The following is a 56973-nucleotide window of genomic DNA, read 5'->3' on the forward strand; positions in this document are numbered from 1 at the left end:
GTGCCGATGGCGGGGCTACCGAAGGTCAGTGCGAAGACCGCGGTGGCGGCCCTGACCGGCCGGCTGGCCGAGCCGGTGCACGGGCTGGCCCGGCAGATGCTCGACAGCCCGCTGATGAGCGTCGACACCCGGCCGATCACCGAGTTCCCCGAGCTGCCACCGGACCTGCTCACCGCGTTCGGTGCCACCAAGGAGCAACTGGACCGGCTGGCGGCGGCGACGCACCTGGTGGTCGTACAGGCCGAGTACCGGCCCGGTTGGCCGCCCGCGCACGAGTGGGCCGCCCGGGCGGTCGCCGCCGCCGTGGCGGAGTCCGTCGACAGCGACGTGGTGGACGTCTTCGGCCTCCAGTTCCTCGACCCGGCGACCGCGTTGCGCTCCCTCCCCGACGAGCAGGGCCGCATCCGCCTTGTCGACTGGGTGCTGGTGCCGTACTCGTCGGACACCGAGGGCCTGTGGTTCACCACCAAGGGGCTGCGCCGCTTCGGTCTGCTGGAGTTGCAGACCCAGGGGGTGCCGGACCACCTCACCCGCGCCTGGGGTGCGGTGATGACCGGGGCGGCCCGCCGACTGCTGCGGGACTGGACCGACGGGCTCACCGGCGAGGAGGTGCCGGCGTTCGTGCAGCTGCCCGTACTGGCCACGGTCACCGGCCACGACATCGCGGTGGCGTACGGCAACCCGGAGCAGCACGGCGCCACCGCCCCGGTGCTGCTCCGCCTCGAACTGGACCCGGCGACCGACCCGGAGGCCGACTCGTTCCTCAGCCTGCGCCCGCCGGCAGGGCACCCCGGCCCGGACGGGCGCTACTACGCGGCCGCCTGCGCGACGCTGTTCTCCGGGATCCAGCCGGACGTGCGCTACGCCCGCTCCGGTGACGCCATGAGCCGTGCGGTCGCCACCGCCCGGGCCGCACTGGATGACGCACGGGCCCGGTTCGTCGCCGGTGAGTTCCCCACCGAGTCGCAACTGGTGGTGAAGTACGGCCTGCCCGGGGACGACGGCCCGGAGTACGTCTGGGCGGGCGTCACCTCGTGGGAGACCCCGGAACGCATCGTCGGCGTGAGCGCCAGCGACGCCAACACCGACCAGAGCGTGCGCATCGGCGCCCCCGTGGTCGTGGAGACGTCCGACGTGGTCGACTGGGCCGTCCTGGACGCCACAGGCGTCATAGAAGGCGGCTGGACCCAAGCAGTCCTGGACTCAGGCGAACCCCCAACCCCCTCGCGCTAACCCCACCCACCCCCCAGCCCCCAGCCCCCAGCCCCCAGCCCCCAGCCCCCAGCCCCGGTTGATCATGGGGTTGGCGGGGGATTTGATCTCCCAACGTCCCGTCAACCTCATGATCAACGCCGGGGAGGGCGGGGGCAGGGGGCAGGGGGGCAGGGGGGCAGGGGGGCAGGGGGGCAGGGGGGCAGGGGGGCAGGGGGTGGGGTGGGTTACTTCACTGAGGGGGTTACGAAGGGGGGTTTGGTCAGCTTCAGGGGGGCTCGGCGGCCCCGGATGTCGATCTCGACCTCGTCGCCGTCGGTCAGGTTGGCGTCGGTGTTCAGCAGGGCCAGCGCGATGCCCTGTTTGCGGGTCGGCGAGAAGGTGCCGCTGGTCACGGTGCCGACCTGCGTGTCGCCCACGTGCAGGGTCATGCCGGGCCGCGGGATGGCCCGGTCGACGGCCACCAGGCCGCGCAGCGTACGCCGGGGGCCGGCGGCCTTCTCGGCGAGCAGCGCGTCGCGGCCCCAGAAGGCCGGCTTGTCCCAGCCGACCGCCCAGCCGGAGCGGGCCTGCACCGGGCTGATGTCCAGGGAGAGGTCCTGCCCGTGCAGCGGGTACCCCATCTCGGTCCGCAGCGTGTCCCGGGCGGCGAGCCCGCAGGCGCGCAGCTCGAACGCCGCGCCGGCGGCGAAGAGCGCATCCCAGACGGCGACCGCGTGCTCCGCCGGCACCACCAGCTCGTAACCCAGCTCACCCGTGTAGCCGGTACGGCAGACGGTCAGTTCCACCCCGGCCAGGCTCGCGGCGGAGAAGCTCATGTAGCCGTGTTCGGTGGGCAGGCCCAGGGCCGCCAGCAACTCGGCCGAGCGTGGGCCCTGCACGGCCAGCACCGCGTACGCCTCGTGCTCGTCGGTGACGGTCACCTGGGCGGGAGCGGCGGCGCGCAACCGGCGCACCACCTCGGCGGTGTTCGCCGCGTTCGGGATGAGGAAGACGTGGTCGTCGGCGTAGAGGTAGGCGATGATGTCGTCCACCACGCCGCCGGTGGCGTCGTCGCAGCAGAGCGTGTACTGCGCCCGGCCCGGGCCGATCCGGCCCAGGTCGTTGCTGAGGCAGGAGTTGACGAAGTCGGCCGCGCCAGGGCCGCTCACCCGGGCCTTGCCCAGGTGTGACACGTCGAAGACCCCGACCGCCGTACGCACCGAGGTGTGCTCCTTGAGCACTCCGCCGCCGGCGTACTCCAGGGGCATCTCCCAGCCCCCGAAGGGGGCGAACTTGGCTCCGGCGGCGGTGTGCCGCTCGTGCAGCGGGGAACGGCGCAGCCGGGTCGCGGCGGCGTCGGAGGTCACGTCGGTCATGGGTGGCAACTTACCGGGGGCAACGTCGCTGGTTAGCATCGGCGGGAGCCCGCTGGCGCTGTCGGCGGGACAGCCATGACGTCCGGCGGGTAGGTTCCGCCGGAGACCTTCACCGCTGGTACGCGACGCCGCGACCGGCCCGGCCCGCCCGGAGTAGCTTCAGTGACTTCACCCCGCACCACCAACCTGAGCCTGGTCGACACCGACCCGGCCGAGCTCGCCGTCGACGCGATCGTGATCGGCGTGCACAGCCAGACCGGAGAGCAGGGCGCCACCAGCGGCCTCGCCGGCACCCTGCTGCTCGCCAGCGGCGCGGAGAGCATCGCGGCCGCGTTCGACGGCAAGCTGACCGAGACCCTCGCGCTGCTCGGCGCGACCGGCGGTCCGGGTGAGGTCATCAAGCTGGCCACGCTGGGCACCGTGACCGCCCCGCTGGTCACCGCGGTCGGGCTCGGCCCGGAGCCGTCGGGTGCCGCCCCGGCCCCGGAGACGCTGCGCCGGGCCGCCGGTGCGGCGATCCGGGCCCTGGCGGGCGCACCAAGGGTCGCGCTGGCGCTGCCGCTGCCGGACGACGCGGACGCGTCGGCCGAGCTGCGCGCGGTCGCCGAGGGCGCGCTGCTGGGTGGGTACCGGTTCGCCGGTTACAAGACCCGGCCCCAGCCGACCCGGCGGGAGCCGGTGGCCGAGGTGCTCATCGCGGTGCCGGACGCCGGCGACGCGGGTGCCCAGGCGGAGGTCGCCCGGGCGCAGGCGGTGGCGGGCGCGGTCCGGCTCAGCCGGGACTGGGTGAACACCGCGCCGAACGAGCTGCGTCCGCCGTCGTTCGCCGACGCGGTCGCCAGCGCGGCGCGCGAGGCGGGCCTCGGCGTCGAGGTGCTCGACGAGGCGGCGCTGGCCGCCGGCGGGTACGGCGGCATCGTCGCGGTCGGCCAGGGCTCGGAGGCCCCGCCGCGGCTGGTGAAGCTGACCTACACCCCGCAGGGCGGCGGCAACGGCAAGCGGGTCGCACTGGTCGGCAAGGGCATCACCTTCGACACCGGCGGCATCTCGATCAAGCCGGCGCAGGGCATGTGGGAGATGAAGTCCGACATGGCGGGCGCCGCTGCGGTGGGCGCGGCCATGCTGGCGATCGCCGCGCTGAAGCCGACGGTGGCGGTCAGCGCGTACCTGCCGATGGCGGAGAACATGCCGTCGGGCACCAGCTACCGGCCGGGTGACGTGATCACCATGTTCAACGGCAAGCGGGTCGAGGTGCTCAACACCGACGCCGAGGGCCGGATGATCCTGGGCGACGCCATGGCCCGTGCCTGCGCGGACGGCACCGACTACCTGTTCGAGACCTCCACCCTGACCGGCGGCCAGGTCATCTCGCTGGGCAAGCGGATGGCCGGCGTGATGGGCACCCCGCAGCTGTGCGACCGGGTGAAGGTGGCCGGCGACGCCGTCGGCGAGCCGGCCTGGCCGATGCCGCTGCCCGACGACGTCCGTAAGGGCATGGAGTCGGATGTGGCGGACATCTCGCAGGTCAACGCCGGGATGGACCGGGCCGGTCACATGCTGCAGGGCGGCGTGTTCCTGCGCGAGTTCGTGACCGACGACGTGGCGTGGGCGCACATCGACATCGCCGGGCCGGGCTACCACTCGGGCGAGCCGACCGGCTACTGGACCAAGGGCGGCACCGGCGTTCCGGTCCGCACGCTGGTGCAGCTCGTCGAGGATGTCGCCACCAACGGCTGACGGGACACGCGAAAGGGGCCCCCTGCTCAAGGGGGCCCCTTTCGCGCGTCTCAGTACCGCTCGGGGCGACGCTTGCGGCGCTCGTTGAAGTCGCGCATCCGCTGCGGGTAGCCCATCAGCCGGACGTCGTACACCGGGATGCCCATCCGGTACGCGAAGCGCCGGGCGCCGTCCGGGCCGTCGATCCGCCGGCGCGTCCACTCCCCGTCGTCGGCGATCAGGATGACCGTGGTCTCCGTTACGGTCGTCCGCGGTTCGATGTACGCCTCGACGCCGCGCCGACTTCGGATGAAGTTCTCCAAATGGTCCAGATCGCCGCGACTCGCGGCACGGTCATGGCTCGGCACAGCCGCCTGTTTGCGGCGCCGGAACAAGCCCACCCGATCTCTCCCCCACGTTGCGTCATCGACGACGGTGCCAAGGGTACGTGTCGATGACGTGTCGTTGGGCACCTCAGTACGCACCCTGTGCCCAGTGGTGACAAGATGACCGAGGTGGGGTGTGTCCGTGTTACATCCCCGTGACCCCCGATGCAGCGACGCGACCTGGGAGTTGGACGTGAGCGAGCCGAACGAAGCGACCTTCGACATTGTCATTCTCGGAGGTGGCAGCGGCGGCTACGCGACCGCGCTGCGCGCCGTCCAGCTGGGCCTGAAGGTCGCGCTGGTCGAGAAGGGCAAGCTCGGGGGCACCTGCCTGCACAACGGCTGCATCCCGACGAAGGCCCTGCTGCACGCCGCCGAGATCGCCGACCAGGCCCGCGAGTCTGAGCAGTTCGGCGTGAAGGCCGAGCTGATCGGCATCGACATGGCCGGGGTCAACTCGTACAAGGACGGCGTGATCGCCCGCCTGTACAAGGGCCTGCAGGGCATGTTGAAGGGCAACAAGGGCATCACGATCGTCGAGGGCGCCGGCAAGCTGGTCGGCAAGAACGTGGTCGAGGTGGACGGCAAGCGCTACACCGGCCGCAACATCGTCCTGGCCTCCGGTTCGTACGCGAAGAGCCTGCCCGGCCTGGAGGTCGACGGCGAGCGGATCATCACCAGCGACCACGCCCTCACGATGGACCGGGTGCCGTCGTCGGTGATCGTGCTCGGTGGCGGTGTGATCGGCGTCGAGTTCGCCAGTGTGTGGAAGTCCTTCGGTGTGGACGTGACGATCGTCGAGGCGCTGCCCCGGCTGGTCGCCGCCGAGGACGAGGAGTCGTCCAAGGCGCTGGAGCGGGCGTTCCGCAAGCGGAAGATCAACTTCAAGGTCGGCAAGCCGTTCGAGAAGGTCGAGAAGACCGAGGGCGGCGTCAAGCTGACCATCCAGGGCGGCGAGACCGTCGAGGCGGAGCTGCTGCTGGTCGCCGTCGGCCGCGGCCCGAACACCGCCAACCTCGGGTACGAGGAGCAGGGCGTCAAGATGGACCGCGGCTACGTGCTGACCGACGAGCGGCTGCGCACCAGCGTGCCGAACGTCTACGCCGTCGGCGACATCGTCCCGGGCCTCCAGCTCGCGCACCGGGGCTTCCAGCAGGGCATCTTCGTGGCCGAGGAGATCGCCGGGCAGACCCCCGCCGTGATCGACGAGGTCGGCATCCCGCGCGTCACCTACTGCGACCCGGAGCTGGCGTCGGTGGGTCTCACCGAGGCCAAGGCCAAGGAGCAGTACGGCGCCGACAAGGTCAAGACGTACAACTACAACCTGGGTGGCAACGGCAAGAGCCAGATCCTCAAGACCACCGGCTTCGTGAAGCTGGTCCGGGTCGAGGACGGCCCAGTGGTCGGCGTGCACATGATCGGCGCCCGGGTGGGTGAGCTGATCGGTGAGGCGCAGCTCATCTACAACTGGGAGGCCTACCCGGCGGAGGTCGCCCAGCTCGTGCACGCCCACCCGACCCAGAACGAGGCCCTGGGCGAGGCGCACCTGGCCCTCGCCGGCAAGCCGCTGCACGCGCACGCCTGATCACCCACAACCGCGGCGTCCGGCGACGGGCGAAGATCCCACCAGGGGAATGAAGGAGTCTCAGAAAATGCCGGTATCGGTCACCATGCCCCGGCTCGGCGAGAGCGTCACCGAGGGCACCGTCACGCGCTGGCTCAAGCAGGAGGGCGACACGGTCGAGGTCGACGAGCCCCTGCTCGAGGTCTCGACCGACAAGGTCGACACCGAGATCCCGTCGCCCGCGGCGGGCGTGCTGAGCCGGATCGTGGTCGGTGAGGACGAGACCGCCGAGGTGGGCAGCGAGCTGGCTGTCATCTCCGGTGAGGGCGAGTCGACCGGCGGTGGCGAGGCCGCCCCGCAGGAGCAGGCCCCGACCGAGGAGGTCGAGCCGGCCGCCGAGCCGACGGCCGCCGCCGAGGGCACCGCCGACGAGGTGGCCCAGGACGAGGCTCCGGCCGAGGCACCGGCTCCGGCCGCCGCCTCGTCGGGCGAGGGCACCGCGGTGAAGATGCCGGCCCTGGGTGAGAGCGTCACCGAGGGCACGGTCACCCGCTGGCTCAAGCAGGTCGGCGAGACCATCGAGGTCGACGAGCCGCTGCTGGAGGTCTCCACCGACAAGGTGGACACCGAGATCCCGTCGCCGGTCGCCGGCACCGTGCTGGAGATCAAGGTCGCCGAGGACGAGACCGCCGCGGTCGGCGCAGACCTGGCGATCATCGGCGTTGCCGGTGCGGCCCCCGCCCCGGCGCAGCCCGAGCCGAAGCCCGAGCCGAAGGCGGAGGCCAAGCCGGAGCCGAAGGCCGAGCCGAAGCCGGAGCCGAAGGTCGAGGAGCCGACGCAGGGCGCCTCGTACAGCGAGCCCGCCGCGGAGACCGAGAGCTCGGCGCAGCCGGCGAAGACCGAGCAGGCCGCGCAGCCGGCCGCGTCGACCTCGACGCCGCCTCGCCCGTCCGCCCCGGCACCGGGTGCTGGCGAGGAGGCCGCCGGCTACGTGACCCCGCTGGTACGCAAGTTGGCCGGTGAGCACGGCGTCGACCTGGCCGCGCTCAACGGCACCGGCGTGGGTGGTCGGATCCGCAAGCAGGACGTGCTGGAGGCCGCCGAGAAGGCAAAGGCCGCCAAGGCCGCTCCGGCCGCCGCACCAGCGGCCGCCGCCGCGCCCTCGGCGGCTGCGGCCAAGCCGGCCGCGAAGGCGCAGCCGAGCGGCAAGCGGGGCACCACCGAGAAGCTCCCCCGGATCCGCAAGGCCATCGCCAAGCGGTTGCACGAGTCGCTGCACGAGATGGCGCAGCTCACCACCGTGGTCGAGGTGGACGTCACCCGGATCGCCAAGCTGCGGGCGCAGGCGAAGGACTCCTTCGTGCAGCGGCACGGCGTGAAGCTGTCCTTCCTGCCGTTCTTCGCCCTCGCCGCCATCGAGGCGCTGCAGACGCACCCGATCGTCCAGGCCAGCATGGACCTGGAGGGTGGCACGATCACCTACCCGGCGGCCGAGCACCTGGGCATCGCGGTGGACACCGAGCGGGGGCTGCTGACGCCGGTCATCCACAACGCCGGCGACCTCAACCTGGGCGGCATCGCCAAGCGGGTCGCCGACCTGGCCGAGCGGACCCGGACCAACAAGATCAGCCCGGACGAGCTGGCCGGGGCAACCTTCACGCTGACCAACACGGGCAGCCGGGGCGCGCTCTTCGACACCCCGATCGTGCCGTCGCCCCAGTCGGCGATGCTCGGCACGGGTGCCGTGGTGAAGCGGCCGGTCGTGGTCAACGACCCGGAGTTGGGCGAGGTCGTCGCGATCCGGTCGATGGTCTACCTGGCCATGTCCTACGACCACCGGCTGATCGACGGCGCCGACGCGGCTCGCTTCCTGACCACGGTCAAGGAGCGGCTGGAGGCCGGCAACTTCGAGTCGGAGCTGGGCCTGGCCTGATCCACCCGCAACGCCGAAAGGGCGCCCCGGTCGTCGACCGGGGCGCCCTTTCGGCTGCGGTCCTCAGCCCTTGAGCAGCGCGGTCGAGACCTGCCAGAGCCGCTCGGCGGCCTCCGGGTCCAACGCGTAGTCGGCCACTCCGGTCCGCCCGCCCGGCTGGGCGGGGGCGGCCTGCTGACAGTCCTCGAAGTAGCGCCCACCCACCTCGTCGAGCAGCGGTGACGCGGCGACCAGCACGGAGGTGGCGGCACCCTGCTCGACGGTCTTCCAGGCCGCCGCGTTGCCCGACCGCATCCGGTCCAGTTCCTCCTTGCTGACGTAGCGCTGCAGGTTGGTCTGGATCGCGCCGGGCATCAGCGAGTTGGTGTAGATACCGTCGTCTGACCAGCGCCGGGTCGCTTCCACGGCGAACAGCACGTTCGCCGTCTTGGACTGCCCGTACGCCTGCCACGGCTCGTACTCCCGCTTGTCGTACTGGATGTCCTCGAAGACCACCGGTGAGCGCAGGTGGGCGGCGGAGCTGACGGAGACGATCCTGGCCCCGTCGCCGGCGGCGAGTGCCGGGCGCAGTCCGGTGGCGAGCGCGAAGTGCCCCAGGTGGTTGGTGGCGAACTGCATCTCCCAGCCCTGCGGGGTGCGGGACAGGGGTGCGGCCATGATGCCGGCGTTGTTGACCAGGATGTGCAGCGGGCCGTCCCAGTTGGCCACGAAGTCGGCGATCGAACCCTGGTCGGCGAGGTCGAGCGGGGCGACCAGGACGCGGTCGTTGCCGGTGGTGCCGGTGATGTCGTTGGCGGCCTGCTGACCCGCGTCGGGGTTGCGGACGGCCAGGGTGACCTCCGCGCCGGCGCTGGCCAGGGCGCGGGCGGTCTCCACGCCGATCCCGGAGGACCCGCCGGTGACGATCGCCCGCCGCCCGACGAGGTCCACGCCCCGGATCACGTCCATGGCTGTGGACTGATGGGCGAACGAAGTGGTGATCGGGTTGTTGGTCGTCATTGTCCATCCTTGTCCGGGGTGGGCGGACCGACCGGCCCGCTGCGAGAGGCCGTGGCTCCGGTGCTTCCCCGACCCGGGCCGGAGGTAACGCCGGACCCCGTCGCCATCGCCGTTCGGCCTCCGACCAGCCCGGACGCTGCCAGAGTGGGATCGTGGGCGGCTACCGGCGGGGTGGACAGCTGGGACCGGCCGTCCCGATCGCCCCGGGCGCCCGGGTGGACAAGTTCGAGGTCTTCTTCGACCTGGTCTTCGTCTTCTCGTTCTTCATCATCACCCGGGCCACCGCCGCGAACATCTCCAGCCGGCAACTGCTGCACGCCGGTCTGGTGCTCGCCGTGCTCTGGTGGATCTGGGTGGTACACAGCCTGGTCGCCACCCGGGTCCGGCTCGGCGAGGGCTACGTCCCGGTGCTCATGGTGATCGCGATGGTCGCCCTGTTCGCGTTCGCGCTGGCTCTGCCACAGGCGTTCACCGACCCGAAGGGGAGCGCTGCCGGCCCGATGCTGGTGGCGATCAGTTACGTCGTGGTCCGCGGCATCCACTGGATCCTCTATCAACACGTGGTGCGGGACAGCCCGCAGGAGCGGCGGCAACTGCGGCGGTTCGCGCCGGAGCTGGCGGTGAGCATCTTGCTGCTGCTGGCCGCCGCGCTCATCCCGCCGCAGATCGCCGACCCCGACCGAGCCGCCATGGTCCGCGACGGCCTGTGGATCGCCGTGGTGGTGGTGCAGTACGCCACCGGCTTCATCGTCGGGACCTGGGGCTGGGGGGTGACCAGCGCCGAGCACTGGACCGAGCGCTACGACCTCATCCTGATCATCGCGCTGGGTGAGTCGATCATCTCGACGGGCGTCGGCGGCAACCTGCTCGGCAAGTCGGTCACCTGGCCGGCGGTGGCCGCCGCCGCGCTCGGCATCGTGGTCACCGCCGCCCTCTGGTGGGCGCACTTCGACTTCATCGGGCCGGCCGCCCGGATCGCCCTGCACGCGGCGGAGGGCGCTCCCCGGGTGGCGATGGCCCGCGACGCGTACGCGTATCTCTACCTGCCGATGATCGCCGGGGTGATCCTCTTCTCGATCGGCAACGAGGAGGTCCTGCACAAGATCACCGACCCGGCCGGCGGGATCGCCGAGAAGGTCGAGGGCCCGGCGGTGCCAATGCTGTTCGGCGGGTTGATCTGCTATTTCGCCGTCAACCTGCTCTTCCAGTTGCGCACCCTGCACACCGTCACGTGGACCCGCGTCGGCGTCATCGTGGCGCTCACGGCGGCCCTCCCGGTCGGCCAGCACCTGCCGGCGCTGGGCGCGCTCACCCTCGCGACCGTGATCTGCGTGGCGCTGGTGGCCGTGGAGGTGATGGTGATGGCGCAATCCCGGCACGCCCTGCGAGCCGCCGTCTTCCAGGAGCGGACCAGCCACGAGGCCCACGAGGCCGCCTGGCGGGCGCGCTGGCACGACGTCCGGGAGACCGACGAACCGACCACGCCGTGATTCCCGGGTTTGGGGGCGTGGCCAGCCGGCCATAGACTTCGGCGCAGCGTCGCAGTGCACCCGGCCCGAAGGCCGCCGTGGGCATGGAGGCGCGGGGACAGCATGGGACGAACGTGCACCCAAATAGTTCACCGGCCGGCCGGCTCGCCGCCGTCGGCAATCAAATGATCGAGATCCACCTCTGGCTCAGCGCGGAACTGGCCCGGCTGCAGGCAAGCCTCGACACCCCGTCCCGGGACCTGCGGGCGCACTGCCTGACCTTCTGCGCCGCGCTCGGCCGACACCACACCGGTGAGGACGCGGGCGCGTTCCGGCTGCTGGCCGAGGAGGCCCCCGAGCTGCGCCCGGTCATCGACAACCTGATCACCGATCACGAGGTGGTGGCGGGGATCCTGGAGCGGGTCGAGGCACTGCTGGGCGGCGACGCGGCGGTGCCGGTCGACCAGGTGCGCGCCGAGCTGGGCGGGTTGGCCGCCCTGCTGGAATCGCACTTCCGCTACGAGGAAAAGCGGCTGGTCACCGCCCTGAACACGCTCACCGGTCGAACCGGAACGACCGAGGAACTGCTCGGCCTGACCGCGCCTGGTTCCCTTCAGCCGGCCTCCGATCCCGGTGCGGTGCCGGGCAGCCCCTCGTAGAAGCGGATCTTCTCCCGCAGGTGGTCGTACTGGCGCTGGAGCAGGCGCATCTGCTCCTCGACCCGCGCCGCGTGGTGGCACAGCAGCTCGTGCCGCTCGTCGGTGGTGTGCTCGCCGTCGCGGGCCAGTTGCGCGTAGCGGCGCATCTGTGCGATCGGCATCCCGGTGTCGCGCAGGCAGCGGAACAGCACCAGCCAGCCGAGGTCGTCGTCGGTGAAGACCCGCTGCCCGCCTGCCGTCCGCTCCACGTCCGCGAGGAGGCCGATCTTCTCGTAGTACCGCAGAGTGTCGAGGCTGAAGCCGCTGCGGCGGGCGGCCTCCGAGGGGGCGTAACCGCTCATGTCGCGAGATGCTAGTGCTTGACCTGGAGCGCGCTCCAGGTTGGAGGCTGGTGACCATGACGACGACACGGACGCTGGGACGCAGCGGCATCACGGTGAGCGCGATCGGAATGGGGTGCTGGGCCATCGGCGGCCCACTCTGGGGCGACGACGGGCAGCCGTTCGGCTGGGGCGAGGTGGACGACAACGAGTCGATCCGGACCATCCACCGGGCGCTCGATCTCGGCGTGACCCTGTTCGACACCGCCAGCAACTACGGCGCCGGGCACAGCGAGCGGATCCTCGGTCAAGCCCTGGCCGGGCGACGGGACAGCGTGGTGATCGCCACCAAGTTCGGCAACGTCAGCGAGGAGAGCACCCGGCGGGCGCTCGGCACCGACGCCAGCCCGGCCTTCGCGGTGCGCAGCCTGGAAGACTCGCTCCGCCGGCTCGGCACCGACCACGTCGACCTCTACCAACTGCACCTCAACGCACTGCCGGTGCCCGCCGCGCTCGATCTGGTCGACACCCTGGAGGCCCTGGTCGACCAGGGCAAGATCCGGGCGTACGGCTGGAGCACCGACGACCCGGCCTCGGCCGAGGCGTTCGCGGCCGCCGGCCCGCACTGCGCGGCGATTCAGCACGACGAGTCGGTGCTGCGCGACAACGCGGCGGTGCTGGCGGTCTGCGACAAGCACGACCTGGCCAGCCTCAACCGTGGGCCGCTGGCGATGGGGTTGCTCACCGGGTCGACCCGGGCGGTCGGGGCGGACGACGTGCGCGGACGGGCACCGGAGTGGCTGGAGTGGTTCACCGACGGCCGGCCGACGCCACGCTGGGCGACCCGCGTGGAGCAGGTCCGCGCGGCGCTCACCGCCGACGGTCGCACCCTGGCCCAGGGCGCGCTCGGCTGGCTGCTGGCGCGCAGCCCTCGTACCGTGCCGATTCCTGGTTTGCGCACTGTGGCCCAGGCCGAAGAGAACCTGGCCACCCTGGCGCTCGGGCCGCTCGACGCCGAGGCGTACGCCGAGGTGGAGCGTCTGCTGGCCGATCTGCGTCCGGCCCCGGCGGCCTAGCGCCGCCGCCGACCCGGCCGAGGGCGTCGACGCCGGACGCCGGGTCGGCGGTGCATTCCGACTACCGAACCATCGGGGTGACGCCGGGCACGCGGTGGGACAGCGCCGACGGTCCGGCGCTTGTAGCCTGGCTCCGTCCACATTGCGGTCAGCGCCCTGCTCTGCGTTCGGTAGCCGTCATGCCCGACGACGCCGGCCGGCCCGGGGGCGGTCGCTCGCGACCACGCGTTGACGCCGCCGCATCCAGTTGAAGATCGAGCTGCCTCATGAGCTATCCCTTCCAGACCGCCCAGACGCGCGTGTGGGATCCCGCCCTCCGGGTCGGCCAGGTCTATCTCGGCCAAGCCCGGTCGGTGGCAGAGGTCGTGGGGGCGCCGTCGGGTCTGACGCCGCTGCGCAACGGCAGCTGCGATCTCGATCCGGCGACGTTCGCGACCTTCGTGGACCGCCTTATCCGGTTCTACAACGAGGGCCGGCACCCCACCCTCGCGCAGCTGCTGCGTGGGGTCCTGCTGGTCTCCCTGGTGTTGCTGCAGCGTGCCGGCGGGCCTCCTCCGCCGCCCGGCAGCGCGGCGCTGGACGCCTTGCTCGCCGAAGCCGCCGCGCTCGAGCCCACCATGCCTGCCTGACGACGGCACGATCCGAGGAAGGGTGCGTGTGAACGACTCCGAGAAATTCGCCTGTACGTCGTGCGGGCAGGACTGGCAGACCTGGTACCGGGTGCGGGGAGGTGGGCGGCTGTTCCTGCTGTGCCCCGAGTGCGACGCGGTCTGGCTACCCGGCGACGACCGCACCGGCCCCCCGAAGCACCATCTCGGGGCACTGTTCGGTCCACAGCCGAAGTTCTTCAACGCCTGGGCCCTGATCGAGGAGTGCCCGGCGCCGCCCGCCGACTGACGCGTCACCGGTGGATGCGACGACGCTCCGAGCGAGGTGGAGACATCGACCGCACGGTCGCGGGACGGGGTGGGCGGCCGGCGCGACGCTCCGGCGCGCGGCTCGACGCATCCAACCTGCCGTCCGTACCGGAAGATATGAGCATGCGGATCCTTCTGGCCGGTGCGTCCGGCTTCCTTGGCACCCGACTGGCCGACGTGCTCGTCCGCGACGGGCACGAGGTCACCCGGTTGGTCCGTCGGGCGCCGGGCGGGCCGCAGGAGCGGCGGTGGGACCCGGCCGCCGGGCAGCTCGACCCGGCCGTGGTCGCCGAGGCCGACGCTGTGATCAACCTGGCCGGCGCGGGCGTCGGCGACAAGCGCTGGAACGACGACTACCGGCGGCTGATCCGGACCAGCCGGGTGGACAGCACCACCACGCTGGCGACCACCATCGCCGGCCTCCCCGCCGCGGACCGACCCCGGGTGCTGCTCAACTCATCGGCGGTGGGGTGGTACGGCAACACGGGCGACCGGGCGGTCGAGGAGGACGCGCCGGCCGGCGAGGGCTTCCTGGCCGACGTCTGCCGGGTGTGGGAGGCCGCGACCCGGCCGGCCGAGGACGCCGGGGTACGCGTGGTCCGGCTGCGTACCGGTCTGCCGCTGCACCGCGACGGCGGGTTGCTCAAGCCGCAGTTGCTGCCGTTCAAGCTGGGCATCGCCGGCCGACTGGGTAGCGGCCGGCAGTGGCTGCCGTGGATCTCGATGGCCGACTGGCTGGACGCGACCCGCTTCCTGCTCGACCGCGACGACCTCGCCGGCCCGGTCAACGTGGTGGGGCCGAACCCGGTCACCAACGCCGAGTTCACCCGCGAGCTGGCCCGGCAACTGCACCGGCCGGCGGTCATCCCGATCCCCGCGCTGGCGCTCAAGGTGGTCCTCGGTGGTTTCTCCCACGAGGCCCTCACCAGCACCCGGGTCCTCCCCGGAGTCCTGACGAGAGCCGCCTACCCCTACCACCACCCAACCCTCCCCCAAGCCCTCCAAGCAGCCCTGACAACCCCCTAACCCCACCCCGCAGCCAGCTCCCATCCTTGTTGATCAAGAGGTTTGCGTCGTCCGGAAGCCGGGATCTGACGGAAACTTCTTGATCAACAAGGATGAGGGCGCAGGCCTCGGGCTGCCTAGCCGTGGTTCGGCCCTCGGCAGAATCGGCGGTCAGCGGGTGGCCGGTGGGCCGGCGCGGGTCGATGCTGGGCCGATGGCGACCTTCTCCCTCCAGGCCACCCCGACCGACGCGGCGAGCTGGGCCGAGCTGGCCCGTCGGGCCGAGACCGCCGGCTTCGACGCTCTGCTCGCCGCGGACCACCCCGGCGACGTGACGTCACCGTTCGTGGCGCTGGCCGCCGCCGCCCCGGTCACCTCGACGATCGGGCTCGGCTCGTACGTGTCGAACCTCGGCGTACGGGAACCGATGCTGCTCGCGGCCGACGTGGCCACCCTCGATCTGATCTCCGGCGGACGGGCCCGGCTCGGTGTCGGCGCCGGTCACACCCCGGCGGAGTGGCGCGCGGTGGGCCGGGAACGCCCCGACGTGGCCGGCCGGGTCCGCCGTTGCGTGGCCGTCGCCGAGGCGGTCCGCGCCCTGCTCGACGGTGCCTCGGTCACCGTCGACTCGGCCGAGCTGACGATGCGCGACGCGGTGCTGCGCGAACCCCGGCCGGTGCAGGACCGGATCCCGCTGACGATGGGTACGGCGAACTCGACGCTGCTGCGCTGGGCCGGCGCGCACGCCGACGTGGTCGGGCTGATCGGCTTCGGACGTACCCTCGCCGACGGTCACCAGCATGAGGCGCGCTGGCGGGCCGACCAGATCGAGGCGCAGCTGGCCTGCGTGGCCGCCGGCGCAGCCGGCCGGGCGGACCCGCCGGCGCTGGAGGCGCTGGTGCAGACGGTGGTGGTCACCGACGATGCGGAGGCCGCCGCCGCGGAACAGGCCCGGCGCATCGGCATGACCGTCGCCGAACTGCTGGCCACCCCGTTCGTGCTGATCGGCACGGTGAACGAGATCATCACGGCGGTCGCCGAGCACGAACGGCGCTGGGGGGTGACCCGATTCGTGGTCCGCAGCGACGCGCTAAACCCGCTAGCGCCGGTCCTGACCCGCCTGACCTGAGCCCCCCACCCCCGGCGACAGCCCTGTTGACCAAGAGGTTTGCGTCAGATTCCGGCTTCCGGATGACGCAAACCTCTTGATCAACTCGGGCAGGGGGGTGGGGTCAGCAGCCGATCACCCAGTGGTTGGGGCCGGTCTGCTTGAGGGCACTGGTGTAGAAGGTGTTGTAGAGGCCCATGCGCTGGTTGGAGCCGTTGGCGTAGGCGTAGCCGCCGGACTGGTACGCCCGACCGGCCGCCACATGTGCGTAGTTGCTGGCCGTCACGCAGGTCGGCGGCGTGGTCGGGGTGGCCGTCGGGGTCGGCGTGGGGGTGGCGGTCGGGGTCGGCGTGGGGGTGGCGGTCGGCGTCGGGGTCGGGTTGGTCCCGCCGCCGTTCAGGCCGAAGAAGAGCGCGTCACGGTACGTCGAGCAGATGGTGTCCAGGAAGTACGCGCCCGCGGTGCCGCACTGCTCGGCCGCCGAGCCCGGGTCGACCGGGGTGCCGTGGCCCATCCCGGAGATCCGGTAAAGGCGCACGTCGTCGTTGCCGTACACCTCCAGGCTGGTGTTGCCGGGCAGCGACGAGGTGCTGGTCGGGGTCTGCGACACGCCCCGCACGTTGGTCCACTGGTCCCGGGACTCGGTGCCGTTGAGCGGGGTGACAGTGGTGTCCGAGGTGCCGTGCCAGATGGCCACCCGGGGGCGCGGGCCGGTGTAGCCGGAGTACGCGCCACGGACCAGGTCGCCCCAGGCGGCCGGGGTCTTGTCCGCACCCGGGTTCATGCAACTGAACGCGTTGACCATGCTGGTGGCGCAGCGGTACGGGATCCCCGCGATGATCGATCCGGCGGCGAAGACGTCCGGGTAGGTGGCCAGCATGACCGCGCTCATCGCCCCGCCGGCGGAGAGCCCGCTGACGTAGACCCGGGAGCCGTTCACCCCGTAGTTCGTCTTGGCGTGGTCGACCATCTGCTTGATGGACAGCGCCTCACCCTGGCCTCGGGTGGTGTCCCCCGCCTCGAAGAAGTTGAAGCAGGAGTTGGCGTTGTTGCCGGAGGGCTGCTGGGCGACGATCAGGGCGAACTTCCACTGGTCGGCGTACTTCTGCCAGCCGGAGTTGGCGAAGTAGCCGGAGGCGTTCTGGGTGCAGCCGTGCAGCAGGACGACGGCCGGGGAGTTGGCCGGCAGGCCGTCCGGCCGGTAGGCGTACATGGCGAGGTTTCCGGGGTTGGAGCCGAACCCGGTGACCTGGGTGAGGGTGGCGGCCTGGGCGGGTGCGGCGACGGCGACCGCGCCCGCGACGGCGAGGGCGAGCCCGGCGACCGCACCGAGCAGCCGGGTGATGGTGGACGAGGAGCGGCGCACGGCGGCCTCCCTGGAGGGGCAGACTGTGAACTGGGTCACGGTCGAGTTGCCGAGACGTTACGACGATGTGTCGGCGCTATGACATAGGGCACACGCACACATTCACGACGGACGCTGTGTACGCCAGACCGTCGACGTGGCGGGCCGAATCCGTCCCCAACGGTCCCGTCCTTGCAGGTCTGACCGGCCCGTCCAGGTCCGGTTGGTAACGTCCGCTGCGTGCCGTCCTCCCCGTCGCTGGCCACCGGGCCCGCACCCGCGTCACCGCCGAGCACCGTCCGGGACCGCCGGGCCGACCTGATCGTCGTGCTGGTGGCGCTCGCGCTCGCCGTCTGGGTGACCAGTGGGCTGTGGCGGGACCCGAACACCCGCACCATCACCGTCAACTCCAGCGACCAGGCGCTCTTCGAATGGCTGCTGGCCTTCGGCGGGCACGCGGTCACCCACGGGGACAACCCGCTCTTCACCTACCTGATCAACGTCCCGGACGGCGTGAACCTCGCGGTCAACACGACGATCACGGTGTACGCGGTGGTCTTCGCCCCGCTCACGTACCTGATCGGGCCGCCGGCGACGTTCCTGGTGGTCCTCACCCTGAACCTGCTCGCCACCGCGCTGGTCTGGTACTGGCTGCTCTCCCGGCACCTGGTCCGCAGCCGGCTGGCCGCCGGGGTCGGCGCCCTGTTCATCGCCTACTCCCCCGGCATGGTGTCGCACGCCAACGCGCACCTGAACTGGACCGCCGGTTGGCTGGTGCCGCTGCTGATCTGGCGGCTCTTCGCGCTGCGCCGGGCCGGGCACTGGCTCCGTGACGGGCTGATCCTCGGCGTGCTGGTCGCGGTGGCCTTCTCGATCGCCGCCGAAGGGCTGTTCTTCACCGCGCTGGCGCTGGGGGTGTTCGTCGCCGTCTGGGCGCTGCACCCGGCCAACCGGGTGGAGGCCCGCGCCGCGCTGCCCAATTTCCTGCGCGGGCTCGGGGTGACCGCCGTGGTCGCCGGTGTGCTGCTGTCGTACCCCCTGTGGTTGCACTTCGCCGGGCCACAACGGTTCCACGGCACCGGCTTCGACCCGGTGATCCACTCAGAGGACATCGCGGCGTTCGCCGCCTTCCCGCGCCGCTCACTGGCCGGCGAGGCCGGGTTGGGCACCTCGCTGGCGCCGAACCCGACCGAGGAGAACTCGTTCTTCGGCATTCCGCTGCTGGTGCTCACCGTGGTCTGTTTCGTCGTGCTCTGGCGGCGGGCCGACCCGCACCGCCGGGCCACCCTCTGGGCGCTGGGCGCCCTCGCTCTGATCTTCACGGTGCTCTCCTTCGGGCCGGTCGCCAAGGTCGACGGCCGACGCACCGATCTGCCCATGCCGTTCGACCTGGTCGGACAACTGCCGGTGGTGAACGCCGCGCTACCGGCCCGGCTGGCACTGGTGGTCGCGCCCGTGGTCGGGCTGCTGCTGGCGTACGTCATCGACCAGTTGCGCGCCGCACCACCTCAGCACCGCTCCACGGAACTGGCCTGGCTGCTGGGTTTCGCGGTGGCCCTGGTGCCGCTGCTGCCCACCCCGCTGCTGACGGACGAACGGGAGCCGATCCCGCGCTTCATCACCTCCGGCACCTGGCGGGACTACGTGTCACCGGACGGGGTGCTGACCCCGGTGCCGCTGACGGTGGACATTTACCCGGACGGCCAGCGCTGGCAGGCGTACGCGTTGTCGCACCGGCAGGGCGAGTTCGCCATCCCGGGCGGCTTCTTCCTCGGCCCCGGCGGGCCGGACGGGCGGGGCCGGATCGGTCCGGTGCCGCGCACGCTGAGCGCGTTGATGGACCAGGCCGGCCGCACCGGGCTGGCCCCCATCATCACCGACGGAACGATCCGGGAGGTCCAGTCGGACCTGCGGCACTGGCGCATCGAGACGGTGGTGCTCGCCGACGAGGTGCACGGCGCGAAGTTCGAGGTCGACGAGGCGGCGCTGCTGCGCACCGGCACCGCCCTGTTCGGTGAGCCGCAACGGGTCGAGGACGTCTGGCTCTGGCGCATCCCGCCGGCCGATCGGTAGACCGCGACGCGGCCGGCCGGGGCATCACGACCGACCGCCGTCGCGTCTAATGGGCTGATGAGACTGACCGGTGGGCGATTGCGGCGTGCCGCCGTGGTCGGGCTCGCGCTGGGGCTCGTCGCGCTCAGCGCGCCCGCCGCCACGGCCGCAAACAGCGTCGCGCTCAGCGCGCCAGCCGCCACGGCCGCCAACAGCACTGTCGCCGACGGCACGGCCGGCGGGAGCACTGTCACCGACAGCACGGTCGGGATGGTGCCGAGCCAGGTGCGCGATCCGTGGCTGTGGCAGGCCACCGTGGGGCAACGCCCGGCCGGTCCGGCCGCGTTGGTGTTCTTCACCGACCGCACCCGCTATTTCGAGTCGACCGGGGTGCTGGTCGCACGGGACGGCGCCTACCGGCTCATCCCGATCCGCATCGGCGAGGGGCACGGGCTGCTCTCCCCCGACGGGCGCCACTACCTGCGGCCGCAGTTCGGCGAGTTGCTGGACCTCACCACCGGCCGGCAGCGCCGCACCCTGAAACCCGGGCTGGACCCTTTCGCGTGGTCACCGGATGGGCGACGCGTGCTCGGCACCCGCAGCAACGACGATCCGGTGATCAGTTACGGACCGGACAACCAGCAGCTCAACGATCCGGAGAAGCCCGACGACCTGCTCGTCGTCGACCCGTTCCGGGGCACCGAGCGGACGCTCGACGTGGGCACTTTCGCCGCCCACAACGGGGCGGCCTGGTCACCCGGTGGCGACCTGGTGGCGGTCACCGGCTCGCCGGACGTGCCTGCCCAACTCGCCGAGCGCCAGCGACTGGTGGTCGTCGACCCGGCCGGCGGCGGTCCTCGCTGGCAGGTCGACCTGGGCGACCGCCGGACACTGGCCGGCCCCGCCGCCTGGCACCCCGACGGCCGGCGGCTCGCGCTGCTCGCCTTCGACGGCTGCGCCGGGCCCAGGTGCACGGCCGAGCAGGCGGCGGCGCGCACCTGGCGAATCGAGTTCCTGGACACGGCCACCGGTCAGGCGGTCGGCCAAGTCCTGCCGGCCGGCACCTCGGCCAGCGAAATCATCGGCTGGCGCGGAGACGACCCGATCCTGCGGTATGTCAGCGAGACGGAGCAGGACACGGACCGGCAGGCCCTCCTCGCCGCGCTGTCGCCCGACGGCGGTCGCGAGGTGCTGGTGACCACGCCGGTCGGGTCGACCGACCTGATGGTGCCGGGCGACCTGCTGACCCGGGCCGCGTTCGGTGGGCCGGAGCCCCGGCCGTCACCGTTCGCCGCCCCGCTCTGGGTCTACCTGACGCTGGGCGTGCCGACGCTGCTCGCGATCGCTCTCCTCGTTCGTCGGATCCGCCGCCACCGCGGTGCGACGGTCCCTGCTCCGGCGTGACAACGAGCCGCCGAGCGGTGCCGCGACCGGCACGACGACGTCCTCGTGAGGCGGCTCACCAGGGAAGATCGCCTCTGACGGGACTAGGCTGGTTGCCGTGACGACGACGACCCCCGGCCTGACGGCCGTCCGTGCCGGCCTGCTCGAATACCAGGCCGCCTGGGACGAGCAGCGGCGCCTGCACGAGTCGGTGGTGGCTGGCGAGCGCGGGGACACCGTGCTGCTGCTGGAGCACCCGAGCGTCTACACCGCGGGCAAGCGCACCGAACCGTGGGACCGGCCCATGGACGGCACTCCGGTCGTCGACGTGGACCGTGGCGGCAAGATCACCTGGCATGGGCCGGGGCAGCTCGTCGGTTACCCGATCCTGCGCCTGCCCGACCCGGTGGACGTGGTCGCGTACGTGCGCCGGACCGAAGAGCTGCTCATCGACGTGTGCGCCGAGTTCGGGCTGACCGCCGGCCGGGTCGAGGGGCGCAGCGGGGTCTGGGTGCCCGAGGACGACCGGGGGCCGGCCCGCAAGGTGGCGGCCATCGGCATCCGGGTGGCCCGGGGCGTCACCCTGCACGGCTTCTCGATCAACTGCGACTGCGACCTGACGTACTTCGACCGGATCGTGCCGTGCGGCATCCGGGACGCCGGCGTCACCTCGCTCACCGCCGAGCTTGGTCGGCCGATCAGCGTCGCCGACGTGCTGCCGGTGGTCGAGCGCCGGCTCTCCACCCTCATCGAGGTCTGAGCGGCGGCCCCCGACGTCGCCGCCGGGGACCACCTCGCTCACGGCGTCAGGCGGTGCAGGTCACGCGGGAACGCGGTGACCTCGCGGATGTTGGCCGCGCCGACCAGCCGGGCCACGAACCGTTCCAGACCGATGGCGAAGCCACCGTGCGGTGGCATGCCGTGCCGGAACGCGTCCAGGTAGCCGACGTACGGCTCGACCGGCTCACCCCGGGCCGCCAACGCCGCCAGGTAGTCGGCGTGCCGGTGCAGCCGCTGCCCGCCGGTGACCAGCTCCAGACCCCGAAAGAGCAGGTCAAAACCGTTCGAGTACGCGGGCCGCGCCGGGTCCGGGTGGGTGTAGAAGGGTCGCTTCGCCATCGGGTAGCCGGTGACGAACAGGAAGTCCGACCCGTGTTCGCGCCGGGCCCACTCCCCCAGCGCCCGTTCGTGGGCGGGTGCGAGGTCCGGCTCGTCGGCGGGCGCGCCGGCGATCGTCAGCGCCTCGGTGAAGTGCACCGCCGGGATCTCCGCCGGCACCTGCGGCGGCGTGACGCCGAGCGTCGCCAGAGCGCTGCCGGCCCGCCCGCTCACCGTGCCCAGCATCCCGGCCACGGTGTCACGCAGCACGCGCATCACGTCCCGGTGGTCGGTGACGAAGCCCAGCTCCGCGTCGAGCGACGTGTACTGGGCGAGGTGCCGGACGGTGTCGTGGGGTTCGGCCCGGAAGACCGGCCCCACCTCGTAGACACGTTCGAAGACGCCGACCATCAGCTGCTTGTAGAACTGCGGCGACTGGGCCAGGTACGCGGGTCGGCCGAACCAGTCCAGCGCGAACACGTTCGCCCCGCTCTCGGTGCTGGAGCTGACCACCTTCGGCGTGTGGACCTCCACGAAGTCCTGGGCGTCGAGTGCGGCCCGGAACCCGGCCACCGCGGCGGCCGAGATCCGCAGCGCGGCCGACCGGGTGGGGTGCCGAAGCGCGGTGGGCGCGTTGTCGAGCTGGGTGGGCAGGCTCGCGGTGAGCGCCGGCCGGTACAGGTCGAACGGTGGCGGTGCGGCGGGCGGCCCGAGGAGACGTACCGTCGGGTCGGTCAGCTCGACCCCGGCGGGCGCCGTGCCGTTCGCGGTCGCCGTCGCGGTGACCTCGACGACCGTCTCCTCGGTGAGTTTCTCCAGCTCGGCGCGGACGGCCGGGTCGGTGACGACCACCTGGGCCAGGCCGGTGGCGTCCCGCACGATCAGGAAGGCCACCGACTTGAGCAGTCGACGGCGGTGCACCCAGCCGGCGATCCGCACGGTCGTGCCGATCCTGGCGGGCAGTTGCTGGGACAGGGTTCGTTGCATGGCGGGCTGCTCCTCGGTCGATCGCCACGCCTTCGCCGCCCTGGGATGGTGAAAGCGTCGCATCAGCCCCAGGGAGGTGTGGGCGAGCGGGAACCTCGCGGTGCCACCACACCTTCGCCCCCGCCGAAGCGGGGGCCTCGTTCGTCGCCTGATGACCGGGGCCAGCCGGGCGGGCTCTACTGGGCGCGGGGAGCCCGCGGCCGTTCTTCCCGCAGCTCGGGAGGGTCTTCGCGCCCCGGTGCCAGACCGCCTCTCAGCACCGGCGGCTCTCTGCACTGGCGGGTCGGGGGCTACTCGGCTCCGTCGTCGCTGTTGGCGGTGACCGTAGCACCCGAGTCCCGCTCGTGTGACGCACATTTTCGACACCCCGGTGTCCGGCGTCACAACGTTCGGGGCGTGACGCCGGTCGCCTGACGCACATAGACACCTGCCGTCCGGCGTAGGCTCATTTTCGTGACGATCGAGCACTCCGCGCCGACGACCGGCCAGGCAGCGCGCACCGCAACGGCGGCCCCCGAGGGGCGGCGTCTGCTGCGGATCGAGGCGCGTAACGCCGAGACGCCGATCGAGCGCAAACCGCCATGGATCAAGGTCAAGGCCAAGATGGGCCCGGAGTACACCCAGCTGCGCGGGCTCGTCTCGCGCGAGGGGCTGCACACCGTCTGCCAGGAGGCCGGCTGCCCCAACATCTACGAGTGTTGGGAAGACCGGGAGGCCACCTTCCTCATCGGTGGTGACCAGTGCACCCGGCGCTGCGACTTCTGCCAGATCGACACCGGCAAGCCGGCCGAGTTCGACGCCGACGAGCCGCGTCGCGTCGCCGAGTCGGTGGTCTCGATGGGGCTGCGTTACGCCACCATCACCGGTGTCGCCCGTGACGACCTGCCCGACGGCGGCGCCTGGCTGTACGCCGAGACCGTCCGACAGATCCACGCCCTGCAGCCCGGCTGCGGCGTCGAGCTGCTGATCCCGGACTTCAACGCCGTCCCTGAGCAGTTGGCCGAGGTTTTCGGCTCCCGCCCCGAGGTGCTGGCCCACAACGTGGAGACAGTGCCGCGCATCTTCAAGCGCATCCGGCCGGCGTTCCGCTACGACCGCTCGCTGGACGTGATCCGGCAGGCCCGCGCCGACGGCCTGGTCACCAAGAGCAACCTCATCCTGGGCATGGGCGAGGAGCGGGCCGAGGTCTCGCAGGCGCTGCGTGACCTGCACGAGGCCGGCTGCGAACTGATCACCATCACCCAGTACCTGCGCCCCTCGCCCCGGCACCACCCGGTGACCCGCTGGGTCAAGCCGGAGGAGTTCGTGGAGCTGCGCGAGGAGGCCGAGGAGATCGGTTTCGCCGGGGTGATGAGTGGGCCGCTGGTGCGTTCGTCGTACCGGGCCGGCCGGCTCTACAAGCAGGCCATCGACGCCCGCGCCGCCGCCTCGGTCGCCACCGCCAGCTGACTCCGCCGGCGGCGCCGCGCGGCCGTTCGGCGTCCGGGTGTCATGATCCTGTGATGACCGTCGGCGTACGCGAGCAGCCGCGCGGCGCCGACCCGCCCCGCCCGCGGCCCGGCGCACGTCCCGGCCTGGTCGGTTGGCTCACCGGGTTGGCCGTGCTCTCCGGGGTGGGTTACCGGCTCTGGCTGCTGCTGCACGCCGCCCCGGCGACGAACAGCGACGAGGCCACCATGGGGCTGGCCGCGCTGCACATCGCCCGGGGTGACGGCTTCCCGGTCTGGTTCTACGGCCAGCAGTACATGGGCACGCTGGAGGCGTACCTTGCCGCGCCGGTGTTCGCCCTCGCCGCTGGGCCGTCGCTGCTCGGGCTGCGGTTGCCCACGCTGGCCCTGTACGCGCTGTTCCTGCTGCTGGCCTGGCGGTTGACGCTGCGGCTGACCGGGGACCGGTGGTTCGGGCTGCTGATGGTGGCGCTGCTGGCCCTCGGCTCCGACCGGATCGTCAAGAACCAGTTGATCGCCGGCGGCGGCTACCCCGAGATGAACGCGGCCGGGGCCGCGCTGGCCCTGCTCGCCGTGGATCTGGCCACCGGTCGACCGGGGCGGCGATCGGCCGACGCCGGGCGACCCGACGGGCGGACGGCCGACACCGGGCTACCCGGCCGGCGGCTGGCGCGCTGGGCCGCGTGGGGGTTCCTGGCCGGGCTGATGCTCTGGGTCGACCCGCTCGTGCTGCCGTACGTCGCGGCGACCGGCGCGGTCCTCGTCGGGTTCTGCCGCCGGGAGCTGTGGGGTGCCGCCGGGGCGCTGCTCGGAGCGGCGGCCGTGCTGGGGGCGGCCCCACTGCTGCTGCACAGCCTGCTGACCGGACGCAACCCGCTGCACGCCGTGCTCGCGGCCAGCGGTGCCAACGCCAGCGCGGGCTGGCCGGACCGGCTGCACGGCGGCCTGGTGCTCGGCCCCGGACTGGGCATGGGCTTCTGCGCTCCCGGCCAGTGCGCCACCTGGCAACTGTGGTGGGCGCTCGCCCTGCCGCTGCTGCTGGCCATCACCGCCGCCACCGCCTGGCGAGCCCTGCGCATCCCCGACCCCAACCCTGCTGGCTCTGCCGCTGTCGGCTCCGACGCGGTGTCGCCTCGGGTGGCGGCGGCGGCACGGCTGGCGCTCGTCCTGGCCGCGGTGGCCACCCTCGGCGCGTACACCCTGAGCAGTTCCGCCGGGCTCACCCCCGTGGAGAGTTCCCGCTACCTGTCCTGCCTGCTCATCTCCCTGCCAGCGCTGCTCTGGCCGGTGTGGACGGTGGCGCGGCACGGGCTGCGCCGGTCGGCGACCGGTCGGCGCGGCGTCGGGTCGACGCTGGCCGGGTCGGTCGCGGTGGTGTTGCTCGCCGCCACGTTGGGCACCGCCGCCCACGCCACCTGGCGGGCAGCGCAGACCGTCCCGGCGACCCAGGCCGCCGAGGCCCGGCACACCGAACTGGTGGGCACCCTGCGACAACTGGGCGTACGGCACGTGCGCGCCGGCTACTGGACCTGCAACCGGCTCACCTTCGCCAGCGCGGAGCAGGTGGTCTGCGCGGTCGTCGACGACACCCTGCGCCCCGGTTTCGACCGCTACCCCCCGTACCGGCGGGAGGTGGACAGCGCGGCGGCACCGGCCTGGGTCGCGCCGGCCGGCTCACCCCTGGCGGAGGTGCTCGACGAGCGGCAGCGAGTCACGCCGGGCAGCCTCGACCTGGTCACCATCGAGGGCTGGCGCATCTACCTGCCGCGCTGACCCGACGGTCCACGTCCGCGCGGCGGTCTCGGTGCGCGTCAGCGCGCGGCCCGGCGGCCTCGGTGCGCGCGTCAGCGTGGCGCGGCGGCGTCGGTGAGCAGGCCGAGGCGGTGGGCCAGGGCGGCGGCCTCCACCCGGTTGGTCACGCCCAGCTTCGCGATGATCCGGGAGACGTGCACGCTTGCCGTCTTCGGTGAGATGAACAACCGCTCGGCGATCCGGCTGTTGCTGTGCCCCTCGGCGACCAGGCGCAGCACCTCCCGCTCCCGGGCGGTCAGCAGGTCCGCGCCGGCCCCGCCCCCGGCCGCACCGCGCAGGCCGACCCGCCGCGCCAGGGTGGCGGCCGCCTCGACCAGCGGGGTCGCACCCAGCCGCCGGCCGATCTCGGTGGCCTCGGTGACCGCCGCCGCCGTCTCGTCGCGTTCCCCGGCTGCGGCGGTCGCCTCGGCCAGCGCCAGCAGCGCCCTGCCCAACGGGTAGGGCTGCCCGTCGGCCCGCCACGCGTCGACCGCCGCACGCCACGCCGGCAGCGCCTGGTCGCCGACCGCGAGCAGCGCGGTGACCTGGGCGGCGTGCGCACGGGCCGCCGGGTGCCGCGCCGGCAGGTCGGTGGCGAGCGCCGCCACGGCGGCGGCCAGCTCCCGGTCACCCACCCGGGCTGCGGTACGCGCGGCGGCGCTGAGCACCGGCCAACCCTCCCGGGGCAGCTGCGGCAGGCTTCCGTCCGCCACCGCGACGCGGGCCGCGCGTACCGCCTCGACCTTGTCGTCCGCGGCCAGCGCCGCCTCGATCGCCAGTTCGTGCAGGGGCAGGCGGTGGTTCGGCCACAGGTACGGCCGGTTGAGGAAGGTGAGCGCACGGTCGACCAGTTCGTCGGCGCCCGGATGGGCGCGGGCCAGCCGCAGCCCGGCGCCCAACTGGAGCCAGTGCAGACCGGTGACACCGGACAGGTCGATCCGGGCGGCCTCCGCACAGACCGCCTCGGCCTCGTCCCACCGGCCCAGCGCGATGAGCGCCTCGGCCCGGTTGGAGAGCAGGTACGCCCCGGTGGAGCGGCTGATCCCCACCCGTCGCGCCTCGGCCACACCGGACTCGGCGGCTTGCGCGGACTCGGCGTAGCGGCCCAACTCGCAGAGCATGTCCGACTCGAACACCATGGCGAGCACCAGGGTCGGCGCGTCCCCCGCCGCACGGGCAGCGGCGGCCGCCTGGCCCAGCTCGGCCAGCCCGCCGGTCAGGTCCCGCTCGCCGTGACAGAGCAGCGCGATCCGCGTGGACAGCAGGGCCACGTGTTCTCCGAGCGCCTCGGCGTCGGCGGCGGCCTCGGCTGCCACCCGGGCCGCCTTCTGCGGGTCGATCTTGACCAGGTGGGTGGCGATGTCGGCGAGCAGCCGGACCCGCTCCGCGCCGGGCGGGCCACCGGCCGCCAGCCGGTACGCCTCATCCAGCTCGCGGCTGCCGTCGCTCTTGCCGAGCAGGGCCATCAGTCGACCGCGCTGGTCCAGGAGGCGGGCGCCGCGCAGCGGCGCGCCGTCGACGTCCACCTCGGCCAGCCCGGCCCGGGTCAGGGTGAGGGCCCGACTGAAGTCGCCGGCGGTCACCGCGGCGTCCAGGGTCTGCTCCAGCAACGCCAGGTGGTCCATGCCGAGCAGGTCGGCGGCGTCCGGCACCAGCTCCCACAACTCCAGCGCCCGCTCCAGCAGTCGGCGCTGCTCGGCGTACGCGTACCGGTCGGCGGCGGCGCACGCGGCGGCTCGTGCGGCGACGAGGGCGCGCGGGTGGTCGTGCGCGGCGTGCCAGTGGTGGGCGATCTCGGCCGGGGCGCGGCCGGCGGCGACCAGATGCGGCTGGGCCTCGATGGCGGCGGCGAAGCGGGCGTGCAGCCGGGCGTGCTCACCGGGCAACAACTCGTCGTGTACGGCCTCGCGGACCAGCGCGTGTCGGAACTCGTAGTCACCATCCCGGTCGGCCACCACCAACTGGGCCGCGACGGCGGCGCGTAACGCGTCCTCCAGCTCGGTTTCGGGCAGCCCGGCGACCTCGGCGAGCAGGTCATGGGCGAAGCGGGTGCCGCCGGCGGCCGCGATCCGCAACACCCGCTGGGCCGGCTCGGGGAGCCGGTCCACCCGGGCCAGCAGCAGGTCACGCAGCGTCTCGGGGAGCGCCGCGCAACCGATCGGGTCACCGGCGACGGCCAACTCCTCGATGAAGAAGGGGTTGCCCTGGGTGCGGTCGTGGACGTCGTCGACGGCACGGGCGAGCGGCTCGGCGCCGAGCAGGTCGGCGAGGATCGCGGCGGTGCCGTCACGGTCCAGGCGAGCCAGCTCGACCCGCTCCACACCCCGGGCCCGATCCAGCTCGGCGAGGAACGGGCGCAGCGGGTGGCCGCGCTGCAACTCGTCCGTGCGGTAGGTGCAGACCAGCAGGAGCCGGCCCGGCCTCGCCGCCCGGACGAGGAAGCCGATCAGGTCGCGGGTGGAACGGTCGGCCCAGTGCAGGTCCTCGATGATCAGGACGAGCGGGCGAGCATCGGCCAGCCGCTGGAACAGCTCGGCGACCAGGTCGAACAGGTAGCCGCGCGGGGCGTCGCTGAGCGGGACGGCACGCGGGGTGGTCAGCGCCGCGGAGGCGCGGCCCAACTCCGGCAGGAGCGGGGCGAACTCCGCCTCGTAGCCGGCGAAGACCTCGGGACCGTCGGCGCGCAGCACCGCGCGCAACGCGGCGGCGAACGGCGCGAACGGCAGGCCCGCCTCGCCCAGCTCCAGGCACTGGCCGACGAGCACCCGCGCCGCGCCGTCGGTGGCCCAGCCGGCGAACTCCTCCAGCAGCCGGGTCTTACCCACACCCGCCTCGCCGCCGACCAACACGGTGGTCGGCTCCCCGGCCCGCGCCCGGCCCAGCGCGTCTCGCAGCGCCACGGTCTCGCGGTGGCGCCCGACGAGGACGGAGCTGGCAGCGCGTACGGTCACGTGTTCGAGCATGCCATGGCGGCCCGCCCCGCCGACCCCGCCGATCGGCCGGCTGCCGGGCGGCGGGGTCGGATCGGGTCGAGCGGCCAGCCCGACGGGCGCGGTGGACGTGACGACCGCGCTGAACGCGGCGGCCATGCTGGGCGCCGTGGACGTGACGGCCGCGCTGACGGCGGTGGACGTGGCAGCCGCGCTGGGCACGGTCACCGGCGGGCGTCGCCGGTGCCACCGGCCTGCCTGCGCCGGCCCAACCACCCGCGGCTGACCGGCCGGGACAGCGATCGGGCGAGCCGGTCCGCGGCCGCGTCGGCGCGCAGCTCGGCGGCGTGGGTACGGTGCAGGGTGAGCAGGAAATCTGCGTCGTTGCCGAACATGTCGGGCTCCTTCGTGGGGTCGTCGTCTTCTGCTGACGACTCTTCGCGCGAAGGCCCCACCCGGGCATGGGCATGGCGCCTCATCTTCCCCGTCCACAGCCTCCTTACCCGGCCGCTCCGGGCGCGTACGGCGACGTAAGGTACTCAGCTGCCCCGGCACCCGGACGCGGATCAACCGGGCCGGCGGCGACCACTAGACTCTGCGGCATGGCAAAGCCCCAGGAGAAGGTCTCGTTCGGCCAGCGGCTGAAGCAGATCGGGATGGTGTTCCAGTTCACCGCCAAGCAGGACCGGTGGTTCGCGCCGTTGGTCGCCGCCGCGGTGCTCATCCCGCTCGCGCTCACCGTGGTCGCGGTCATCCTCTGGAGCTGGATCTGGCTCCCGATCGGCATCCTGTTCGTCCTGCTCGCGGTGTTGATCGTGCTCAACCTGCGGTCCAACAAGGCGATGATGAACGCCGCCGAGGGGCAACCCGGCGCGGCGGCGCAGATCATGGAGAACATGCGCGGCGACTGGCGGGTGACCCCGGCGGTCAGCTCGACCACCCAGATGGACATGGTCCACCTGGTGATCGGTCGCCCAGGCGTGATCCTGTTGGCCGAGGGCAACCCGCAGCGGGTGCGCGGCCTGCTCGGCCAGGAGAAGCGGCGGCTGTCCAAGGTGATCGGCTCCGCTCCCCTGCACGACTACGTGATCGGGCAGGAGGAGGGCGAGCTGCCGATCCGCAAGCTGCGGACGACGCTGCTGCGCCTGCCCCGCGCCCTCTCCGGCAAGGACGTCAACTCGCTGGACAAGCGGCTCAAGGCGCTCACCGCCCGGCCACAGATGCCCAAGGGCGCGATCCCGAAGAACATGCGGCCGCCAGGCGCCTTCCGCCAGTCGCGGGGCCGCTGACCCCAGGTGTACGTAAAGGAGCCGGACCCGTGCGGGTCCGGCTCCTTCGCGTACACCCTCATGTGCAGCCGTCCCGGAGGCGCCGCCCGCCTCCGGCCGCCGTCACCCTCGCCATGAACCTGCTCGACCTCGACCTCGACCTCGACCTCGCCCTCGCCCTCGCCCTCGCCATGATCGTGCTCGATCCTGGATGTAGTGGTCTCGCACGCGGTGGATGCCACTACATCCTGGATCGAGTGCGATCTTGCGGGGTTGCGATCTTGCGGGGGTCCCAGACCGGCGTTGTCGGGTTGGTCAGCCGCGGGGGGCGTCGACGATGACCGAGCCGGCGACTCGGTCGTGCAGGCCGCGCCGGTGCTCGTCCATGATCAGTGCGGGGACGACGAGGGCCAGCAGCAGGCCACGGATCAGCCCCCGGAGCACGCCGATCCGGCCACCGTCGTACCAGTTCACACAGCGGATCTTGGTGATGTACATGCCCGGCGTCTGGGCGAACAGGCCGAGGAAGATGCCGTACATCAGGACAAGCACCAGCACCGGGGCCCAGCCGTCGCGTACCGGGTCGGCGAAGAAGTTGGACACCAGCAGGCAGAGCACCCAGTCGATGATCAACGCCCCGAACCGCCGACCGAGGCTCGGCGCGGTGAAGGTGGGGTCGGTGGCCGGCGCTGCCGGTAGGTGCGGATTGGTCACAGCGGTCAAGGGTATCCGCGCCGGGATGAGAGCTTGCCGGGTGCCACCGCCGCTGTGTGCCGATTCAGGCTAAAGCGATCAGATGTCATTACACTGGCACAGTCGGTACGGCGTTCCTGGCGGGCCGGAGGCGTGGACCGGGGTGCCGCTGACGCTCCGCGAGGGACGTAACACGGCAGAAACAACGGAGACACGGCCGGGCAACCCCCCGGCCCTAGCGTCGCCAGAAGCCTAGCCACCCCGTGGACGTGCCAGGAGGATGTGTGTTCGCCAATCCCGAGGAACTGCTGCGATACCTCAAGAACGAGGACGTGAAGTTCGTCGACGTTCGTTTCTGTGACCTGCCCGGCGTGATGCAGCACTTCAACCTGCCGGTCGAGTCCGTCAACGACGACCTCTTCACCGACGGCCTCGCGTTCGACGGTTCGTCGATCCGCGGTTTCCAGGCGATCCACGAGTCGGACATGCTCCTGCTCCCGGATGTCGCCACCGCGTTCATCGACCCGTTCCGCGCGCAGAAGACGCTCGCGCTGAACTTCTTCATCCACGACCCGTTCACCCGCGAGGCCTACAGCCGCGACCCGCGCAACGTGGCGAAGAAGGCCGAGGCGTACCTCGCCGCCAGCGGCATCGCCGACACCGCCTACTTCGGCGCCGAGGCGGAGTTCTACATCTTCGACTCGATCCGCCACGAGACCTCGGCGCACCAGTCGTTCTACTACATCGACTCGATCGAGGGCGCCTGGAACACCGGCCGCGAAGAGCCCGGCGGCAACCGCGGCTACAAGACCGCCTACAAGGGTGGCTACTTCCCGGTGCCGCCGGTCGACCACTACGCCGACCTGCGTGACTCGATCGTGCGCCGGCTCGTCGACACCGGCTTCAACGTGGAGCGCTCGCACCACGAGGTGGGCACCGCCGGCCAGTCCGAGATCAACTACCGGTTCTCCACCCTGCTGCACGCCGGTGACCAGCTCCAGCTCTTCAAGTACATCGTGAAGAACGAGGCCTGGGCCAACGGCAAGACCGCGACGTTCATGCCCAAGCCGCTGTTCGGTGACAACGGCTCTGGCATGCACACCCACCAGAGCCTCTGGCTCAACGGTGAGCCGCTGTTCTACGACGAGACCGGCTACGCCGGCCTGTCCGACATGGCCCGCTGGTACATCGGCGGTCTGCTGCACCACGCGCCGTCGCTGCTGGCCTTCACCAACCCGACGATCAACTCGTACCGTCGCCTGGTGCCGGGCTTCGAAGCGCCGGTCAACCTGGTCTACTCCCAGCGCAACCGCTCCGCCTGCACCCGCATCCCGGTCACCGGCGCGAACCCCAAGGCCAAGCGCGTCGAGTTCCGCGTCCCGGACCCGTCGGCCAACGTCTACCTGGCCTTCTCCGCCATGATGATGGCCGGCCTCGACGGCATCAAGAGCAAGATCGAGCCGCCGACGCCGATCGACAAGGACCTCTACGACCTCCCGCCGGAGGAGTGGGGCGACGTCAAGCAGGTGCCGGGCTCGCTGTCGGCCGTGCTCGACTCACTGGAGGCCGACCACGACTACCTGCTCGACGGCGGCGTCTTCACCCCCGACCTGATCTCCACCTGGGTCGACTGGAAGCGCGCCAACGAGGTCGACCCGGTGCGTCTGCGCCCGACCCCGCACGAGTTCGCCATGTACTACGACTGCTGAGCCTGATCAAGGCTCTGACCTGCACCAACAGGATCACTACTGATCTTGGGTACAGGTTGGGTACAACCTCACGGACGGCGGTCATGCCCGGCTCACAGCCGGCGTGGCCGCCGTTTCGTGTTGGCCGAGCGCGCCGTCGATGAGCAGCCGCTACGTCTTCAAGGCGGCCCTGGCGGGCCGCTGCGCACCGCTCGGGGCACACCCCGCCCCGCCCCGCCCCGCCCCGCCCCGCCCCGCCCCGCCCCGCCCCGCCCCAAGATCGTGCTCGATCCTGGATGTAGTGGCCTCGACCGCGTCGGACACCACTACATCCACGTTCGAGCACGATCTTGACCCACGACGATGACGATCATGAGGTTGGCGAGGCGTTTCATCCGAATTGCCCCCGTCAACCTCATGATCAACGATGCCGGCGGCGGCGGGCGGTGCGCAGGGTGCGTACGAGCAGGGCCAGGAGCAGGGCGGTCATCGCCAGGGCACCGGGTGCCTTGGTGACACGGGCCAGGTTGGTGCCGTCGGGCAGGGCGAGGAAGGCTGCCGCCGCGGTGGGCAGCACGAACCACGTCGTGCGGGCGGCGGTGAGCGCCAGCAACGCCAGCGGCCAGGTCGCGTACCAGGGGTGGAAGACCGGGGACAGGACGACGGTGGCGACCAGCGCCAACGCCGCGCCGTGCAGCGCCACCCGGGACCGCGCCACCCGAGGACACCCGACCTCAGGACACGCGAACCCCGAAGACACGACCCCCGAAGACACGACCCCCGAAGACACGACCCCCGAAGACACGACCCCGGGAGACGCGACCCCGGGAGACGCCTTCACGCGAGCAGCCACCTCGGGACCCGCAACCCCGGAACACCCCACCCCCGAACACCTCACCTCGGAAGACGCGGCTTCGTTCAGCCCGCGCAGCACGAGCCAGGCCCGCCACCAGAGCAGCAGCAGCACCCCGACGAGCAGCAGCAGCGCGACCGCCCGGACCAACGGCACCGCCTGCGGGTCCCGGCCGACCAGCGCGCCGGCGTAGTCGACCACGAAGCCCACAGCGGTGGGTGGCGATGTCCACTGCTCCGAGTCGCCGCTGTGGGTCAGCCCGCCCACCCAGCCGAAGCCGAGGCCGGAAACCGCCGAGGTGACCAGCAGCGCGGCGAGCAGCCCTCCGGTCAGCCACGCACCGTGGCGCAGCAACGCCCGAACGGTGTACTGATCGGGCATGCCGGCCAGCACGGCGAACGGCACCACCACCACGGCGCTGGCCTTCACCGTGACCGCCAGCCCGAGCAGCGCTCCGGCCAGCAGCAGCGCCGCCGGCCGACCTGGTCGACGGACCACGACCAGCAGCCCACACAGCAGCAGGCCCAGCATCACGGCGTCGTTGTGTGCGCCGGCCACCAGGTGTACGCCGACCAGCGGACCGGCCAGCGCCAACCAGACCGCCCGCCGAGCCGGCACCCCGGCCACCAAGCCGGCCGACACTCCCCGCCGGGCCGGCACTCCGGCCACCAAGCCGGCCGGCACTCCGGCCGCCCGTGCCAGAGCGGGGAGGCAGAGCGCGGCCAGCAGCAGCCCCGCCACGGCGATCACGCGCAGCGCCACGATCGTCCCGGTGAGCCCGCCGCCGAGGCCGACGGCGAGCGCCGCGAGCAGGACGAACACCGGCCCGTACGGTGCCGGGGTGTCCCGCCAGATCGGCGCCACCGTGTCCAGCCAGGGGCAGCCCGCCGCCGCCACCCCCACGGTGTACGGGTCGACGCCGTGCGCGTACGTCCAGCCCTGGCAGGCGTACGAGTAGACGTCCCGGCTGCCCAGCGGTGGCGCGACCAGCAGCGGTAGCGCCCACAGCCCGGCGGTGACGTACGCCCAACGGGTCGACGGCGCACCCTCGCGCAGCGACCACCAGGCCCCGACCAGCAGGACGGTGCCGATCAGCCAGCAGCTCAGCGTCGCCGGGCCGTCCGGGGTTCGCCAGATCGACGCGGGTGTCGCGCCGAGCGGGGCGTCGGGCAGGGCCCCGCCGAGGTATCCGGCCACGGCGAGCAGGACCGCGCCGAGCAGGCCCGCGTACCGGGCACCCGATGCCGCCAACGACACAGGCGGCGGGGGAACAGACGCGCCGGGAGCGGTCACCGGCGCACCTTCCCTCAATCGGCGGCGACCGGCTGACGGGCCGCTCGAGCCGACCGTACCAACCAGATGACCAGCACGATCACCAACAGCGTCATCAGCGGCGCCCCGACTGTCTTGGTGTACCGGGGCAGCCCGGTGCCGTTGGGCAGCACCAGGAAGGACGCGACCAGGGCGACCACTGTGAACCATCTGGTGCGCTGGGCGGTGGCCGCCAGCACGAACAGCGGCCAGGTCCAGTACCAGGGGTGCACGACGGGGGCGAGCGCGACGGTGAGGGCGAGCGCGAGGCCGGCGTGGTACAGCGGGTCGCGGGTGCGGGCCCGCCACCAGAGCCAGACGAGCAGTACGGCCAGGAGGACCACGGCGATCCCGCGGGTGACCGGCAGCGCGTCGATGTGACCGCCGAACAGCGCCGCGACGTACCCGGCCGTCTGCCCCACGGCGGTCGACGGGGAGGTCCAGGCGATGGCGGCGCCACCCTGGGACAGCCCGCCGATCCAGCCGAAGTCCAGCCCACCGACGAGGGTCACGCCGACCACGGTGACGACCGTGCCGCCGACCACCCAGCCGCCGTCGCGGATCAGTGTGCGGATCCGGTACGGCCCGGCGGTGGCCGCCAGCGCGGCGAACGGGACCACCACCACGGCGGTCACCTTGATCGCTACCGCGACTCCGAGGAGCAGCCCGCCGACCAGCAGCATGCCGCGTCGACTCGGGTGTGCCGCCACCACGGCCAGCCCGCCGACCAACGCGGCGAGCATCAACACGTCGTTGTGGGGGCCACCGACCAGGTGCGCGGCGACCAGCGGGGAGCCCAACGCCAGCCACACCGCCCGCTTCGCCGGCACACCGGCCCGACGCGCCAGCACCGGCAGGGCCCACGCGGTGAGGGCCACGCCGACCAGCGACAGCGCACGGAACAGCACGATGCTGGCGGTCAGCGAACCGGTGGCCTTCACGACGGCGCCCGCGATGAGCACGAACAGCGGCCCGTACGGTGCCGGGGTGTCGCGCCAGATGACCGAGACCGTGTCCAGCCAGGGGCAGGGCAGCGCGGAGACGCCCTGCTCGTACGGGCTGATGCCGCCGACGAAGCTGGCGCCCTGGCAGGCGTACGCGTACACGTCCCGACTGCCGAAGGGCGGTGCGATCAGCAGCGGCAGCAGCCAGAGCCCGACGGTGATCAGGGCCCACCGCGTTGAGGGCCCTCCGTCGCGCAGCGCCCACCAGGCGTACGCCATCAGGCCGGTGCCGACCACCCAGGCGGCGAGGATCAGCGGGCCGTTGGGCCCCTGCCAGATGCTGACCGGGGTGCTGCGCAGGGGGCCGCTCGGAAACGCCCCGCCGAGGAAAGCGGAGAGCGCGAGCAGCATCGAGCCGGCCAGGCCGGTCCAGCGCGCGAGGTGGGGAGGCACGCCGGACATGCTGCCAGCCCGCCGGCGGGAGGCCGACGGCAGGCACGGTCAGCAGTGGCGTGCCGGTGCCAGCCCACTGGAGATCGAGTAGTCGCCGGCGGCGCGGACCCGCACCTCGGTCCACCCGTCCACGCCCGGTCGCAGGCAGCCGTCCGGGCCGCTCAACGTGAGCCAACGCGACCACCGCACCCGGACCGGCACGTCCCCGGGCGTGGCGGTCAGCCGGACGGCGCCGCGGTCGGCGGTGACGAGTCGACCGGGGGCACCGACCAGCGGGGTCGGATCGACCACGGCGTACATCTGCCAGGTGGAGTCTCGCCAGACCTCCCGCAGGTACGGCAGGCCGCCGCGGATCAGCGCGGCCTCGTCGCGGCCCCACCGGTCGGCGGGTGCGTCCGGGGCGAGCACCACGTAGCTCACCGCCTCGTGCCGTAACCACTGCTCGTACGTCTGCTCGTTCAGGTTGCCGTCGTAGAACAGCGCGTTGCGGTCGCTGTCGACCTGGCGTTCCCAACCCCGGGCCAGTGGCACGGTCGGCGGCAGGTACGCGGACTCCCAGTGGTCGCGCAGCGGCACCACCTCGACCCGCCCGGCCGGCTGCCGCCGGTCGAGTTCGGCGACGAGCGGTTGGTAGAAACGTTCGGCGCTCTCCGGTGCGCCGGCCCGGGTCACGTCGCTCATCATCACCGGGGACTGCCACCAGACGGTCGCGGCGAGCAGCCCGGCCAGCCACGGCCCCGGCAACGCGGCGTACCCGGCCAGCACGGGCAGGGCGAACAGCATCGGCAGTCGTAGCGCGTTGGAACCGATCGGGCTGGGCACGTAGTACGCCCCGATCAGGAGCAGCACGGTGAGCACCGCGCCGACGCGCAGCACCCGGCGGCGACGCGGCAGCACGACCGCCACCAGCACCGCGAGCGCGACGTTGATGCGCATCGACTCGGCCGAGTACGGCTGGGTGCCGCCGTTGCCGAAGACGAACGCCATCGGGGCGAGCGTGACGGCGGGCGCCACGGCCAGGACGAACCCCTCGGCCAGTGGTCGCTCGGCTCGCCAGCCTCCGGGCAGCGGGCGGCCCGGCCCGTCACCGGTGCGCAGGGCGCCCAGCAGCAGCGCCGCGCCGGCCAGCCCGGTGAACAGGCCGGCGACCGGGCTGGCCGCCGTCGCCAGGGCGGCGCAGACGGCGGCGAGCGTCAACCGGAGCCAGCGCGGCTGGCGTTCCGCGCTGACCGCGCAGAGCGCCAGCAGCCCGAACGCCAACCCGACCGCGAAGGTGATCCGACCGCTCGCCAGGTTGCCGACCAGCACCACCGCGCCGAGGACGCCGGCCAGCAGAGGTCGACGGGCCCGGTTGCGGGTGAACAGCCAACCCAGCGCGGCCGCGCCGACCACGGCGGCGATCGCCCCCAGCGGACGCACCCCGATCAGCGCGCCCAACCTGGCGGTGAAGAGGCTGTAGCCGTACTGGTTGACGCCGCCGTACCAGCCGAAGTCGACCGGCGCGGCCCCGTACCGCTCGGTGAACCCGGCACGGGCCACCTGGGCGGCGAGGTCGGTGCCCAGCGGCGGCGCGAGGAGGAACGCGACGGCGAGAAGCACCGCCACCCCGGTCGCCGCCGCCCAACCCGCGACGCTCCGCCCGGTTGGGGGCGGCGACGCGTCAGGCATCGAGGACCCGTTCGGCCGCTGCGCGGGAGCGGCGGCCGGTGCGCAGGTATTCGTCGAGGAACTCGCCCGGATCGTCGCGGCCGAGCAGCCGGGCCACCCCGGCCAACTCCACCCCGTGCCGGGGCAGTTGGTCGCCGGCCCGACCCCGGACCAGCATCAACGCGTTGCGGACCTGCGCGGCCAGGGCCCAACCGGCGGCCATCTCCGCGGCGTCCGCCGGGTCGATCAGGCCGGCCCGCTCGGCCGCCGCGAGGGCGTCGAGGGTACGCGTGCCGCGCAGCGCCGGTATCGCGCCGGCGTGCCGGAGTTGGACGAGTTGCACCGCCCACTCCACGTCGGCGAGCCCACCGCGCCCCAGCTTGGTGTGGGTGGCCGGGTCGGCGCCCCGGGGCAGCCGCTCGGTCTCCACCCGGGCCTTGATCCGACGGATCTCGACGACCTGCTCGCGGGTCAGCCCGTCGGCCGGGTAGCGCACCGGATCGATCATCGCCTCGAACTCGGCCCCCAGCTCGGCGTTCCCACAGACGAACCGGGCCCGCAGCAGCGCCTGCGCCTCCCACACCCGCGACCAGCGGGCGTAGTACGCCGCGTACGCGGCGAGGCTGCGGACCAGCGGACCCTGGCGGCCCTCCGGTCGCAGGTCGGCGTCGACGCCCAGCGGCGGGTCGGGGGCGGGTACGCCGAGCAGTCGGCGCAGCTCCTCGGCGACGGCGTGCGCGGCGGCGCTGGCGGCGCTCTCGCTGGTGCCCGGCGGCGGGTCGTAGACGAAGAGCACGTCGGCGTCGGAGAGGTAGTTCGACTCGTACCCGCCGAGCCGGCCCATGCCGATCACCGCGAACCGCAGCCCGGGTGGTGCCGGTTGGCTGGCCTGGGCGGCCCGCAACGCGGCGGCCAGGGTGGCGTCGGTGACGTCGGCGAGCGCCGTACCGACCTCGGTGATGTCGGACAGCCCGGGGGCCCGCTTCGCGCCGTCCGCCCGGGTGGGGCTGGGTGCGAGCGCGCCGGCCCGGCAGAGCACGTCGGCGCAAGCCACCCGGACCAGCTCGCGGCGTCGCAGCGCGCGCACCGCGCTGGTGGCCTCGACCGGGTCGGAGTGCCGGGCCGCCGCTGCCAGGAACCCCTCCCGCAGCACCTCGGGCGCGCGTGGCGCCAGCTCGTTCTCCTCGGCCAGCAGCCGCAGCGCCTCCGGGTCGCGGGCGAGCAGGTCGGCGACGTACCGGGACAGCGCGAGGACCCGGGCCAGCCGACGGGCGACCGGGCCGCCGTCGCGCAGCAGCCGCAGATACCAGGGGGTGCTGCCCAGCTTGTCGGACACCTTGCGGTAGTTGAGCAGCCCTCGGTCCGGCTCCGGCGCGTCGGCGAACTCGTCGAGCAGCACCGGCAGCAACGTGCGCTGGATGGCCGCGGTGCGACTGACCCCGCCGGTGAGCGCCTGGAGGTGGCGCAACGCCCCGGCCGGGTCGGCGAAGCCGAGGATCTCCAGGCGGTTCCTGGCCGCCTCCGGGGTGAGCCGCAGACCGTCGGCCGGCACCCGGGCCACCGACTCCAGCAGCGGCCGGTAGAGCAGCTTGGCGTGCAGTCGGCGTACCTCGGTGGCGTGGGTGACCCACTCGGCCCGGAAGCTCTCCACGGCGCTGCGCCCCGGCGCGGCCGTGAAACCCAGCGCGGCGGCGAGCCAGCGCAGCGCGCCCGGCTCGGCGGGCACCGTGTGCGTACGACGCAGGCCCTGGAGTTGCAGCCGGTGCTCGACGCTGCGCAGGAAGCGGTAGCCGCGCAGCAGGGCCTCGCCGTCGGCCCGCCCGACGTAGCCGCCGGCGACGAGCGCCCGCAGCGCCGGGATGGTGCCGGGCGCGCGCAACGTCTCGTCGCCGCGTCCGTGCACGAGTTGCAGCAACTGGACGGCGAACTCGATGTCGCGCAGCCCGCCGGGGCCGCGCTTGATCTCGCGCTCCAGCTCCTTCGGCGGGATGTGGTCGATGATCCGCCGGCGCATGGCGCGGACGTCCTCGACCGCCTCGGGCCGCTCGGCCGCCCGCCAGACCAGCGGCGCGAGCTGGTCGATCCACTCCTGGGCCAGCGGCAGGTCACCGGCTGCCGGGCGGGCCTTGAGCAGCGCCTGGAACTCCCAGGTGCGCGCCCACCGCCGGTAGTAGGCCAGGTGGCTGGCGAGGGTCCGCACCAGCGGGCCCCGGCTGCCCTCGGGGCGCAGCGCGGCGTCCACCGGCCAGGCGACCAGCCCGCAGATGTAGATCAGTCGGGTCGCCACCAGGGTCGCGGCGGACAGGTCGGCGTCCTCGGCGGCGACGAAGATGACGTCCACGTCGGAGACGTAGTTCAGCTCGCCGCCGCCGCACTTGCCCATCGCCACGACCGCGAGCCGGGGCCGCTCGGTCCCCTCCGCCAGCTCCGCGACCGCGATCTCGTACGCCGCCGAGAGCGTCGCGTCGGCCAGCGCGGAGAGCGCGGCCATCGTCTGCTCCAGGCCGCGACCGCCGGTCAGGTCGGCCGCCGCGATCCGCAACAACGCCAGGCGGTACGCGGTCCGCAGTGCCGCCACCGGGTTGCCGCCGTCGGTCGGCTCCAGCCGCCCTTCGGCGGTCGGGGCGAGCCCGTCCGGGGCGGTCCGCAGCGCCCGGTAGTGCTCGGGGTGGGCCACCAGGTGGTCGCCGAGCGCCGACGACGCGCCGAGCACCGCGATCAGCCGCCGCCGCAGCCCGGGGTCGTTGTGCAGGTCCGCGAGCAGCGGCGATTCGGCGCTGCCTTCGGTGGCGCGGCCCTCGGCGCCGCCTGGGGACGTTCGGCCCTCGGCGCTGCCTGCGGGCGTGCGGCCCTCGGCCTCCACGATGCGGTGCAGTTGGCGCAGCGCCAGGTCCGGGTCGGCGGCCCGGGACAGCGCGGCGAGCAACTCCGCGGCTGCCTCGTCGACCGGCTCCTGCTCGGCCGGCCGCCACAGCCCCAGCCCCTCCGGGCCGAGCAGGTCCGCGGCGCGCGCGCCGCCATCGCCTTCGGCGGTGCCGAAGCCGTACCGGGCGAGCCGGCCCGGTGCCCTGGTCGGCCGGCTCATCAGTGCCCGAGCAGCGGCAGACCGCGCCGCGTCGTGCTGTCGTCCAGTTCGCCGAGGGCCAGCGCGGCGAACCGGGCGGCGAACGGTTGCCAGACCTCCTCGACGTCGGCCAGCACCGAGGCGCAGGCCGCGACCACCAGCTCCGGGTCGTAGCCCAGCTCGGCGAGTTGGGTCGAGTCGGTGGCCCAGTCAGCGATCATCGCGGCGTCGCACTCGATGTGGAACTGCAACCCCCAGGCCCGGTCACCGAGGCGGAACGCCTGATGCGGGTAGCGGGTGGAGGCGGCCAGCAGGGTCGCGCCCCGAGGCAGCTCGGTGATCTCGTCGGCGTGCCACTGGAGCACGTCCGGGATCAGCGGCACGTACCGGAACAACGGGTCGTTCTCGGCGGCGTCGCGCCGGCCGACCACGCCGGGGCCGATCTCCGGCCCGGACGGGCTGCGCTCCACCAACCCGGCGTGCGCGGTGGCGAGCAACTGCGCGCCCAGGCAGACCGCCAGGGTCGGCACCCGGTACCGGACCGCCTTGCGCAGCAGGCCCTCCACGGCGGGAAACCACTGTGCGCCGGGCGAGCCGTCCGGGAACGGGTACGCCTGTTGGTCGCCGCCGAGCACCACCAGCGCCGCGTACCCCTCCAGGTCGTCGGGGAGCTCGTCGCCGGCGTGCGGGCGAACCACCCACAGCTCCAGCCCAGCCTCGGTCAGCCACTCACCCAGCCGGCGCGCGTCGTCCGTCGGGTCGTTCTCGATCACCAGCGCGGTTGCCACCCGTCGAGGCTAGCCGGTACGCCGCACGGCACCACGCCCCGGCACGGCCCCGCGCCGCCGGGTGGCGTTCCCGCCTCGGCCGGGTCGTTAGGCTCTGCGGTTGTGATCAGCGAGGACACCGCCGCCGTACGCCCGCCCGTGCTGCGCCCGGGTGACACGGTGCTGCTGGTGTCGCCGTCAGGGCCGACCTCGCCGGAGCGGGTGGCCAGGGGCATGGAACTGCTCGTCGGCTGGGGCCTGCGCCCGGTGCCGGCGCCGAACGCGTACGCCCGCCACGGCTACCTCGCCGGCACCGACGACCTGCGCGCCGCCGACCTGAACGCGGCCTTCGCCGACCCTGAAGTGCGCGGGGTGATCTGCACCCGCGGCGGCTACGGTGCCCAGCGGATCGTGGACGCCATCGACATGGCCGCCGTACGCCGGGACCCGAAGGTGGTGGCCGGCTTCTCGGACATCACCGCGTTGCAGTTCGCCCTGTGGAGGGGCGCCCGCCTGGCCGGGGTGCACGGCCCCGGGGCGGCCTGGCGCGACGAGCGGACGCCGCTGCGCTCCGCCGAATCCCTGCACGCGGCGCTGATGACGACCGAACCGGTGTCGATCAAGGCGGTCCCCACCGAGGAGACCTTCGGCGTACGCGTACCGGGTCACGCCACCGGCACCCTGCTCGGCGGCAACCTGTGCATGATCGCCGCGTCGATCGGCACACCGGACCTGCCCGACCTCACCGGTGCGGTGCTGTTGATCGAGGACGTGCAGGAACCCCCGTACAAGGTCGACCGGATGCTCACCCACCTGCGCCGGGCCGGCGCGCTGGACGGACTGGCCGGGGTGGCGGTCGGGCAGTTCACCGACTGCGGCGACGGCTGGGACACCACCATCGTCGACGTACTCACCGAACGCCTCGGCGACCTGGGCGTACCGGTCCTCGGCGGCCTCCCCATCGGCCACGGCCCCGGTCAGCTAACCGTCCCGGTAGGCACCAGAGCAACCCTCGACACCACCACCGCCACCCTCACCACAACCCCCGCAGTCCACTAACCCTCCCCCGCCCCTCCCTCCCTCCCTCCCGGCCCTCCCGGCCCCCTCCCCCTCCCGGCCCTCCCCGGTGATCAAGAGGTTTGCGTCATGTCCGGAGCGGATCCTGACGCAAACCTCTTGATCAACCAGGGCAGGGGCTGAGGGATGGGCGGGTCGCCGGGCCGGGCGGGGGTTGGGGGTTGGGGGTTGGGGGTTGGGGGTTGGGGGTTGGGGGTTGGGGGTTGGGGGTCAGGCCGGGGTGGGCGGGGTCAGGTGGGCTACTGCGCCGATTTCCAGGGCGGCCCAGATGCCCTCGGGAGTCAGGGTGATGCCGTGGGGTTCGGCGTTGGCTGTGGGCAGGTCGTGGCCCTCGATCCGTCCCCTGCCGTCGATGTGACCGATCCGGTTGGCACCCCACTCGGTGAACCAGGCGCCGCCGTCCGGGTCGGCCACGATCGCGTGTGGGCGGGCCGCCCGGTCCGGCAGCGGGAACTCGTTGATCCGGCCGTCCGGGGTGATCCGACCGAGCTGACCGGCGCCGATCTCCACGAACCAGATCGCGCCGTCGCCGGCGAGGGTGATGCCGACCGGGCCGGCATTCGCGGTGGGCAGCGGGTGCACCGTCACCGTGCCGGCGAGGTCGATCCGGCCGATCGCGTTCGCCTGGTTGAGGGTGAACCAGAGGGCCTGGTCCGCGCCAGCAGTGATCATCGAGGCGAATCCGCCGGTCACCGGCAGCGGGAATGCGCTGTGGGTGCCGTCGGTCTCCACCCGGCCGATCGTGTCGGAGGTCATCCCGGCGTACCAGAGCGCGCCATCGGGCCCGGCCGCGATGCCACCCGGCCCGGTGCCGGCCGGCAGGGCGATGGTGCGCTGCTCGCCGTCGACGGTGATCCGACCGATTCGGTCGTCTCCCGAGCGGGTGAACCAGAGCGCGCCGTCCGGCCCGGCCGTGATGATCAGCGGGCGACCACCGGCCGGCTCCAGCGGGTAGGTCCGGACCGCGCCGTCGGGCGACAACCGGGCGATCCCGCCGGCATGGGCCAGCGTCAGCCAGAGCGCGCCGTCCGGGCCAGCCGTGATGCCGTACGGCCCGGCGCCCGGCTCGGCGAGTGAAATCTCCCGAATCTCGACGGTCATGTCGCCCTGTCCTTCCGTCGGTGGATCGTCCACCCTGACCGCCCCGCCAGCGATGGAACAACCGATTTTCGGCTACCGCCGGTCAGGATTGTCAGCTCGCTGACAGGGTCGCCATGGCTTCCGCCCAGACTGCCCGGTCACTGTCGGTTACGACAGTGCACGATGACCGAACCTCTGGAGGACAGCATGTCCCGCACCATCCGTAGGAAGCATCTGCTGGCCGGCCTGGCCACCGCCGGCGTCCTCGGCGTCGGGATCGCGGCCCCGACGATCGCGTTCGCCGCCGACACGCCCACGCCGACCCCGAGCACCAGCACCGCCCCGGCTCCGGGCACGGCGCCCGGCGCGAAGGCCGACCGGCAGGGCGAGTTCGCCGAGGCGCTCGCCAAGGAGTTGGGCGTGCCCACCGACAAGGTGACCGCCGCGCTGGAGAAGGTCCGCGAGCAGCACCGGCCGGCCGATCGACCGCAGCGGCCGTCCACCGAGGACCGACAGGCCGCGCTCAAGGAGCGCCTGGAGCAGGCGGTCAAGGACGGCAAGCTCACCCAGGAGCAGGCCGACGCCATCACCAAGGCCGTCGAGGCCGGCGTCTTCCCCGGCCCGGGCGGCCACCGCGGCCCAGGCGGCCAGCACGGCGAAGGTAAGCCCGGCAAGTAGTCCGGCGGGACCGGCCCCGGCAGGCATTGACCGGCCGGGGCCTCGGTACGCCCGGACCGACCGTGACCGTCCCCGGCCGACATTGGCCCTGCCGGGGACGGCCCCGGCAGGGGCCGGCGGGCACATGACAGGCCAACGCCGGACCCGGCAGGCACTGACCGCCGGGGCCGGCCTCGGTACGCCCTGTCGGGCCGAGGCCGGCCCCGGCCCGTCGCGGTTTGATCCACTCGGTTTCCTTGAAGTCGCGGTATCCGCCGCACTCGGACGCCCCGACATCATGAAAGCCGAGTTGATCACCGACCCAGAGGGCGTGCGGACCGGCTGGCTCGGCCGTCACACCGGCTCGGGGGTGTCAGCCCTGCCCTGGAGGACCCCGTCAGGGCTTCGGGGGCGAGAACACGCCCAGACGATTGCCGGTCGAGTCGAGTAGGTGGGCCGACGTGAGACCGCTCGGAGTCGTACGCGCCGGCACCAGCACCCGGCCACCAGCCGCTTCGGCCCGTCGGCAGGTTTCCGCCACATCATCGACCTCGGCGTAGAACACCACGTAGTTCGGCGACGTACCGTCGGTCGCCCGGATCGCCCCGCCGATCCCGTTGTCGCCACCGGCCCCGGTCACCCGGTAGGACCCGCCGTTGGCCGAGCCCTGCTCCTCGAAGGACCAGCCGAACATCTCGCCGTAGAAGCGCTCCGCATCCTCGGGCCGGTCGGTGCCGATCTCGAACCAGGTGATGGGCGTCGTGGACCTGGACATCTGCTGCCTCCAGAATTTCCGTGCCGGCCGTTCGGCCGTCGTCTGGAGCAGTTTCGGGGCCGTTGGCGACAGCGTCCTGTCGGTGTTTCCGGATCACCCGGCGGGGTTTCCAGTGACGAGACCACCCCGCCGCGCCGCGAACGGGTCTCGGACCAGGGGCCGAAGCGCCGAGCCGTTTCAGACCAGGCCGCCGCGTCGAGCCCGTTCCAGACCAGGCCGAAGCGCCGTGCCCGTTCCAGACCAGGCCGAAGCGCCGTGCCCGTTCCAGACCAGGCCGAAGCGCCGTGCCCGTTCCAGACCAGGCCGAAGCGTCGAGCCCGCTTCAGACCAGGCTCAGCGGGCGGACCCGCTCGTGCGGGATGTCGAGATCGGTCAGGCGTAGCTCCCGGGCCACCACGTCGGGCAGTGCGCAGACGCTCCGGATCCGGTCGGTACGGAAGCAGCGCAGTTCGTCGCGCAGACGGCACCAGGCCACCAGGTACCAGTGTCGGGAGTTGCCGAGGTACCCGAGCGGCTCGACGTCACGGGTCGAGTCCGCGCCGGAGCGGTCGGCGTACCGGATGCGCAGCACCCGCCGCGCGACGACCGCGTCGGCGACGGTGGCCGGGACGGGCGTGGCCGGCCCGTCGCCGATCAGGTGCACCCGGCCGGCGAGGCGATGTGCCTCAGCGGCGTCGGCGGCCGGCAGCACCGCCACCAGTTTGCGCAGCGCGGTGCCGGCCGGCCCGGCAAACGGCGAGCCGGCGAGCCGGTGCAGCGCCACCGCCATCGCCACCGCCTCGGCGGCGGTCAGGTTGACCGGCGGCAGGGTGCGGGCGCGGTCCAGGACGTAGCCGCCGGTGCGCCCAGGCTCGGCCCAGATCGGCACCCCGGCCTCCTGCAACGCGCCGAGGTCCCGTTCGATGGTCCGGCTGCTCACCTCGAAGCGCGCGGCCAGCCAGCGGGCGCTGCGCGGCCGTGGTGACACCGCCCGCAGCTCCTCCACCAGCGCGTAAAGGCGATCCGTGCGGTTCATGCCCGGCACGCTACGGCCGAGGTACGACGCCCGCCGCGACTGCCCGCAGACGCGAGCGGCCCACCGGCCAGAGATCTTGGACAGTTTCCGTCACGACCTGACGGAAACTGTCCAAGATCTGCACGCCGCCCGCGAACGCCCGCCCACCGGCGAGCGCCCACGGACGAGCGCCCACGGACGAGCGCCCACGGACGAGCGCCCACGGACGAGCGGCCACGGGCGAGCGGCCACGGGCGAGCGGCCACGGACAACCAGCCGACGACTGGCCACGGACGACGGAACGCAGGCGGACCGCCCGCGTGGTGACGCGGAGAGCGGCTGTCAGGCGATGCAGGCGCAGACGATCAGCGCGGCCCCGAAGTGGGTGGCGGCGCTGACCCGGGCGGCCGGGTGCGGCTCGGGCGAGCAGATGACCTCGCCGAGCTTGCCGGGGGTGAGCAGGTCCAGCACCACGAAGGCCAGCGCCATGATCGCCAACCCGACCAGTCCGAAGACCACGGTGGAGGCGAGCCCCTTGCCGAAGTCGCTGTAGCTGGTCAGGATCGCGGTGAAGACGATCCCGGCGATGCCGAGCTGGTTGGCGGCGAGCAGCAACCCCGCGTTGGCGTTGCGCTCGACCCAGATCAGGTCTCGCAGCCGGCCCGGGGTGAGCAGGTCGACGAGCCCGAAGCCGGCGGCCATGAGGCCGACGCCGACGATCCCGAACACGACGCTCTGCCAGGCACCGCTGAACAGATCCTCCAGCACCGACTTGCCTCCCGACTCTCCGCCCGGAGGGGTCCGGCGCGGTGATCGAGACGATAGCGGCAGCGCGCAACGGCGTCAGCCCCTGCGTCTACAGGGCCAGGTAGCGCTGCCGCTCGTACGGGGTGACCTCACGGCGGTACTGCTCCCACTCGGCCCGCTTGTTGCGCAGGAAGAAGTCGAAGACGTGCTCGCCGAGCACCTCGGCGACCAGTTCGGAGCCGGCCATCACGTCGATCGCCTCGGCGAGGTTCTCCGGCAGCGCCTCGTAGCCCATGGCGCGCCGCTCCGCGCTGGTCAGCGACCAGACGTCGTCCTCGGCGCCCGGCGGCAGCTCGTACCCCTCCTCGATGCCCTTCAGGCCGGCGCCGAGCAGCACCGCGAAGGCGAGGTACGGGTTGGCCGCCGAGTCCAGCGAGCGGACCTCGACCCGGGCCGAGTTGGGCTTGCCGTACGCGGGAACCCGGACCAGCGCGGACCGGTTGAGGTGACCCCAGCAGACGTACGCCGGGCTCTCGGTGATCCGGTCGGGCAGGTGCTGCGGGAAGAGCCGCTTGTACGAGTTGACCCACTGGTTGGTGACCGCCGTGTATTCGCGGGCGTGCACCAGCAGACCGGCGATGAACGACTTCGCCACCTTGGACAGCTTCATCGGGTCGCCGCCGTCGTGGAAGGCGTTGCGCTCGCCCTCGAACAGCGACAGGTGGGTGTGCATTCCGCTGCCCGGCTGGTCGGTGAACGGCTTCGGCATGAAGCTGGCCTGCACACCGGTGGAGAGGGCGACCTCCTTGACCACGTGCCGGAAGGTCATGATGTTGTCGGCGGTGGTGAGCGCGTCGGCGTAGCGCAGGTCGATCTCCTGCTGGCCGGGCGCGACCTCGTGGTGGCTGAACTCCACCGAGATGCCGATCCGTTCCAGCGCCAGTACGCCCTGACGGCGGAAGTCCCGGGCGACGGCGTGGGTGGTGTGCTCGAAGTAGCCGCCGGTGTCGACCGGGGTGGGCACCGAGCCGTCCTGCGGACCGTTCTCCAGCAGGAAGAACTCGATTTCGGGGTGGGTGTAGAAGGTGAAGCCCTTCTCGGCTGCCTTGGACAGCGCGCGGCGCAGCACGTGCCGGGGGTCGGCCCAGGACGGCCCGCCGTCTGGCAGCAGGATGTCGCAGAACATCCGGGCGCTCTCGCCGCTGACCCCACCTTCGAAGGGGAAGACCTGGAAGGTGGTCGGGTCGGGCATGGCAACCATGTCCGATTCGAAGACCCGGGCGAAGCCCTCGATCGCCGAGCCGTCGAAGCCGATGCCTTCCTCGAAGGCCGCCTCGAGCTCGGCGGGTGCCACCGAAACGCTCTTGAGCGTGCCCAGAACGTCGGTGAACCACAGCCGGACGAACCGGATGTCCCGCTCTTCCAGCGTGCGGAGGACGAACTCCTGCTGACGGTCCACTTCCCCAACCCCTCGCGACACTCTTTTGTCCGCCTTGGCCGGGCTGTACCCGACCTGATCGCCCAGTGTTCCCGGGCCTGGTTACGCAGACGTTACGCGAACTGCCGCCGGTCGTCCCCTCGCGTCCCGCCCGGCGAGCGCGGGCCCCGGCCGTGCGGCCACCGGCGGCCGCCACGACGGCCGAGCACCTGCCGCCGCGGCCTCGCGGGCGCCCGTCGCGGCAGGTGGCGGCTATCTCGTCCGAGGGTACGGACTGTCGCGACGAGGCTGGGGCAAGATGAAGGCATGCCCACCCTGCGTCTCGCCCTGTCCCAGGTCAACCCGAGCGTCGGCGACCTCGCCGGAAACGCCGACCTGGTCCGCAGTTGGACCCGCCAGGCCGCCGATGCCGGTGCCCAGCTGGTGCTTTTCCCGGAGATGATGCTGACCGGGTACCCGGTCGAGGACCTGGTCTTCCGGCGTTCCTTCGTCGCCGCGTCCCGGGCCGCCGTGGAGCGGCTCGCCGCCGACCTGGCCGCCGACGGCCTCGGCGAGTTGCCGGTCGTGGTCGGCTACCTGGACGCCGACGGGCCGCCGCAGGTCAGCGGGGCCGCCGAGCCGGGCCGAGGTGCCCGCGACGCCGCCGCGCTGCTGCACCGGGGCACCGTGGCCGCCCGCTACTTCAAGCACCACCTGCCCAACTACGGGGTCTTCGACGAGGACCGTTACTTCGTCCCCGGCGACACCCTGACCGTGGTCCGGATCGGCGGCGTGGACGTTGCGCTGACCATCTGCGAGGACCTGTGGCAGGCCGGCGGCCCGTTCGCCGCCGCCCGGCAGGCTGGCGTCGGCCTGGTGGTCAGCATCAACGGCTCTCCGTACGAGCTGAACAAGGACGACTTCCGGCTCCCGCTGGTCCGCCGCCGGGCCGCCGAGGCGGGCGCCACTGTCGCGTACGTCAACATGATCGGCGGGCAGGACGAGCTGGTCTTCGAGGGCGACTCGATGATCGTGACCGCCGACGGTGAGCTGCTCACCCGCGCCCCGCAGTTCGTCGAGCACCTACTCGTGCACGACGTCGAACTGCCGGCCGCCACCGCCGCGACGACCACGGAGACCGTCGCGGACGGCATGCGCATCGTGCACGGCACGCTGGACGGCGTTCCGGCCGCGCCGACCGGTCCGGCCGCCACGGGCGGTGTGATCGAGCCGGTGGCCGACGAGGCCGAGGTGTGGCAGGCGCTGGTGCTGGGTCTGCGCGACTACGTCAACAAGAACCGGTTCCCGTCGGTGGTGCTCGGTCTCTCCGGTGGCATCGACTCGGCGGTGGTGGCGGCGCTAGCCGTCGACGCGCTCGGGCCGGACCGGGTGGTCGGGGTGTCGCTGCCCAGCCAGCACTCCTCGGAGCACTCCCGGGAGGACGCCGCAGACCTGGCCAAGCGCACCGGCCTGGACTACCGCGTCGAGCCGATCCAGCCGATGGTCGACGGTTTCCTGGCCAACCTGTCGCTGTCCGGTGTGGCCGTGGAGAACCTGCAGGCCCGGGTCCGTGGCGTGATCCTGATGGCGCTGTCGAACCAGGAGGGCCACCTGGTGCTGACCACCGGCAACAAGAGTGAGCTGGCGGTCGGCTACTCCACCCTGTACGGCGACTCGGTGGGCGGCTTCAACCCGGTCAAGGACGTCTGGAAGACGCTGATCTGGCGGCTGGCGAAGTGGCGCAACACGGACGCGGCTCGGCGCGGTGAGACGGCCCCGATCCCGGAGAACTCGATCGGCAAGCCGCCGAGCGCCGAGCTGAGCCCGGGCCAGCTCGACAGCGACAGCCTGCCCGACTACGACGTCCTGGACCCGATCCTGATCGGCTACGTCGACGGCGACCTCGGCCGCGACGGGCTGGTCGAGTCGGGTCACGACCCGGCGATCGTGGACAAGGTGCTGCGGCTGGTGGATACCGCCGAGTACAAGCGACGGCAGTCGGCGCCGGGCACGAAGATCTCCATGAAGGCGTTCGGCCGGGACCGCCGGCTGCCGATCACCAACCGGTGGCGCGAGCACGGCTGAGCCGTACCCCTGGGGGTGCCGGGTCGGTGGCGCGGCCCGGCGCCGCCGCGCGGTGACCTCGCGGCGCGGTCCCGGGTGGCCAGGCGGGGCGGCCCCGCGCTGGTGGAGTGACATCTTGCACTGGGCCCTGCCGTCAGCCCGTCTCGCGGTGCGACGATCACGACGGAACCCGGGGACCGCGCAGGCGGCCTCGAGGAAGGGAGACAGAGATGGTGGAGTCCACTCCGCACGAGGTGACCGCGTTGTACGGCGGCCCGGCCACCCGACGGGTCCGCACCCGCGACCTGATGGCCGCCAAGGAGCGCGGCGAGCGCTGGCCGATGCTCACCTCGTACGACCAGTACACGGCGTCGATCTTCGACCAGGCCGGTGTTCCGGTGCTGCTGGTCGGCGACTCGGCCGCGAACAACGTGTTCGGCTACGAGACCACCCTGCCGATCACCGCCGACGAGCTGCTTCCGCTGGTCCGGGCCGTGGTGCGGGCGACCCGGCAGGCGCTGGTCGTCGGTGACCTGCCGTTCGGCTCGTACGAGGAGGGTCCGGCCCAGGCGCTGCGTACCGCCGTCCGGTTCATGAAGGAGGGTGGCTGTCACGCGGTGAAGTTGGAGGGTGGCCGCCGCAACGCCGCGCAGATCGCCGCGATCGTCGGCGCCGGCATTCCGGTGATGGCGCACATCGGCTTCACGCCACAGAGCGAGCACACCCTGGGCGGCTACCGCGTGCAGGGTCGCGGCGACGCCGCCGACGAGGTGCTGGCCGACGCGCGGGCGGTGGCGGAGGCGGGCGCGTTCGCTGTGGTGTTGGAGATGGTGCCCGGCGAGGTGGCCAAGCGGATCACCCACGAGCTGCCGATCCCCACGGTGGGCATCGGCGCGGGCCCGGACACCGACGCGCAGGTGCTGGTGTGGCAGGACATGGCCGGGCTGCGGACGGGCAAGGCACCCCGTTTCGTCAAGCGGTACGCGGATCTGGCCGGCGCTCTCACCGACGCCACCCGCCGTTTCGCCGACGAGGTCCGCGGCGGAGAGTTCCCCGCCGCCGAACACACCTTCTAGGACCACTCACGGCGTGATCCACTCGGCTTTGCCACAAGCGGGGTGTCCCGGGCACCGGGACACCCCGCTTTCACGAAACCGGAGTGGATCACGCCGCTCGGGTCAGAGGTCGGTGACGCGGATGCCCGCGTGCGCCTTGTAGCGCTTGTTGATGGCGATCAGGTTGGCGGTGAACGCCTCGATCTGGTGGGCGTTGCGCAACCGGCCGGCGTAGATGCCCCGCATGCCGGGGATCCGGGCGGCGAGCGCGCCGACGATGTCGACCAGCTCGCGGTCCTCGGTGCAGATCAGCACGTCCAGGTCGATCCGGTCGACCTCGGGGTCGGCCAGCAGCGGAGCGCTCACGTGGTTGAACGCGGCGCAGACCCGGGAGTCGGGCAGCAGCGCGGCGGCCTGCTGCACGGCGCTGCCCTCGGCGACGGTCAGCGCGTACGGGCCCTGCTTGTCGAAGCCGAGCGGGTTGACGCAGTCGACGACGATCCGGCCGGCGAGCGGCTCGGCGAGGGCGGCGACCGTGGCGGCGTGCCCGTCCCACGGCACCGCGATGATCACCACGTCGCTGCGTCGGGCCACCTCGTCGTTGGCCGCACCGGTGACGCTGCCGTCGGCCGGCACCCCGGGCAGGGCGGCGATCTCGGCCGCGGACTCGGCGGCCCGCTCGGCCGACCGGGACCCGATCAGCACCGTCTGGCCGGCCCGCGCGAACCGGTAGGCGAGGCCCCGCCCCTGGTCGCCGGTGCCGCCGATGATGCCGACCGTCAGCCCGGACACGTCGGGCAGCGTGCTCGCGTCGTATGCCATGGCCTCATCCTCGCAAACCGCCCGGCCCGTCAGCAGCGTCGAGCGCTGTGAGAATCCCCGCTGCCGCGAGCGACCGCGCCGCCGAGGCCCGCGCCAGGGCGGGCGAGCGCGCAGGCGGGCGAGGATCGGGCCAGCGACGGCGGCCCGGTCAGGCCAGCTCGAACAGGACGGTACGGGCCGCCGGGTCGGCGGTGACCAGACGGACCCGGACCCGTTCGCCGAGCGGCAGTTGGCCGAGGCAGCGGGCGCGTACCGGCGGGGCGTCCAGCGCGACGGTGCCACCGGGCGGTCGGGGCCGGGACTTGCCGTTGGGCGGGGCGTCGACGTCGAGGACGGCAGCGTCGAAGGTCTCGCCCACCCGGTGCTCCAGCACCGCCGCCTCGGCCAACTCGACGGCGCCACGAGCGGCCGCCGAGGCGACCCGGTCGGTGCTCGCCATCACCTCGGGCAGCCGGGGCAACGCGGCACGGGCCCAGTCGGGCACCGCCTGGCCCGCGTGCAGGGCCAGGCAGACCTCGGTGGCGTACCGGTCGGCCAGCCGCCGCAACGGCGCCGTGACGTGGGCGTACGCGGCCGCCACGCCACCATGCTCCGGCTGTTCCGGCAGCTCCCCGTCGAAGGCGGTGTACGCGGCACCGCGCATCAGCTCGGCCGCCTGGTCGATGAACGCGGCGGCGCGCGGCTGGGCGGCGTCCAGACCGGCGATGACCTGCCCCGGGCCCACGTCGTCCGGCCAGCGCACCCCCAGCGGCGCGGCGGCGGCCCGGAGCCGCTGCACCGCCTCCGGCTTGGGTGCCGGCATCGTCCGCAGCAGACCCACCCGGCCGGCCAGCATGATGTCGGCGGCAGCCATCCCGGTCAGCAGGGAGATCTGCGCGTTGTGCTCTTCCATCGGCACCGGCGCGCGCAGCACCAGCCGCCAGCCCTCACCGTCGGGCTCCAGATCCTGTTCGGGCAGCGGCAGGTTGATGGCGCCCCGGCTCAGCCCTCGGGCGGTCAGTCGGTCGCCGATCTCCGGCAGCAACGCGATCGGGTCGGGTAGCCGACCGGCCTCGGCTGCCGCCTGCACCCCCGTGTAGTCGAGTTTGGCGCGGCTGCGGACCAGGGCACGTTCCAGCTCGACGGCCACGGTGCCGCCGTCGGCGTCCAGGTCGATGGTCCAGACCACCGCGGCCCGGTCGTCGTCGGGCAGCAGGCTGGCCGCACCCTCGCTGAGCGTGTGCGGGTGCAGCGGCACGTTGCCGTCGGGCAGGTAGATGGTCTGCCCCCGCCGCCAGGTCTCCGCCTCCAACGCCCCACCCGGGGTGACGTGCGCGGCGACATCGGCGATCGCGTACCGCACCCGGTAGCCCCCACCGGGCCGGCGGCTGAGGTGCATCGCCTGGTCCAGGTCCCGCGAGGTGGCGGGGTCGACCGTGACGAACGGTACGTCGGTGCGGTCGACGGGCGGCTGCGGCGGTGCCGCAGCCGCCTCGTCGGCTTCACGCTGGGCGTCGGCCGGAAACTCCTCGGGCAGGCCGAGCTCGCGGCGCAACGCGCCGAAGTCGATGCGGGGCGCGAGTACGCGTCGGATGACCACCGGTCAATCCTGACAGCGCCACGGGTGATCCGCTTCCGGTGACCGGCCGGAAATCCGCCCGGTGAGGGGATGCTCCGCGCTCAGCCGGTCGCCTTGCGGGCGGCGCTGCGTGCCCCCCTGGGGGCGGTGGCTCGGGCGGCGACCGGCCGGGCCGGAGTCTTGCGGGCGGTCACCTTGCGGGCCGGCGCCTTGGCCGCGACGGTCTTCTTCGCCGGGGCCTTCTTCGCCGCCGCCTTGCGGGCGGTGGTCGACGACGTTCCCGTCACCTTCGCGGCCGGGGCCTTCTTGGCCGGAGCCTTGCGCGCGCCGCCGCTGGGGCGGGTCGACGCGGTCTTCTTCGCCGCGGCCGTCTTCTTCGTCGCTGTCTTCTTGGCGGCGGACGCCTTGGTCGCCACCTTCCGCGCCGGCGCCTTCGCCGCCGTGGTGGTCTTGCGCGCCGAGGCCTTCGCCGCGGTGGTGGTCTTACGCGCCGGGGCCTTCGCCGCGGTGGTGGTCTTCTTCGCCGCCGAGGCGGTGGTCTTCTTCGCCGCGCTCACCGTCTTCTTCGCCGTACCGGTGGTCTTCTTCGCGGCGGTGGTGGTCTTGCGCGCGGTGGACGACGGGGCCCGCTTGGCGGCGGTGGTCGTCTTGCGGGTGGTGGCCGAGGCCTTCGCGGGGGCCTTCTTGGCCGCGGCGGTGGTCTTGGTCGTGGCCTTCTTCGCGGGGGCCTTCGTGGCCGCCGTGGTGGTCTTCTTGGCCGGGGCGCGGCCCGCCCCACCGGCGGCCTTGCGGGCCGGTGCCTTCGCGGCAGCCGTGGTGGACTTGCGCACGGGGGTGGTCCGGCTCGCCGCCGTGTTTCGCTCCGCCGCGGCGGTCTTCGTCGCGGTGGTGCGTCGGGCTGCCGGGCGCTTGGTGGCCTGCTGTGCTTCGGCCATCGTGTTTCCTCCTTGGGGGACGTGCTCTCGCGTGCGTCCTCGCGGAGCACGAAATATCTCGGCGCGAGCCGTCCCGCGCCGCCTATCTGTCGTCCCCGGCCCAACGAGCGTCCTCGGCATCCCACGCCTCGTTCCGCTCCTGCACTCGTTGCAGGGCGTTCTCCGCGTCGGCCGCCGAGTCGTACGGGCCGAGAACGTGCTTCGCCGGACACACGTTGGCGTCCGTCTCGACCCGGTGATGCCGGGTGCACCAGTAGAACTGCCCACCACGTCCGCTGTCGCTCATGGGAATCACTGTGCACCGCGAACCGGCCGGCCGCCACCGGATCGCACAAGTCGCCGACGATCTCCACAGTAGATATGCATGGCGTTCGTCGGGCCGAAATGGCGAAACGCGTGGGACTGGAACACCAGAAGATGCGCAGGTGAGCCTCGCTGCGGGGTCGCCTCTATGATCGCCGGATGGCGACACCGGACTACATCGTGGGGTTACGCAAGCACGTCGGTCACGACCCGCTGTGGCTGCCGAGCGTCAGCGCGGTGGTCCGCAACGACGCCGGTGAGCTGCTGCTCGGCCAGCGTGCCGACGACGGGCGCTGGTCGGTGGTCAGCGGTTTCGTCGAGCCGGGCGAGCAGCCGGCCACCGCACTGGTCCGCGAGGTGCGCGAGGAGACGGGCCTGGATGTGGCGCCGGTGCGGATGTCCAGCGCCGTGTCGCACCCGCACACGTACCCGAACGGGGACCACTGCGAATACCTGAACCTGGGGTTCCTGTGCCGGTTGGTGGCCGGCACCGCCCGCGTCAACGACGACGAGTCGCTGGCCGTGCGGTGGTTCCCGCTGGACCGGCTGCCCGAGCTGGACAAGCACGCCCTGCTGGTCATCGCGTACGCGTTGCGCGAGAACCAGCTGGCCGGTTACCTGGAGCCGGGTACGACGTGGGACGACGTACCCGACTGAGGTTCACACCGGGGTCGGCGCGAGGGCGACCGTCTCGGCGGGCGCCGACCGGGCCGCCCGGATGGTGTACGCGAGCGCGTACGGCGTGCAGGCCAGGTAGAGCATGGGTTCCGCCAGCACCTCGTTGGTGATGATGTGGAAGATCTCCCATGGGATGGCGGGCCGGGGTACGCCCATGTTCCAGTCCGTCCAGGCGGTGAGAAGCCACAGCGGCGAGGAGACCCAGTCGACGCCACCCAGTGGCGTCGGACTGCTGACGGGGCCGGCGCGACCGCCCGCCGCGATGACGTCGACGACGGCGAGAATCACCGCGAGGTCGGCGGCGGCGAGCGCGCCGACGACGCCCACCCACCAGGCCGCACGGAGGCGATTGCGGGAGGCGAGGCTCGCTGCGGCCCAGAGGGCCAGCGTCAGACCGGCCAACCAGAGCAGCAGCCCGGGCACGAAGGTGGCCAGGTCGTCCGGGGAGATGGCAGACAGGAACACGACAGCGGTCACGCCGACGGGAAGCACCACGCCGAGCGCGATGCGCAGCGGGCCGTCGAGTGCGGTGTGCCGGGCCCAGCGCGCGGCGAACACCGCCAGCAGCACCGCCAACCCGACGGTGAGCGCCGTCCAGATCGGCTTCTGCGCCCGCTCGTACCAGTCCTGGGTCACCATGCGCTCGATCGGCATGAGGGCGAACGCGCTGGCGAGCACGATCCCGACGCAGGCGATCGGGGACAGCAGTAGTGCGGCGACGGTGCGGCCGGCCCGACCACGCATCAGGCGGCGGTCGACGATCGGGGCGCCGGCGCGACTGACGGCCAGGCTCACCGCGAAGCCGACCATCTTCGTCCGGTGGCCACTCTCGGCGAGCACGTGCAGCTCGGCGGCCCACTCGCGGCGCAGGTCGTCGCGAACGTCGGCCGGCCAGCGGCGCGCGGCCACCGCCAACAGCAGCTCGGCGGCCCGGCGGGTCACCACGCCGGTGCTCCGGTGGGCTCGGTGCCGCCCCACGAGCGACGGCCACCGTCGGGGATCGCGGCCCGCAGGTCGGCGAGCGCCTGGCGGGCCTGCGTCACCCCGACGGCGGTCAGTCGGTAGTAGCGGCGGGCCGGCCGCCCGGCCGCGACGGGATCGATCGCCTCCCAGTCGGCGGCCAGCCAGCCGGCCCCCTGCAACCGGTGCAGCACCGGGTAGAGGGTGCCGCTGGGCAGGCCGGTCAGTCGCATCAGGTCGAGCCCGTAGCGCTGCTCGTCGGGCTCGGCGAGCAGCGCCGCGAGGACCTTCGCAACCGGAATGGTCATCCGCATCCGACCACTGTATCGGAACTCTACATAGGGGTGGGTACCCGTTCGACGGGAATCCACAGCTCGGCGTCCGCCTGGGTGCCGTCCGCCGACACC

At 72.8% G+C, this 56973-nt stretch carries 49 protein-coding genes (2 of these 49 only partly in view); 23 read left to right on the forward strand and 26 right to left on the reverse strand.

The window, feature by feature from the left end:
- Nucleotides 1-1233, forward strand: the 3' portion of a protein-coding gene (locus ACFYP0_RS12465; protein ID WP_124853351.1) for a DUF2314 domain-containing protein. 63 nt of this gene lie to the left of the window's left edge; the window shows 1233 of its 1296 coding nt (coding positions 64-1296); the start codon falls outside the window, past its left edge; it ends in the stop codon at nt 1231-1233.
- Between the two features lie 206 nt (nt 1234-1439).
- Here the strand turns inward: ACFYP0_RS12465 and gcvT are convergent, their stop codons facing one another.
- Nucleotides 1440-2570 (reverse strand): glycine cleavage system aminomethyltransferase GcvT, encoded by a 1131-nt coding sequence (gene gcvT, locus ACFYP0_RS12470; RefSeq protein WP_386995727.1) that lies wholly within the window; start codon nt 2568-2570, stop codon nt 1440-1442.
- 162 nt (nt 2571-2732) lie between these two features.
- On the opposite strand from gcvT, the gene ACFYP0_RS12475 reads away from it, so the two are divergent.
- Complete coding sequence (locus ACFYP0_RS12475) at nt 2733-4307, forward strand: leucyl aminopeptidase (RefSeq protein WP_124862224.1); 1575 nt, start codon at nt 2733-2735, stop codon at nt 4305-4307.
- Between the two features lie 50 nt (nt 4308-4357).
- Here ACFYP0_RS12475 and ACFYP0_RS12480 read toward each other — a convergent pair whose 3' ends face one another.
- Complete coding sequence (locus tag ACFYP0_RS12480; protein ID WP_112589164.1) at nt 4358-4687, reverse strand: hypothetical protein; 330 nt, start codon at nt 4685-4687, stop codon at nt 4358-4360.
- A gap of 178 nt (nt 4688-4865) precedes the next feature.
- Here ACFYP0_RS12480 and lpdA point away from each other — a divergent pair, with 178 nt between their 5' ends.
- Nucleotides 4866-6257 (forward strand): dihydrolipoyl dehydrogenase, encoded by a 1392-nt coding sequence (gene lpdA / locus ACFYP0_RS12485; protein WP_091407464.1) that lies wholly within the window; start codon nt 4866-4868, stop codon nt 6255-6257.
- 67 nt (nt 6258-6324) lie between these two features.
- The gene (gene sucB / locus ACFYP0_RS12490) at nt 6325-8169 is read left to right on the forward strand and encodes a 2-oxoglutarate dehydrogenase, E2 component, dihydrolipoamide succinyltransferase (protein ID WP_124862218.1); all 1845 of its coding nucleotides are present in this window, start codon (nt 6325-6327) and stop codon (nt 8167-8169) included.
- 63 nt (nt 8170-8232) lie between these two features.
- Here sucB and ACFYP0_RS12495 read toward each other — a convergent pair whose 3' ends face one another.
- Complete coding sequence (locus tag ACFYP0_RS12495) at nt 8233-9168, reverse strand: SDR family NAD(P)-dependent oxidoreductase (RefSeq protein ID WP_124862215.1); 936 nt, start codon at nt 9166-9168, stop codon at nt 8233-8235.
- 152 nt (nt 9169-9320) lie between these two features.
- Here ACFYP0_RS12495 and ACFYP0_RS12500 point away from each other — a divergent pair, with 152 nt between their 5' ends.
- Both ACFYP0_RS12500 and ACFYP0_RS12505 read left to right on the forward strand, forming a co-directional pair.
- Nucleotides 9321-10658, forward strand: coding sequence for a low temperature requirement protein A (locus tag ACFYP0_RS12500; RefSeq protein WP_124862212.1), 1338 nt, complete (start codon nt 9321-9323; stop codon nt 10656-10658).
- 113 nt (nt 10659-10771) lie between these two features.
- Nucleotides 10772-11296, forward strand: a complete 525-nt coding sequence (locus ACFYP0_RS12505) for a hemerythrin domain-containing protein (protein ID WP_244219211.1) — start codon at nt 10772-10774, stop codon at nt 11294-11296.
- On the opposite strand, the gene ACFYP0_RS12510 is transcribed toward ACFYP0_RS12505, so the two are convergent.
- Nucleotides 11251-11637, reverse strand: coding sequence for a MerR family transcriptional regulator (locus ACFYP0_RS12510; protein ID WP_124862209.1), 387 nt, complete (start codon nt 11635-11637; stop codon nt 11251-11253). The two genes, ACFYP0_RS12505 and ACFYP0_RS12510, sit on opposite strands and share 46 nt — an antisense overlap.
- 56 nt (nt 11638-11693) lie before the next feature.
- On the opposite strand from ACFYP0_RS12510, the gene ACFYP0_RS12515 reads away from it, so the two are divergent.
- The 5 genes from ACFYP0_RS12515 (at nt 11694) to ACFYP0_RS12535 (ending at nt 15743) form a co-directional block, all read left to right on the forward strand.
- Entirely contained in the window at nt 11694-12692 is a 999-nt protein-coding gene (locus tag ACFYP0_RS12515) for an aldo/keto reductase (RefSeq protein WP_124862206.1), read from the forward strand.
- Between the two features lie 266 nt (nt 12693-12958).
- Nucleotides 12959-13321, forward strand: coding sequence for a DUF6086 family protein (locus ACFYP0_RS12520; protein WP_124862203.1), 363 nt, complete (start codon nt 12959-12961; stop codon nt 13319-13321).
- A gap of 28 nt (nt 13322-13349) precedes the next feature.
- Nucleotides 13350-13589, forward strand: a complete 240-nt coding sequence (locus tag ACFYP0_RS12525) for a hypothetical protein (RefSeq protein ID WP_124862200.1) — start codon at nt 13350-13352, stop codon at nt 13587-13589.
- 143 nt (nt 13590-13732) lie between these two features.
- Nucleotides 13733-14635, forward strand: a complete 903-nt coding sequence (locus tag ACFYP0_RS12530) for a TIGR01777 family oxidoreductase (protein WP_386995733.1) — start codon at nt 13733-13735, stop codon at nt 14633-14635.
- Between the two features lie 193 nt (nt 14636-14828).
- Nucleotides 14829-15743 (forward strand): LLM class flavin-dependent oxidoreductase, encoded by a 915-nt coding sequence (locus tag ACFYP0_RS12535; protein ID WP_357008270.1) that lies wholly within the window; start codon nt 14829-14831, stop codon nt 15741-15743.
- A 103-nt stretch (nt 15744-15846) separates the two neighbouring features.
- Here the strand turns inward: ACFYP0_RS12535 and ACFYP0_RS12540 are convergent, their stop codons facing one another.
- Complete coding sequence (locus ACFYP0_RS12540; RefSeq protein WP_357008272.1) at nt 15847-17088, reverse strand: extracellular catalytic domain type 1 short-chain-length polyhydroxyalkanoate depolymerase; 1242 nt, start codon at nt 17086-17088, stop codon at nt 15847-15849.
- A gap of 219 nt (nt 17089-17307) precedes the next feature.
- Between ACFYP0_RS12540 and ACFYP0_RS12545 the strand changes: the two genes are divergently transcribed.
- The 3 genes from ACFYP0_RS12545 to lipB all read left to right on the forward strand — a co-directional run bounded on the left by ACFYP0_RS12545 (nt 17308) and on the right by lipB (nt 21262).
- The gene (locus tag ACFYP0_RS12545; RefSeq protein ID WP_356977167.1) at nt 17308-19140 is read left to right on the forward strand and encodes a DUF2079 domain-containing protein; all 1833 of its coding nucleotides are present in this window, start codon (nt 17308-17310) and stop codon (nt 19138-19140) included.
- A 57-nt stretch (nt 19141-19197) separates the two neighbouring features.
- Nucleotides 19198-20523, forward strand: coding sequence for a hypothetical protein (locus ACFYP0_RS12550; protein WP_356977169.1), 1326 nt, complete (start codon nt 19198-19200; stop codon nt 20521-20523).
- Nucleotides 20524-20620: 97 nt separating this feature from the next.
- Nucleotides 20621-21262: a lipoyl(octanoyl) transferase LipB gene (gene lipB / locus ACFYP0_RS12555; protein ID WP_356977171.1), complete on the forward strand. Its 642-nt coding sequence runs from the start codon at nt 20621-20623 to the stop codon at nt 21260-21262.
- A 38-nt stretch (nt 21263-21300) separates the two neighbouring features.
- Here the strand turns inward: lipB and aspS are convergent, their stop codons facing one another.
- On the reverse strand, nt 21301-22587 hold the full coding sequence (gene aspS / locus ACFYP0_RS12560) for an aspartate--tRNA(Asn) ligase (RefSeq protein WP_355494166.1): 1287 nt from the start codon (nt 22585-22587) through the stop codon (nt 21301-21303).
- A gap of 453 nt (nt 22588-23040) precedes the next feature.
- Between aspS and lipA the strand changes: the two genes are divergently transcribed.
- Nucleotides 23041-24036 (forward strand): lipoyl synthase, encoded by a 996-nt coding sequence (lipA, locus tag ACFYP0_RS12565; RefSeq protein ID WP_196919009.1) that lies wholly within the window; start codon nt 23041-23043, stop codon nt 24034-24036.
- 53 nt (nt 24037-24089) lie between these two features.
- Nucleotides 24090-25808 (forward strand): hypothetical protein, encoded by a 1719-nt coding sequence (locus ACFYP0_RS12570; RefSeq protein WP_355494165.1) that lies wholly within the window; start codon nt 24090-24092, stop codon nt 25806-25808.
- A gap of 71 nt (nt 25809-25879) precedes the next feature.
- Here the strand turns inward: ACFYP0_RS12570 and ACFYP0_RS12575 are convergent, their stop codons facing one another.
- Nucleotides 25880-28984 carry a helix-turn-helix transcriptional regulator gene (locus tag ACFYP0_RS12575; RefSeq protein WP_356977174.1) on the reverse strand — a complete coding sequence of 1035 codons (3105 nt, stop codon included), beginning with the start codon at nt 28982-28984 and terminating at the stop codon, nt 25880-25882.
- Nucleotides 28981-29151, reverse strand: coding sequence for a hypothetical protein (locus ACFYP0_RS12580; RefSeq protein WP_167493750.1), 171 nt, complete (start codon nt 29149-29151; stop codon nt 28981-28983). Before ACFYP0_RS12580 ends, ACFYP0_RS12575 begins: the two co-directional genes overlap by 4 nt.
- 207 nt (nt 29152-29358) lie before the next feature.
- Between ACFYP0_RS12580 and ACFYP0_RS12585 the strand changes: the two genes are divergently transcribed.
- Entirely contained in the window at nt 29359-30045 is a 687-nt protein-coding gene (locus ACFYP0_RS12585) for a DUF4191 domain-containing protein (protein ID WP_091407420.1), read from the forward strand.
- 294 nt (nt 30046-30339) lie between these two features.
- Here ACFYP0_RS12585 and ACFYP0_RS12590 read toward each other — a convergent pair whose 3' ends face one another.
- Nucleotides 30340-30738: an RDD family protein gene (locus ACFYP0_RS12590; protein ID WP_341869934.1), complete on the reverse strand. Its 399-nt coding sequence runs from the start codon at nt 30736-30738 to the stop codon at nt 30340-30342.
- A gap of 263 nt (nt 30739-31001) precedes the next feature.
- On the opposite strand from ACFYP0_RS12590, the gene glnA (ACFYP0_RS12595) reads away from it, so the two are divergent.
- Nucleotides 31002-32426 (forward strand): type I glutamate--ammonia ligase, encoded by a 1425-nt coding sequence (gene glnA / locus ACFYP0_RS12595; protein WP_112671701.1) that lies wholly within the window; start codon nt 31002-31004, stop codon nt 32424-32426.
- 400 nt (nt 32427-32826) lie between these two features.
- Here the strand turns inward: glnA (ACFYP0_RS12595) and mptB (ACFYP0_RS12600) are convergent, their stop codons facing one another.
- From mptB (ACFYP0_RS12600) to ACFYP0_RS12620, 5 genes are read right to left on the reverse strand one after another with little or no spacing between them, the layout of a single operon-like run.
- On the reverse strand, nt 32827-34551 hold the full coding sequence (gene mptB / locus ACFYP0_RS12600; RefSeq protein WP_386995740.1) for a polyprenol phosphomannose-dependent alpha 1,6 mannosyltransferase MptB: 1725 nt from the start codon (nt 34549-34551) through the stop codon (nt 32827-32829).
- Between the two features lie 14 nt (nt 34552-34565).
- Nucleotides 34566-35966, reverse strand: a complete 1401-nt coding sequence (mptB, locus tag ACFYP0_RS12605; RefSeq protein ID WP_355494163.1) for a polyprenol phosphomannose-dependent alpha 1,6 mannosyltransferase MptB — start codon at nt 35964-35966, stop codon at nt 34566-34568.
- Between the two features lie 48 nt (nt 35967-36014).
- The gene (locus ACFYP0_RS12610; RefSeq protein WP_355494162.1) at nt 36015-37634 is read right to left on the reverse strand and encodes a hypothetical protein; all 1620 of its coding nucleotides are present in this window, start codon (nt 37632-37634) and stop codon (nt 36015-36017) included.
- Nucleotides 37627-40698 carry a bifunctional [glutamine synthetase] adenylyltransferase/[glutamine synthetase]-adenylyl-L-tyrosine phosphorylase gene (locus tag ACFYP0_RS12615; protein WP_386995743.1) on the reverse strand — a complete coding sequence of 1024 codons (3072 nt, stop codon included), beginning with the start codon at nt 40696-40698 and terminating at the stop codon, nt 37627-37629. Before ACFYP0_RS12615 ends, ACFYP0_RS12610 begins: the two co-directional genes overlap by 8 nt.
- A complete protein-coding gene (locus ACFYP0_RS12620; RefSeq protein ID WP_124858549.1) occupies nt 40698-41465 on the reverse strand; it encodes a type 1 glutamine amidotransferase in 768 nt (255 codons plus the stop codon). Before ACFYP0_RS12620 ends, ACFYP0_RS12615 begins: the two co-directional genes overlap by 1 nt.
- A 102-nt stretch (nt 41466-41567) precedes the next feature.
- On the opposite strand from ACFYP0_RS12620, the gene ACFYP0_RS12625 reads away from it, so the two are divergent.
- Nucleotides 41568-42503 (forward strand): S66 peptidase family protein, encoded by a 936-nt coding sequence (locus ACFYP0_RS12625; protein ID WP_355494160.1) that lies wholly within the window; start codon nt 41568-41570, stop codon nt 42501-42503.
- A gap of 228 nt (nt 42504-42731) precedes the next feature.
- Here the strand turns inward: ACFYP0_RS12625 and ACFYP0_RS12630 are convergent, their stop codons facing one another.
- Complete coding sequence (locus tag ACFYP0_RS12630) at nt 42732-43622, reverse strand: Vgb family protein (protein WP_356977183.1); 891 nt, start codon at nt 43620-43622, stop codon at nt 42732-42734.
- Between the two features lie 186 nt (nt 43623-43808).
- On the opposite strand from ACFYP0_RS12630, the gene ACFYP0_RS12635 reads away from it, so the two are divergent.
- Complete coding sequence (locus ACFYP0_RS12635; RefSeq protein WP_386996026.1) at nt 43809-44279, forward strand: hypothetical protein; 471 nt, start codon at nt 43809-43811, stop codon at nt 44277-44279.
- A gap of 376 nt (nt 44280-44655) precedes the next feature.
- Here the strand turns inward: ACFYP0_RS12635 and ACFYP0_RS12640 are convergent, their stop codons facing one another.
- From ACFYP0_RS12640 to glnA (ACFYP0_RS12655), 4 genes are all read right to left on the reverse strand, one after another.
- Nucleotides 44656-45033, reverse strand: coding sequence for a VOC family protein (locus ACFYP0_RS12640; RefSeq protein WP_386995747.1), 378 nt, complete (start codon nt 45031-45033; stop codon nt 44656-44658).
- A 322-nt stretch (nt 45034-45355) separates the two neighbouring features.
- A complete protein-coding gene (locus tag ACFYP0_RS12645; RefSeq protein ID WP_355494157.1) occupies nt 45356-46048 on the reverse strand; it encodes a helix-turn-helix transcriptional regulator in 693 nt (230 codons plus the stop codon).
- A gap of 321 nt (nt 46049-46369) precedes the next feature.
- A complete protein-coding gene (locus ACFYP0_RS12650; protein ID WP_112582646.1) occupies nt 46370-46795 on the reverse strand; it encodes a DUF350 domain-containing protein in 426 nt (141 codons plus the stop codon).
- 88 nt (nt 46796-46883) lie between these two features.
- The gene (glnA, locus tag ACFYP0_RS12655; protein WP_124855802.1) at nt 46884-48233 is read right to left on the reverse strand and encodes a type I glutamate--ammonia ligase; all 1350 of its coding nucleotides are present in this window, start codon (nt 48231-48233) and stop codon (nt 46884-46886) included.
- A 285-nt stretch (nt 48234-48518) separates the two neighbouring features.
- Here glnA (ACFYP0_RS12655) and ACFYP0_RS12660 point away from each other — a divergent pair, with 285 nt between their 5' ends.
- Together ACFYP0_RS12660 and panB are read left to right on the forward strand one after the other, a co-directional pair.
- Nucleotides 48519-50276 (forward strand): NAD+ synthase, encoded by a 1758-nt coding sequence (locus ACFYP0_RS12660; RefSeq protein ID WP_355494156.1) that lies wholly within the window; start codon nt 48519-48521, stop codon nt 50274-50276.
- A gap of 209 nt (nt 50277-50485) precedes the next feature.
- Complete coding sequence (gene panB / locus ACFYP0_RS12665) at nt 50486-51331, forward strand: 3-methyl-2-oxobutanoate hydroxymethyltransferase (protein WP_124855798.1); 846 nt, start codon at nt 50486-50488, stop codon at nt 51329-51331.
- A 102-nt stretch (nt 51332-51433) separates the two neighbouring features.
- On the opposite strand, the gene npdG is transcribed toward panB, so the two are convergent.
- The 4 genes from npdG to ACFYP0_RS12685 all read right to left on the reverse strand — a co-directional run bounded on the left by npdG (nt 51434) and on the right by ACFYP0_RS12685 (nt 54911).
- The gene (gene npdG, locus ACFYP0_RS12670) at nt 51434-52132 is read right to left on the reverse strand and encodes an NADPH-dependent F420 reductase (RefSeq protein WP_355494155.1); all 699 of its coding nucleotides are present in this window, start codon (nt 52130-52132) and stop codon (nt 51434-51436) included.
- A 148-nt stretch (nt 52133-52280) separates the two neighbouring features.
- Complete coding sequence (locus ACFYP0_RS12675) at nt 52281-53711, reverse strand: RNB domain-containing ribonuclease (protein WP_357009317.1); 1431 nt, start codon at nt 53709-53711, stop codon at nt 52281-52283.
- A gap of 80 nt (nt 53712-53791) precedes the next feature.
- Complete coding sequence (locus ACFYP0_RS12680; RefSeq protein WP_357009320.1) at nt 53792-54625, reverse strand: histone; 834 nt, start codon at nt 54623-54625, stop codon at nt 53792-53794.
- A gap of 82 nt (nt 54626-54707) precedes the next feature.
- Nucleotides 54708-54911 (reverse strand): hypothetical protein, encoded by a 204-nt coding sequence (locus ACFYP0_RS12685; protein WP_124855794.1) that lies wholly within the window; start codon nt 54909-54911, stop codon nt 54708-54710.
- A gap of 176 nt (nt 54912-55087) precedes the next feature.
- Here ACFYP0_RS12685 and ACFYP0_RS12690 point away from each other — a divergent pair, with 176 nt between their 5' ends.
- Nucleotides 55088-55585 (forward strand): NUDIX hydrolase, encoded by a 498-nt coding sequence (locus ACFYP0_RS12690; protein ID WP_357009324.1) that lies wholly within the window; start codon nt 55088-55090, stop codon nt 55583-55585.
- A gap of 3 nt (nt 55586-55588) precedes the next feature.
- Here ACFYP0_RS12690 and ACFYP0_RS12695 read toward each other — a convergent pair whose 3' ends face one another.
- The 3 genes in view from ACFYP0_RS12695 to ACFYP0_RS12705 are tightly spaced (at most 20 nt apart) and all read right to left on the reverse strand, a layout consistent with a single transcriptional unit that may run on beyond the window.
- Nucleotides 55589-56551 (reverse strand): hypothetical protein, encoded by a 963-nt coding sequence (locus ACFYP0_RS12695; protein ID WP_357009327.1) that lies wholly within the window; start codon nt 56549-56551, stop codon nt 55589-55591.
- Entirely contained in the window at nt 56545-56880 is a 336-nt protein-coding gene (locus ACFYP0_RS12700; protein ID WP_112675937.1) for a PadR family transcriptional regulator, read from the reverse strand. Before ACFYP0_RS12700 ends, ACFYP0_RS12695 begins: the two co-directional genes overlap by 7 nt.
- A gap of 20 nt (nt 56881-56900) precedes the next feature.
- On the reverse strand, nt 56901-56973 hold the end of the coding sequence (locus ACFYP0_RS12705; protein WP_355494151.1) for an AraC family transcriptional regulator. Its footprint extends 800 nt past the window's final position; only the last 73 of its 873 coding nucleotides appear in the window; the start codon falls outside the window, past its right edge; the stop codon is at nt 56901-56903.

Origin of the sequence: Micromonospora arida (assembly GCF_042873195.1) — a bacterium.
GTDB classification, from domain to species: Bacteria; Actinomycetota; Actinomycetes; order Mycobacteriales; family Micromonosporaceae; genus Micromonospora; species Micromonospora arida.

What these genes read in the sequence shown, in the direction of transcription:
- ACFYP0_RS12495 (WP_124862215.1), bottom strand. Translation starts at nt 9,168, where the DNA reads ATGACGACCAACAACCCGATCACCACTTCGTTCGCCCATCAGTCCACA.
- ACFYP0_RS12570 (WP_355494165.1), top strand. Translation starts at nt 24,090, where the DNA reads ATGACCGTCGGCGTACGCGAGCAGCCGCGCGGCGCCGACCCGCCCCGC.
- ACFYP0_RS12585 (WP_091407420.1), top strand. Translation starts at nt 29,359, where the DNA reads ATGGCAAAGCCCCAGGAGAAGGTCTCGTTCGGCCAGCGGCTGAAGCAG.
- ACFYP0_RS12660 (WP_355494156.1), top strand. Translation starts at nt 48,519, where the DNA reads ATGCCCACCCTGCGTCTCGCCCTGTCCCAGGTCAACCCGAGCGTCGGC.
- ACFYP0_RS12635 (WP_386996026.1), top strand. Translation starts at nt 43,809, where the DNA reads ATGTCCCGCACCATCCGTAGGAAGCATCTGCTGGCCGGCCTGGCCACC.
- ACFYP0_RS12530 (WP_386995733.1), top strand. Translation starts at nt 13,733, where the DNA reads ATGCGGATCCTTCTGGCCGGTGCGTCCGGCTTCCTTGGCACCCGACTG.
- ACFYP0_RS12510 (WP_124862209.1), bottom strand. Translation starts at nt 11,637, where the DNA reads ATGAGCGGTTACGCCCCCTCGGAGGCCGCCCGCCGCAGCGGCTTCAGC.
- ACFYP0_RS12630 (WP_356977183.1), bottom strand. Translation starts at nt 43,622, where the DNA reads ATGACCGTCGAGATTCGGGAGATTTCACTCGCCGAGCCGGGCGCCGGG.
- ACFYP0_RS12580 (WP_167493750.1), bottom strand. Translation starts at nt 29,151, where the DNA reads ATGTTCGGCAACGACGCAGATTTCCTGCTCACCCTGCACCGTACCCAC.
- ACFYP0_RS12515 (WP_124862206.1), top strand. Translation starts at nt 11,694, where the DNA reads ATGACGACGACACGGACGCTGGGACGCAGCGGCATCACGGTGAGCGCG.
- sucB (WP_124862218.1), top strand. Translation starts at nt 6,325, where the DNA reads ATGCCGGTATCGGTCACCATGCCCCGGCTCGGCGAGAGCGTCACCGAG.
- ACFYP0_RS12520 (WP_124862203.1), top strand. Translation starts at nt 12,959, where the DNA reads ATGAGCTATCCCTTCCAGACCGCCCAGACGCGCGTGTGGGATCCCGCC.
- ACFYP0_RS12535 (WP_357008270.1), top strand. Translation starts at nt 14,829, where the DNA reads ATGGCGACCTTCTCCCTCCAGGCCACCCCGACCGACGCGGCGAGCTGG.
- ACFYP0_RS12690 (WP_357009324.1), top strand. Translation starts at nt 55,088, where the DNA reads ATGGCGACACCGGACTACATCGTGGGGTTACGCAAGCACGTCGGTCAC.
- ACFYP0_RS12550 (WP_356977169.1), top strand. Translation starts at nt 19,198, where the DNA reads ATGAGACTGACCGGTGGGCGATTGCGGCGTGCCGCCGTGGTCGGGCTC.
- panB (WP_124855798.1), top strand. Translation starts at nt 50,486, where the DNA reads ATGGTGGAGTCCACTCCGCACGAGGTGACCGCGTTGTACGGCGGCCCG.
- aspS (WP_355494166.1), bottom strand. Translation starts at nt 22,587, where the DNA reads ATGCAACGAACCCTGTCCCAGCAACTGCCCGCCAGGATCGGCACGACC.
- ACFYP0_RS12610 (WP_355494162.1), bottom strand. Translation starts at nt 37,634, where the DNA reads ATGCCTGACGCGTCGCCGCCCCCAACCGGGCGGAGCGTCGCGGGTTGG.
- ACFYP0_RS12680 (WP_357009320.1), bottom strand. Translation starts at nt 54,625, where the DNA reads ATGGCCGAAGCACAGCAGGCCACCAAGCGCCCGGCAGCCCGACGCACC.
- ACFYP0_RS12685 (WP_124855794.1), bottom strand. Translation starts at nt 54,911, where the DNA reads ATGAGCGACAGCGGACGTGGTGGGCAGTTCTACTGGTGCACCCGGCAT.
- ACFYP0_RS12615 (WP_386995743.1), bottom strand. Translation starts at nt 40,698, where the DNA reads ATGAGCCGGCCGACCAGGGCACCGGGCCGGCTCGCCCGGTACGGCTTC.
- gcvT (WP_386995727.1), bottom strand. Translation starts at nt 2,570, where the DNA reads ATGACCGACGTGACCTCCGACGCCGCCGCGACCCGGCTGCGCCGTTCC.
- npdG (WP_355494155.1), bottom strand. Translation starts at nt 52,132, where the DNA reads ATGGCATACGACGCGAGCACGCTGCCCGACGTGTCCGGGCTGACGGTC.
- ACFYP0_RS12640 (WP_386995747.1), bottom strand. Translation starts at nt 45,033, where the DNA reads ATGTCCAGGTCCACGACGCCCATCACCTGGTTCGAGATCGGCACCGAC.
- ACFYP0_RS12645 (WP_355494157.1), bottom strand. Translation starts at nt 46,048, where the DNA reads ATGAACCGCACGGATCGCCTTTACGCGCTGGTGGAGGAGCTGCGGGCG.
- ACFYP0_RS12700 (WP_112675937.1), bottom strand. Translation starts at nt 56,880, where the DNA reads ATGCGGATGACCATTCCGGTTGCGAAGGTCCTCGCGGCGCTGCTCGCC.